Below are 57,671 nucleotides of genomic sequence, written 5' to 3'. Positions count from 1 at the left end.
GCTCGTTCTCGAAGATGCCCTTCGGGGCGAAGTATTCGCGCGTGAGGGCGATGGCCTCTTCGGCCCGGGCGTCGTCCATGCCGTAGAACTCGCGGAAGGAGTCCTTGAGCGGTGGCCCGATGAAGGGGCAGAGTGTGCTCAGGTCGGTCACTTCGATGCCGAAGTGGCGCAGGGCGTACTGTACCGAGCGGGTGATGCCCAGCATGGGGTCGGTCAGCGTGCCGTCGAGGTCGAAGAAGATGTATTTCCAGCGCATGGCTCCCTTGTTTGTTCTCTGTTGTGCGGTGCAAAGATAGGAATCCGGCTCCGATTTTCGAAACCGGCTGAGTTTTTCCGGCAGACGGGCTTTCCTCCATCCCTTTTCCCGGCAGTCGGTCTTCCCTCCGTCCCTTTCCCGTCCGGCTACTTTTCTACTGCCTCTTTTTCAGCCTACGTGGTGGTCTTCCCGCCGTCCCTTTTCCGTCCGGCGGGCTTCCTCCGCAGGCCGGTCGGCGGCGCTTCCTCCGGCAACGGACCTTGCCGGAGGGGGTCGGCGGAGGGGTGGCCTCAGCGATTCAGCCTTCCCTCTCCTTCTTCTCGTGCAGCCCTCCGGAAAAAGAGTGGGGGAGCATCGGCCCGTATGGGGCGATGCTCCCTCCCTTCGTGGTTTGCGCGGGCGCGGAGCCTCCTGCCGTTCAACCCGTCCGTGCACACCGGACGCTCCGCAGTCCCGCTCAGTGCTTCAGCCGCAGGAACGAGTAGCCGTAACGCTCGGCCGCCGCCCGCTCCAGCTCCTCGCGCACCGAGGGGTGGGCGATGTCGATGAGCGCACGGGCGCGCTCGGCAAGGTTGCGGCCGCGCAGCTGCGCCACGCCGTACTCGGTGACGATGTTCTGCACCATGTGGCGCGTGGTGACCACACCGGCGCCCGGCGTGAGCAGCGCCTTGATTTTCGAGGCCCCCTTGGGGGTGGTCGACGGAATGGCGATGAAGGTCTTGCCCCCTTCGGAGAGTGCGCCGCCGTACATGAAGTCGTGCTGCCCGCCGACGCCCGAGATGATGCGCGTGCCGACCGAATCGGCGCACACCTGGCCGGTGAGGTCCACCTCGACGGCCGAGTTGATGGCCATCACCTTGGGGTTCTGACGGATGCGGAAGGGGTCGTTGGTCCAGGCCACATCCTTCATCACCAGCTCCTTGCAGTAGTCCATGTAGTCGTACAGACGCCGCGAACCCAGCGCCAGCGACGCCACGCTGATGCCCGGCATGACGCTCTTCTGCGAGTTGTCGATGACGCCGCTTTCGATGAGCGGCAGCACGCCGTCGGTCATCGCCTCGGTGTGCAGTCCGAGGTGCTTGTGCCCCTTGAGCGCCGCCAGCACGGCGTTGGGGATGCCTCCCACGCCAATTTGGAGCGTCGCTCCGTCGGGAATCATCTCGGCGATGTAGTTGCCGATGCGCCGCTCGGCATCGCTCGGCACGGCCGTCGGCACCTCGACCAGCGGGTCGTCGACCTCGACGGCGGCGGCCAGCTTCGAGATGTGAATCACGGCGTCGCCGTAGGAGAAGGGCATCGCCTTGTTGATTTGGCCGATGAGCGTGTGGGCGCACTCGGCGGCCGAGACGGCCAGGTCGGCCGAGACTCCGAACGAGCAGTAGCCCTCCTCGTTGGGCTGCGAGAGGTTGAGCAGCGCCACGTCGACCGGCAGCGTTCCGTCGCGGAACATGGCGGGAATCTCGCCCAGGAAGGCGGGGATGCTCTGTCCGTAGCCCTCGGCGAGCCAGCGGCGGATGTTGTTGGCCACGAAGAGGCTGTTGACCAGGAAGCTCTCCCGGTTCTCGGGCTTGCAGTAGGGGGCGTCGAAGGCACCCACGGCGAAGGCCGAGTAGACCTTCACGTCGGTGAGCTCCCCGGCGCGGTCGGCCATGGCGCGGACCAGCGTTTCGGGAATCGAGGTGCTCCCCTGGATGTAGACGCTGCTGTGGGATTGGATGAGGCGCACCGCCTCGGCGGCTGTCGTGTATTTCATGCGGATGGTTTTCTCTTGCTGTGTGTGTTACGGGTGTAGAAGTTGACGGCGGAGGCGGGGGCCCGAGGGGGATGGGGCCGTTCCGCCTCCGCGCGGTCGTTTTTATCGGTGGTCGCGCTCGAAGAGGGCCAGACGCCGGTCGAGCTCCTCGAACTGGTCGGGTCGGTTCATCTGCGAGATGCAGACACGGATGCCCGGCTGCTGGCTGCCCGTCGAGGTGAGCGAGATGGCGCAGACACCGTAGAGCAGCAGTTCGCTCAGCAGCTCGGCGCTCGACATCGAGCCGTAGCCGATGGTGTAGAAGAATCCGTCGCTCACCGGTTCGCCCAGGTCGTGGTCGTAGACGATGCGGAAGCCGTGGCGCGTGAAGGCCTCTTTGGTCAGGTGGGCGCGGCGGGCGTACTCCGAGGTCTCCTCGACGAAGTTGAGCCGGCCGTCGGCCGCCGCGCGGAACATGGCCGCCAGGGCGTGCTGCGCCGAGTGGCTCGTACCGGACGAGGCGGCGTAGAGGAACGTCAGCACGTAGGCGTCACCCAGCCGTGTGATGCCGTAGCGGCGGCGCAGCTCGGGGTATTCGCGGTGGAAGAGGCCGTCCGAGATGGCCGCGATGGCGATGCGCTGGCCGGCGTAGCTGAAGATTTTCGAAGCCGAGAGCATCAGGATGTAGTTCTTCGTATAGCGGGCCACCGTCGCCTGGAAGGGCGCCTGGAAGGGGTGTCCCAGCGGCTTGCGGAAGTCCATGCAGAGGTAGGCCAAATCCTCGATGACCACGGCGTCGTACTTCGTAGCCAGCTCTCCCACCGTGCGCAGCTCCTCCTCCGTGAGGCAAATCCACGCCGGGTTGTTGGGGTTCGAGTAGACGATGGCGGCGATGTTGCCCTCGCGCAGGAAGCTCTCGAGCTTGGGCCCCAGCTTCTCGGCACGGTAGTCGTAGATGTCGAACGAGACGCTCGGAATGCCCAGAATGCGCGTCTGACTGCGCTGCACGGGGAATCCGGGGTCGATGAAGAGAATCGTGTTCCGCTTGGGGTCGAGCTGCGAGCAGAGCTGGAAGAGGGTGAAGCTCCCCTGCATCGAACCGACGGTGGGGATGCAGCCGCGGGGGCTCACCTCGATGTCCAGGAAGGCGCGGATGAAGCGCGAAGCCTCCTCCTTGAGCGGCTCGATGCCGTACATGTTGGGATACTGTGACGCCACGCCGCGGTGCAGCGCCTCGCATTCGGCCTCGACGCCCACCTTCTCGGGCGGCAGCCCCGGTACGCCCATCTCGAGGTGGATGAACTCCGTTCCGGTGGCCTGCTCCATCAGGCGTGCGATGTCGCCCGACTGGCGGATGGTCGCCTGGGCGATGTCGGCGATGTCCATGCGCTCCAGCGCGGAGTCGAGCACGGAGTGTTCAAAGGGGATGTTCATCGCCGGGCCGTTTTGAGTGCGTGTTCGTATCCGGCGCGGAAGGCGGCGAGGTTCGTCTCGACCACCGCGTCGCCCTTGCGTGCGAAGATGTCGCGGATGCCCTGCTCGAGCTTCTCGGCCTCCAGACCGAGGAACGGTGCGGCGGCGCCCAGCAGCACGATGTTGGCCGCACGGGGCGAAGCCGCCTGGCGGGCCAGTGCGTCGACGTCGAGTGCCACGACGTGGGGCAGACGCTTCAGTTCACCCTCCAGCGCCTCGTTCTCGGGGTAGTTCGGGATGTTGACGAAGGGGGTGGTGTTGGTGATGACCCAGCCGTCGGCCGAGAGCCAGGGCAGGTAGCGTAGCGCCTCCATCGGCTCGAGCGAGATGATGATGTCGGCCCCTCCCTGCGGAATGAGGTCCGAGGCGATGGGCTCGGAGCTGATGCGCAGATTCGACTGCACGTCGCCGCCGCGCTGGCTCATGCCGTGAACTTCGGCCTGCTTGATGCGGAGCCCTTCGTTGAGGGCCGCCTTGCCGATGATAGCGGCGATGGAGAGGATGCCCTGTCCGCCGACGCCCGAAAGTATGATGTCTTTTTTCATGGGATGCTCTTCGTTTTGTTCCGGGGAGCCGCACCGGATGGAGTTGCCGTCCGGTGCGCGCCTCTCCGGATGCGGTTTATTTCTTGGCGTTGTGACGTTTGGCCGTCTGGATGCACTCGCGGCGCGGGATGATGACCGACACGCCGGGGTAGGCAATCTCCTCGCGGATGATGCGTTTCATCTCCTCGCGGTTGCGCGGCAGGGGCACCACCACGCGGATGTGCTCGGGCTCGACGCCGATGCCGGCGCAAATCTGCTCGAGGCGTCCCGTGCCGGCCGAATCCTGACCGCCCGTCATGCCGGTGGTGAGGTTGTCGGAGATGATGATGGTGATGGGGCTCTTCTCGTTCACGGCGTCGAGCAGACCCGTCATGCCCGAGTGGGTGAAGGTCGAGTCGCCGATGACGGCGATGGAGGGGTGCTGTCCGGCGTCGGCGGCACCCTTGGCCATCGTAATCGAGGCGCCCATGTCGACGCAGGTGTCGATGGCGTGGAACGGGGCGAGCCAGCCGAGCGTGTAGCAGCCGATGTCGCTGAAGACCTTGGCATGGTCGAACTCCTCGACCACCTCCTTGAGTGCCGTGTACATGTCGCGGTGGCCGCAGCCCTGGCAGAGGGCGGGCGGACGCGGAACGACAATCTCACTGGCGGCGTGGGCCTCCAGCGGGGGCAGTCCGAGCGCCGCGCGCACGCAGTCGGGCGTCAGCTCGCCCGTGCGGGGCAGTTCGCCCGTCATGCGGCCGCGGATGGGCAGCGGTGCGGGCAGGATGCCGCGCAGCGACTCCTCGACCAGCGGCTGACCCTCCTCGATGACCAGCAGCGAGCGGCACTTCTCGGCCATGCGGCGGATTTGCTCCGCGGGCACGGGGTATTGCGAAATCTTGAGCACCGGATAGGGGCATCCGTCGGGATAGTTCTCCATCAGGTAGTTGTAGCCGATGCCGCAGGCAATGATGCCCATCGAGGTGTCACTCCCCTCGGTGCAGGGGTTGAAGCGGCTCTCGACGGCTTCGCGCTCACAGGCCGCATACTCCTCGAGGAGCTTCTTGTAGCGGTTGCGCGAGTTGCCCGGCATGAGCACCCACTGCCGCGTCTGGGCGGGGTAGTGCAGTTCGTTCTGGGCCTTGGGCTCCCTCACCTCGACCACGGCGCGCGAGTGGGCCATGCGGGTGGTCAGGCGCATCAGTACGGGAATGCCGTGGCGCTCCGAGAATTCGAAGGCCTCCTGCACCATCTCGTAGGCCTCCTGCTGCGACGAGGGCTCGAAGACGGGGATGAACGAGAACTTGCCGTAGAAGCGCGAGTCCTGCTCGTTCTGCGAGGAGTGCATCGAGGGGTCGTCTGCCGCCACGACCACCAGGCCGCCGTTGGCGCCCGTCATGCCGGAGTTGACGAAGGCGTCGGCCGCCACGTTCATGCCCACGTGCTTCATGCAGACCAGCGCCCGCTTGCCGGCGAACGACATGCCGAGGGCCTCCTCCATGGCGGTCTTTTCGTTGGTCGACCAGAGGCAGTGGACGCCCCGCTCCTTGGCGAGGGCGCTGCCCTGGATGTATTCGGTGATTTCGGTCGAGGGGGTACCCGGGTAGGCGTAGACGCCCGACAGACCCGCGTGGAGGGCTCCCAGCGCGAGAGCTTCGTCTCCGAGTAGTAGTTCGCGATGTGTCATAGGTTGAGTTTTTAGCCAGATGCTACAAAATTAGCAATTTTTTGCAAAATGGCAACGTCCGATGACAAATTATTAAAAATAGACCCCGAATTGTTTAAAAATAGCAGGAGCTCCGGCCTTATTCGTTAAAGGCGCCCGACGGATGCGACGGGGCGTGCGGCTCTTCATGGGCGGTTTCCCGCCGCGGCGCCGCTCTTGCTTCTCGTTGCGCCGCATTCGCTCCGTGCCGTTGCCCGGCTCGATGGGATACAATAAATAAAAAAAAGGTCACCACGAAACCGTGGTGACCACCCCCTGAATACAAGAAGGGAAACTTTTCATGAGCTCCCCTTCCTTGTGACGCCGACAGGACTCAAACCTGTAACCTTCTGATCCGTAGTCAGATGCTCTATTCAATTAAGCTACGGCGCCTTTCCTTTATTGCGAGTGCAAAGATAAGGCGGATTTTTATTCTGTGCAAATATTTGGTGAAAAAATATTGAAATTTTTGAATAAACCTTTTTCCCGGGCGTTTGTCCCGGCGAGGTGCTTCCGGCGCAATGTATTGATTTACAATATTCAGCTGCTGGTTTCCGGTTGCAGCGGGCCGGTTCCCGGTTTTTTGCCCTGCAGGCGGGTCGTTTGGCCTTTTCGCGGTTTTTTGCGTGGCCGGCCGTCTCGAAGCAGCCTCGAAACCGCCTCGAACTTGCCCCGATGCCTCTTCGGGCTCCCTTTTGCTGCGCCATATCGCCGCCTTGTGTGACCCGCCCTTCGACGCCCTGGCCGCAAGGGGGCCCGCCGGCTCTGCGGAGCGGCCCGCGCTCTGTGGAGCGGCTCCGGCGCTTCGCCCGTTCCGCGAACTGCCTGTCCGGTTGCTGTCGGCGCTATAATAATAAAAGGAAGGCGGCACCCGTGTGGGGCCGCCTCCCGAAGCGATGTGCCGACGCGGGCGCTATCGGATGACCTCGGCCAGCTTCTCGGCCAGCGCCTCGCCCCGCAGGTCGCGGGCGACGATTGTCCCCTCGGGCGAGAGGAGGAAGTTGGTCGGTATCGTGCGGATGCCGTACTGCTCGGCCGCCGGGCTGCTCTTGTCACCCTCGACGGCAATCACATTGGTCCAGGGCATGTCGTGCGTCGAGACGTAGTGCTTCCAGCGTGCCTGGTCGTTGTCGAGCGAGACGCCGTAGATTTCGAATCCGCGGTCGTGGTAGGCGGCGTAGGCCTCCGACAGATGGGGAATCTCCGCAATGCAGGGCGGGCACCACGTGGCCCAGAAGTCGATGAGCACCCACTTGCCCGGACCCACGAGGCTCGACAGCGAGCTCTGCTCGCCGGCCGTGTTGCGGAGCGTGAGCTCCATGTAGGGCTTGCCGATTTCGGTATTCTCGGCCGCCTCGATGCCGCGGAGCGCCTCCTGCATCATGGGGTGCGCCTGCATCGCCTCCGAGAAGCGGGCCATGCGCTCGCGCCCCTCGGCCGTCGTCAGCTTCGGCAGTTCGGCGTTGGTGAAGAGGTAGACGCCCAGCAGGTTGTCGAGGTTGGCATCGACGCTCTGGCTGACCAGCCGGTCGAGCCGCTGCTGCAGCGCGGCCGTCTGCACCGAGTCGGGCTGGGGCCCCAGGGCGAAGAACTCCTGCTGGAGGGCGGCCATCTGCTCGTTGAAGCTGTTGAAGCGGTCGTTCGAGGGGGTTCCCTCGGCGCGGTAGCCGGCCTGCGAGCGGGTGACGGTGATGTCGCCCGGCTCGACGAAGAGCATGAGCATCGGCGCGCGGAACTTGTTGGTCAGCATCGCTATGGCGGGCTCGGCCGCGCGATGGCGGATGGTGAAGCTGCTGTCCTGCTCCACGAGGGCGTAGCCCAGCTCCGTGCGGTCGCGGTCGGCCGCCACGAGGAAGAGCGAATCCCCCGGCGTGAGCTCCAGCTTGCCCGTGAGCGTGCAGGTGGAGCTTCCGCAGCTGCTCAGCAGCACGGCGGCCAGGAGTGCAAAAAGGGTCTGTTTCATCGTGATATCGTTTTTTTGTGTTCTTGGTTCTCTACTTTACCTTGCGCTCGGGATGTTCGCGCAGAAACTGCTCCCAGCTCTCGGAGCCCCGCCGCGAGGCGGCCTTCTTGCCGCCGCCGAGCCCCTTGACCCGCTCGTCACCCATGGCTGCCAGCAGCGGACTGGCCGAGGCGAAGTAGTGGCACAGGGCGACGGCCATGCCGTCGGTGGCGTCGAGCCGGCTGGGGATGGTGTCGAGCCGGAGCGTGCGCTGCACGATGGCTGCGACCTGCTCCTTGGTGGCCGAGCCGAGCCCCGTGATGCTCTGCTTGATGCGCGAGGGGGCATACTCGAAGACCTGCAGCCCGCGGCTCAGCGCGGCGGCCATCGCCACCCCCTGGGCCCGTCCCAGCTTGAGCATCGACTGCACGTTCTCGCCGAAGAAGGGCGACTCGAGCGCCACCTCGCGCGGGGCGTACTCGTCGGCCAGCGCCCCCACGCGCTCGAAGATGTAGCGCAGCTTGACGTAGGGGTCCTCCATCCGGTGCAGGTCGATGGCGCCCAGCACCACCGAACGCAGCTGCCGCCCCTCGACCTCGAGGATGCCGTAGCCCGTGTAGTTGGTTCCCGGGTCGATGCCCATGATGCGGTATTTCCCGACCGGCGGCATCGTCATTCGCCCTTTGCCTCGGCCGGGGCTTCGGAGGCGGCTGCTGCCGGCCCGTCGAACAGCTCGGCCAGCTTCTCGGCCAGCGCCTCGCCGCGCAGGTTGGTGGCAAGGATGGTGCCCTTCTTGTCGAGCAGGAAGTTCGAGGGGATGCCCTGCACGGCGTAGTCGCGTGCGGCGGGGTTGTCGAAGCCGTTGAGGTCGCTCACGTGTACCCAGTTCATCCCGTTGTCGCGGATGGCGTCGAGCCACTTCTGCTCGTTGTTGTCGAACGAGACGCCGTAGATTTCGAATCCGCGGTCGTGGTAGGCGGCATAGGCCTGCTTCAGATAGGGCACCTCACCCATGCAGGGACCGCACCACGAGGCCCAGAAGTCGACCAGTACGTAGCTGACCTCGGGACGCTCGAGCACCGACGAGAGCGAGACGATTTCGCGCTCGGGGTTGCACTGGATGATGTTGATGTAGGGCTGTCCGGGGTCGGTCTTCGACTTCTTGAGCGCCAGCTCGTGCAGCTTGACGAGCATCTCGGCCTGCTGCAGCGGCTGGGGGAAGGCGGCGATTTTCTCGAGCAGCTCGGCCCCCGTCAGGTCGTACTGCATGTCGTTGAGCAGCACCGCGCCGAAGAGGTTGTCGCCGTTGGCGGCGAAGCACTCGCGGTTCAGGGCGTCGTACTCCTGCTCGATGGCTGCGCGGCGCTCTTCGGCCGTGGCGGGGTTGCGGTACTCGTCGAGCAGCGCGCGCTGGCGGCCCGTGTAGGTGGCGTAGCCGTCGTTGGCCGGGGTGCCCGTGAAGAAGGGCGCCTCGGGCGTGCCGCCCAGGCGGATGTCACCCGGCTCGATGAAGAGCGGTGCGAGGAAGGTGGCCTGCGCCAGGTCGCGGTTGTCGGTCAGATAGAGCGCCTGGGGCGTCGTGGCCTTGCCCTCGAAGCGGAAGGCCCCCTCCTTGACGGCCGTCGAGTCGACCACCGTCTCGCCGTTGCTCAAGTAGAGGTAGCCCTCGGCCCCCTCGATGTTGCCCTGGATGGTGTATTTGTCCGTGGAGCAGGCGCATGCAAGCAGTGCGGCTGCGAAGATGAGTGTTTTTTTCATGGCGTTTTTCGTGTTGTTTTTTCTTGGTTCGTGTTTGGGCGGAGCCGGGGTCAGTGCTGCCCCATGAGCTCCTCGAGCCGCCGCCCGAGCCGCTCGCCGCGCAGGTTCCTGTCGACGATTGTGCCGCTCTGCGTATCGATGAGCAGGTTCGACGGGATGCTCCGGATGGCGTAGTCGTGCGCCGCCGAGTTGTCGAAGTGTTTCAGTTCGCTCACCTGGAGCCACCGCAGGTCATGCTGCCGGATGGCCCCGAGCCAGGCGTCGCGGTCGCGGTCGAACGAGACGGCGTAGATTTCGAGCCCCAGCGGGCGGTAGCGCTCGTAGGCCTGCTTCAGATAGGGGACCTCCTTCATGCAGGGGCCGCACCACGAGGCCCAGAACTCGACCAGCACGTAGCGGTTCGAGGGCTTTTGGACCGTTTCCCGCAAGCTGAGCGGCGTGCCGTCGGGCGCCGGCTGCACGATTTCGGTGTAGGGCTCGCCCGGCTCGCTCTTCAGCGCCTGGAGCGCCCGCTGCTTCAGCTCGGCGAGCAGCCGGTGCTGCTGCATCCGGGCGGGGAAGCGGTCGATGCAGGCGAGCACTTCGCGCGGCGAGAGCTCCTCGGCGATGTTGTAGCTCAGGAGCGTAGCCCCCAGCAGGTTGTCGCGGTTGGCCTCCATGCAGCGCCGTTCGAGGGCCCGGTAGGCCGAATCCTGCCGTTCGAAGGCGAGGTGCGAGATGAGCGTGACGCTGTCGCGCAGACGACCGAGCGCCTCGTTGGCCGGTGTCCCCGCGGGGCGGATGCCCATCGGTTCCGAGGCCCGGCCGCTCAGCTCAATCGAGCCCGGCTCGAGGAAGAGCCGCGTGGCGAACCGTCCGTCGGCGGAGCGGAGCAGCGCCGGGGCCGCCTCGCTCAGCCGCCCCTCGAAGCGGAAGCGCCCCTTCGGGTCGACGCGGGCCGAATCGACCTCCGACGTGCAGAGGTTCGTCAGCAGGAGCACCCCTTCGGCCCCCTCCACCGAGCCGCTGAGCCGGTAGCGCTCCCCGTCGGCGCAGCCGCAGAGTGCCGCGGCCGCCAGCAGCAAGCAGAGCATGCGTTGCATGGCTACTCCTCCTTTCGGGTGAGCGCGGCGAGCTCCTTTTCGAGCGTGCGGACCCGGCTGTCGAGCTCGGGCAGACGCTTGAAGATGTTGGCCGCACGGTGGTACTGCATGCCCGGAAGGGCCGGGTAGCCGAAGCGGATTTCGTTGTCGGGCACGTTCTTGTCCAGACCGCTCTTCGAACCCACCTTGACGTTGTTGCCGATGGTGACGTGGTCGGCGATGCCCACCTGCCCGGCCAGGAAGCAGTTGCTGCCCACCTTCGAGGTGCCGGCGATGCCGGTCTGGGCCGACGATACGGTGTTCTCGCCGATTTGGACGTTGTGGCCGATTTGAATCAGGTTGTCGAGCTTCACGCCGCGGCGGATGATGGTCGAGTCGGTCTTGGCGCGGTCGATGCAGGTGTTGGCACCAATCTCGACGTTGTCCTCGATGATGACGTTGCCCAGCTGCGGAATCTTGTCGAAGCCCCCCTCGGCGTTGGGCATGAAGCCGAAGCCGTCGGCGCCGATGACGGCACCGGCGTGGAGGATGCAGTTGCGTCCCACGACGCACCCCTCGTAGATTTTGACGCCCGGGTAGAGAATCGTCCCCTCGCCGATGCGGACGCCGTCGCCCAGGTAGACCTGGGGGTAAATCTGGCAGCCGGCGCCGATTTCCACGCCGCGCTCGACGACCGTGAAGTCGCCGATGTAGCACTTCTCGCCCACGCGTGCGCTCTCGGCGATGGAGGCCAGGCGGCTGATGCCCTCCTTGCGGGGCTTGGCGGCGTTGTACATCTCGAGCAGCTTCAGCACACAGGCTCCGGCGTCGTCGACGCGGATGAGCGTGGCGGCGACGGGCTGCGAGGGGGTGAACGAGCGGTTCACCAGCACGATGCTGGCCTGGGTCGTGTAGAGGAAGGGCTCGTATTTGGGGTTGGTCAGGTAGGCGAGCGAACCGGCCTTGCCCTCCTCAATCGATGAGACGGTGTGCACGGTGGCCTGCTTGTCGCCCACGATGTCGCCTCCGAGGAAGCCGGCAATCATTTCGGCGGTAAATTCCATCATAGTCTATTTCGGTTTATTGGTTTTGCTGTTTTGTGCTTTGTGCGGTTTGCGGCGCCTCCTGTGCGCCGGGTGCGCCTCCGGGGCCGGTGTTGCGGGGCGCGGCCGGTTGCCCGGGCCGCACCGCGGTGCTCAGAGGTAGTCGGCGATGTCGATTCCTTCGGGGAGGAACTCCTCGACCGAGCGGCCGAACGAGAGCACCTCGCGCACGGTCGACGAGGCGATGTCGGCCACGGGGGCCGGCGTGAAGAGCATCACGGTCGTCAGCGCGGGGTAGATGCGGTGGTTGGTCGCCTCCATCGTCCGCTCGTACTCGAAGTCGGTCGTGTTGCGGACGCCGCGGATGATGGCGCAGGCGCCCACCTGTTCGGCAAATTCGCCCGTCAGTCCGGTGTAGATGCGTGCCTCGACGCGGTCGTTGCCGCGGTAGATGTCGTCGATGAGGCGCTTGCGGTTCTCGACCTTGAGCAGCCCCTGCTTGGCCGTGTTGTTCCCGATGCCGATGACGATGCGGTCGAAGAGGTTGAGGGCCGTCTCGACCAGCGCCGCATGGCCGCGGGTGAAGGGGTCGAAGGACCCCGGGAAAATCGCTGTCCGTTCCATATTCCGCAAATATACACAACAATATGGAAAGCGCAATGCCCGCCGGCCCTTTTTCCGCGAAGTTCGCGCTTCGGGAGCAAAGGGGGGCGGGCTGCGTGCGGGGCGGCATGGGGCTCGTGTATGGAATTGCAACCCCGGAAGGAGGCTCCCGGGTGTCGGTTCCCGGGCATGTCTCCGGGAAGGCCGGGCCAGTGTGGGGCGGCGTGCGGGGCGGGTGCCGCGTCCGGCCTCCGGCGTGGAAGAGGCGGCACGGCGGGCGACCCGGGACTTCGGCTGCCGTGGCAAGACGGCGGAGTCGGGCTTGGCTTGGGCTTGGGCTTGGGCTTGGGCTTGGGGTTTCGGACGGCAGTTCCTCAGCGCTCGATGCGGACCTGCTCGGTGTAGACAATCCGCGTGTGGGGGTTCGACGAGACAATCTCCTGCCGCAGCGCCTTCGTACCCCAGCGGATGAAGAGGAAGCGGCGGGGGATGCGGTGGACGACCTGCCGCAGCGTGTCGACGCTCTCGACGCGGCAGGCGACCGAGTCGTCGCGGAGCATCCCCTCGACCGTCACCCAGGCGTCGCGCCAGCGGAAGAGGCGCACGGTGTCGCGCACGACGAGCGTGTCGCGCAGGGCGACGCGCACCGTCTCGCGCAGCGGGGCGTGGAGCTCCAGCCGCGTTGCGGTGACGCTCTTCGAGGCGGCCTCGAGGCGGCGGATGCGGATGCCCATCTGGCGGATGCGCTCGGCATCGGCGGCGCGCAGCTCCTCGAATTCGGCGGCGCGCAGCCGCAGCACCTGGGCCGAGGCGGCCTCCTCGTCGAGCCGCGTGCGGTAGTGGCTCACCTGGCTCGCCAGGGCACTCTGATTCTGGGTCAGGCGGCGGATTTCGGCCCGCTGGCGGGGCCACAACAGGAGTACGAGCCCCGTCAGCACCAGGGCGTAGAGCAGCAGATAACGATTCATGGAGGGTTGGTTTTCCGCAAAGGTAGGGTCGCCGGCGCCGCTTCGGTTTCCACTTTTTTCAGAAAAAATGAAGGTGCCGTGCCAGGCGTACGGCGGCATGTGGCGGCCCGGGATGGGATGGTCCGGGATGGCCCGGGGACTGCGGAGAGCTTCTCCCGAACCGGGAAGATGTCCGCCCGGGACGGCGGGTGCAGATGTGCCGGCGGGTCGCCGGACTACATGGGATAGCGGGCCTCCATCGCCTCGGCGATGCGTTCGGACAGGAGCGTCATGAAGGGCTCTCCGTCGCAGTGGGCAAGCGAGGTCACGCCGCGCCAGTCGACGTAGAAGAGCTCGTCGAACATCGGCAGCATGCGGCGCGGCAGCGGCTCCTCTACCACCTCGAAGCCCGCCCTCCGGGCGGCATCGAGTGCCGTCTGCCGCTCGACGCTCTGCGGCGCGGGTGCCGTGACGAGCGTATGGCCGCGCAGGGCGAAGAGCGGCGCATCGTCGGCCGTGAGCGCCCGGTCGGCCTCGTCGCAGCGCACGGCCACCTGCGCGCCGGCCGCCTGCGCCTGCTGTCGGGCCAGCGCCGCGGCCGCCTCGCGGGCCGAGGTGGGCCCCTCGCCGAAGGGGAGTGCATAGCGCAGCGTCACGGCGTCGGGCGTGATGCTGCGGTGGGCGTAGCCGCGGTAGAGCGAGATGCCGTGGAATGAACAGTCGACCTCGCCGCTGTCGTCCACCGCCAGACGGACGAAGAGCGAGCGGTCGCACCCCACGGGGGCGTTGCGCCGGGCCTCCTCGCGGAGCATCCGCCGGGCCTGCTCCTCGTCGAGCGGCACACTGAAGCCGAAGAGGCTCCGCGCCCAGCCGTCGAGCAGGGCCAGATGCTCCGCGAGGTTGCGGCAGAAGCCGTCGAGCAGGTGGATGGTCTGGTAGAGGTATACGTCGGTCACAGCAGGAAGATTTTGAGCAGCAGTTCGCGCAGCAGTTCGCCGTCCGGCGCGCCGCCCGTGTTGATGCCCTTGCTCTTGGCGTCGTATTCGCGCAGCAGCCCCAGGATGCGGAAGACCTTGCGGTTGTCCCACGCGGCGGAGAACTGCTTGATTTCGTTCACGGCGTAGACGTTGCTCTTGCGCAGCGTCCGCATCAGCTCCGCATCCGACGGGAAGGGCTGCCCGCGGCGTCGGCTGAGCCAGCGCAGGTAGTTGACCGTGAAGTAGTCACGGAACTGCCCGAAGAGTGCCATGACGGTCAGCAGCAGCGGGTGCTCCTTGGGGTTGCGGGCGAAGTTGTCGGCAATCATCAGCGCCCGGGCCATGTCGCGCGAGGCGACCGCCTTGCAGAGCTCGAAGTTGTTGAACTCCTTCGAGATGCCGATGTTGGCCTCGATGTCGGCGTCGGTGATGCGGCGCGTTCCCTCGGGCAGCGAGACCACCAGCTTGTGCAGCTCGTTGGCGATTTTCGTGATGTCGGTGCCCAGATGGTCGGTCAGCATCGAGAGCGCCTTGGGGTCGATGGCGAGCCCCCGTGCGGCGATGAACTGCTGGAGCCACGGCCCGATTTCGTAGTCGCGCGGGCGGACCGATTCGAGCACCGCGCCGTTGGCCGCGCAGCTCTTGTAGAGGGCCGAGCGCTTGTCGACGCTCTTCTCCTTGTGGCAGATGACCAGAACGGTCGTCGGCGAGGGCTTCTGCGTGTAGAGCGCCAGCTTGTCGAGCCCGCGGAGCTGCTGCGCCTCGCGGACGATGACCACCTCGCAGGCCCCCATCATCGGCATCTGGCGGCAGAGCGTCACCACCTGCCCCGCATCGATGTCGCGGCCGTAGACCGTAATCTGGTTGAACGAGCGCTGGGCCTCGTCGAGAATCGTCGTTGCGAGCTGCTCGCACAGCGCGTCGATGAAGTAGCTCTCCTCGCCCATGAGCAGGTATACGGGGGCGAAGCGGCGGGCGGCCACCTGGGCCGTCAGCCGTTCGAACTCGGCGGCCGAGTCGCGGAATTTGATAGCACCCTTGGCCATGTTCAGACAATTTCCTTGGTAATGCGCAGCACGTTCTCCGTCTCGCGCGTGAGGCGGTAGCGGTCGTCGATGCGGCGCCCCACCACCCAGACGATATCGTCGCCCGAGAGCAGCACGAACTGCCGCCCCTTCTCGGCCACTGAGACCTTGGCGTCCTTCAGGAAGTCGCTCAGCTTCTTGCGGCCGGTCATGCCGAAGGGGATGAACCAGTCGCCCTCACGCCAGCGGCGCAGCGTGAGCGGGAAGCGGAGCTTGTCGACGTCGACCTGGGCAATGTGCTCCGGCACGCCGAAGTTCTCGATGGTGTCGATGTCGCAGTATTCGAAGTAGAGCACCGAATTGCCGCAGTAGCTGCGCGGCGCCCCCCGCTCGACGGTGGTCATGCAGTCGTCGCCGGCCGGGATGGGCCCCACGACGATGTTGCCGCGGTCGGTGCAGGCGACGTATTCGCGCGAGTAGAAGCGGCGCCCCGTCGTCCCGTGGTCCAGGGCGTGGCAGAGCGAGTCGATGACGTCGCCCTTGAAGCCGTAGGCCGAGCTGAGCAGCTCGTAGACCACGAAGTTGCGCGGGAAGGCCGGGTCGATGCGGTCGAGATGAATCGTGTCGAGCCCGTCGGCCGAGGTGACCGCCACGGCGCGGATGCGCTCGATGCCGTGGTTGATGAAGAGCTGCGCGTCGGTCAGACGGGCGATGTTGCTCCGCATCAGGCTCGTGAACTTGGGGTTGATTTCCCGGATGCGGGGGATGAGCCCCAGCCGGATTTTGTTGCGCAGGTATTTGGTCGAGCGGTTCGACGAATCCTCGCGGAAGGGGATGTGCTCCGCTACGGCGAACTCGAGAATCTCCTTGCGCGAGGCGAAGAGCAGCGGGCGGATGACGCGGCCGATTTGGGTCGAGATGCCCGTCAGCCCGCGCAGCCCCGTACCGCGCAGCAGGTTGATGAAGAAGGTCTCAATCGAGTCGTCGGCATGGTGCGCCACGGCGATGGCCGGATAGTTGTACTGACGGCTCAGCTCGTCGAACCAGGCGTAGCGCAGGCGGCGGGCCGCCATCTCCATCGATTCGCCCGTACGCTCCATCTCGGCGGCCGTGTCGAAGCGGCGGTTGTAGCAGGGAACGCCGTAGCGGGCGGCCTGCTGCGCTACGAGCACCTCATCCTCGTCGCTTTCGGTGCCGCGCAGCTGGAAGTTGCAGTGGGCGACCCCCACCTCGTAGCCGCTGCGGATGAAGAGCGTGAGCATGACCATCGAATCCACGCCGCCCGAGACGGTCAGCAGCACGCGTCCGCCCGGGGGAAGCAGTTCGTTTTCGGCGATGTAGCGTTGAAAGGAGTCCAGAAGATGTGCCATAGGCAAAAGGGTTCGGTTGCAGGTGTGTGGCGCGGAGCCTCGGCGCCGCGTCGGGATTCGGTAGTGGGGCGGGCCGCCGGGGCGGCCCCGCCCGGTGTCTTGCTCAGAGGATGTTCACCTCGGTGTCGATGGCCACGCCGAACTTCTCGTGGACCTTGGCCTGCACCTTGCGGGCGAAGGCGAGCACCTCGCCGCCCGTGGCGCCGCCCAGATTGACGAGCACCAGCGCCTGGCGGTCGTGCACGCCGACGCGCCCCTCGTGGTACCCCTTCAGCCCGGTGCGGTCGATGAGCCAGCCGGCCGCCAGCTTCACCTTCGTCGGGTCGGCGGCGGGGTAGAGCGGCATGTCGGGATAGCTCTCGCGCAGCCGTTCGGCCACGGGCTTCTCCACGACGGGGTTCTTGAAGAAGCTGCCGGCGTTGCCCGTCACGGCCGGGTCGGGGAGCTTCGAGCGGCGGATGGTGCAGACCGCCTCGCGGATGTGCTCGAGCGTGGGTCCGCCCAGCGCCTCGACCTCACGCTGCAGGTCGCCGTATTCGAGCCGCGGACGCGGCGTGCGGCTCAGGCGCAGCGTGATGGCCGTGATGATGACCTTGCCGCGCAGCGCATGCTTGAAGAGGCTCTCGCGGTAGCCGAAGCCGCAGTGCGCGGCATCCATCACCAGCATGTTGCCCGTCTCGACGCAGAACATCTCGACGCTCTCGAGCGCATCCTTCACCTCGCAGCCGTAGGCCCCGATGTTCTGCACCGGCGCGGCCCCCGCCTTGCCGGGAATGAGCGAGAGGTTCTCCAGGCCCCAGAGCCCCCGCTCGACGCTCCAGGCCACCAGCGCGTCCCACTCGACGCCCGCCTCGACGCGCAGCCGGACCGTGCCGCCCTGCTCGCCGAGCGTCGTGATGCCCTCGCCCACAGGGCAGAAGAGCACCCCCTCGTAGTCACGCGTGAAGAGTATGTTGTTGCCGCCGCCGAGGACGTACCACTGACGCGGCGCGCCGGCGGAGAAGAGTTCGCGCAGCTCGTCCGGCGTCTCGAATTCAACCAGACGGGCAGCCGTTTGCGCGACGTGGAAACTGTTGCGGTCGCGCAGGTCGATATGCTCAAATTCTCGAATCATGATGTGCAAAGTTAGGAATTATTTTATAACTTTGATACACGGAACCCGATGACCGGTCCCCAAACACCGAAAACGAAAACCAAAACCCATAAACCCATGTTTACCTCCGAAGACCTGCTTCAAATACAGCAACACGGACTCACGACCGAGGCCGTGGAACAGCAACTCGAAAATTTCCGTCGGGGATTCCCCTTTCTGAAGGTCGTCCGCGCCGCCTCGCCCGGGGACGGCGTGCGCGTGCTCTCCCGTGAGGAGGCTCAGGCTGCGGCCGAACGCTACGACCGCGCGGCCGAAGGCCTCGGCGTGGTGAAGTTCGTGCCGGCGTCGGGCGCCGCGACGCGCATGTTCAAGGAGCTCTTCGAGTTCATCAACGAGGACAAGCGCGGCAAGGGCATCGACACGCTGCTCGACAACATCGAGAAGTTCGCCTTCTGGCCCGAACTGAAGGCCGTGCTGCCGGCCGGCGCCGACGACAAGACCATCGTCCGCTGCATCGTCGGCGAGGGGCTCGGCTACGGCTCGAAGCCCAAGGGGCTGGTCACCTTCCACGCCTATCCCGAAGGGGCGCGCAAGGCGGCCGAAGAGCATCTGGTCGAGGGGGCCGCATACGCCTCGTCGCACGGTGTGGCGCGCATCCACTTCACCGTCTCGCCCGAACACATGGAGGAGTTCAAGTCGCTGCTTGCGGCGCGGATTCCCGCCTACGAGAAGCGTTTCGGCATCCGCTACGACATCTCCTACTCGGTCCAGAAGCCCTCGACCGACACCATCGCCGTCAACCCCGACAACACCCCCTTCCGTCAGGAGGACGGCTCGCTGCTCTTCCGTCCGGCGGGCCACGGCGCGCTGATTGAGAACCTGAACGACATCGACGCCGACCTCATCTTCATCAAGAACATCGACAACGTGACCACCGACGCCCGCCGCGGCGACACGGTCCTTTATAAGAAAGTGCTGGCCGGCCTGCTGCTCGAACTGCAGCAGGAGACCTTCGCTCACCTGCGGGCGCTCGATGCCGGCACGGCCGACCTCACCGCCGTAGCCGGCTTCATCGAGCAGCGCCTCTGCGTGAAGCTGCCCGCCGAATACGATGCGGCGCTGCTGCGTGCGGTGCTCGACCGCCCCATCCGCCTTTGCGGCATGGTCCGCAACGAGGGCGAGCCGGGCGGCGGCCCCTTCTGGGTGGGCAACCCCGACGGCACGCAGTCGCTGCAGATTGCCGAGTCGAGCCAGATTTCGCCCGACGACATGCCGCTCATGAAGCAGGCCACGCACTTCAACCCCGTGGACCTGGTCTGCGGCGTGCGCAACGTCTCGGGCGGGAAGTTCGACCTGAGGCGCTACACCGACCCCTCGACGGGCTTCATCTCGTCGAAGTCGAGCGGCGGCCGTCCGCTGCGCGCCCAGGAGCTGCCGGGCCTCTGGAACGGAGCCATGGCGCGCTGGAACACCATCTTCGTCGACGTGCCCATCACCACCTTCTCGCCCGTGAAGGTGGTCCAGGACCTGCTGCGCCCCCAGCATCAGCAGTGACGGGACGGCGTGCGGCTGCCGGAGAGGTATCCCCGTAACGCTCCGGTGCTCCTCGTCTGCACCTTGTGCGGAGCTCCGCGCGAGGCCTCCCGGAAAATACCCGGGTAATATCTCGGACCGCATGAAGTTCGGGCGGCGGAAGTTGCTTCCGCCGCCTTTTTCGTCCCCTGCAGGCCGCTCCGTCTTGCGGTTCGACAGCTTCTGTGACCGAATTTTGTCGATTTGCAGACGATATTGTTCCTTTGGAGAATAAATTGTTACATTCGGATGCGGTTTGTGGAGAAACTTTTCTATATTTGTGTGCGCAAAATGAAAATCGACGATTAAACTGTATAACAAAATGGAAAACAAACTTCAACAATTGACCCAGAAACTCTACGACGAGGGGCTGGAGAAAGGTCGCGCCGAAGCGGAACGTCTGGTCGCCGAAGCCAAGACACAGGCTGCCGCCATCGTGGAAGAGGCCCGCAATCAGGCGGCCGGCATCGTCAAACAGGCCGAGGCCAAGGCTGAGGATGTCGCCAAGAACACGCTCACCGAGATTTCGCTCGCCGGCAAGCAGGCCGTCTCGAAAATCAAGGCCGAGCTGAGCGGCGCGATTGTCGCCCGGAGCATCTCGGAAGGGGTGAAGCAGAGCGTAGCGGACCCCGCCTTCCTCAAGGAGATGCTGCTGGCCGTAGCCCGCAACTGGAACGGAGCCGACGCTGGCAAGGTGGAGCTCCGCGCCCTGCTGCCCGAGGCTCAGCGCAAGGAGTTCGATGCCGCCTTCGCCGCAAGCGTCAAGGAGCTGCTGGCCGGCGGCATCGAGGTGGGTTATTCGAAGGATGTGAAGAGCGGATTCAAGGTGGCGGCCAAGGACGGCGGCTACTACATCTCGTTCTCCGACGCGGATTTCGACGCGCTGCTGGGCGAGTACCTCCGCGACAAGGTGTCGGAACTTCTCTTTAAGGCCGAATAGTCATGTCCTCGCGGAACTATTACAGTCTGGTCGCCGGACTGCGCGAGTATGCGCTCGACGCCGACACCAAGGGCTTTGATGCGAAGGGCATCGTCGAGGAGATTCTCGACGGGGTCTGCGCGTCGGACGCCTCGGAGGTGCGTCTGCTCTACGGCTACTACGACTGCGAAAACATCCTCGCGCTGCGGGCGGGCCGCTCGGCCCACAACCCGCTGGGCAACCTCTCGCGCGAGGAGCTCGAGCAGGAGCTCAAGGCGCCGTCGCGTCTGCCGCAGGGCATCGCCCGCGTGGTGAAGGCCTACGCCGACCCCGAAGGCGAGGAGGCCGAGGAGGTCGATACGTCGCGCCGCTTCGAGACGACGCTCTTCGCCGCCTACTACGACGCCTGCCGCCGCTCGCGGAGCCGCTTCCTGCGTGCCTGGTCCGAATTCGACCGCACGCTGCGCAACGTTATGGCCGCACTGGCCGCCCGCGCCGCCTCGCGCCCGGTCGAGGAGGTGGTCGTGGGGGGAGGCGACGTGGCCGAACAGCTGCAGCGCAGCTCGGCCGCCGATTTCGGCCTGCGGGGCGAACTTCCCTTCATCGACTCGGTCATCGCGGCGATGAACGACGAGGCCAACCTCATGGAGAAGGAGCGCAAAATCGACCTGGTCCGCTGGGAGGAGGCCTCCGAGCTGGCGACGTTCGACTATTTCAATATAAACGCCATACTCTCGTATCTGGTCCGCATCAACATCGTGGCCCGCTGGGCGCGGCTCGATGCGGCGCGCGGTCGCGAGATGTTCAACCGGCTGCTGGCCGAGCTGGACGGCAAGGAGTTGATAAATAAGTAAAAACAATCATACGATGAAAACTACAGGACGTGTAAACGGTATCATCTCCAATATCGTGATTGTCAAGGCCGACGGACCCGTGGGCCAGAACGAAATCTGTCACGTGTACGTCGGAGATACCAGAATGATGGCCGAAGTCATCAAGGTCGTGGGCGACAACGCCTATGTGCAGGTGTTCGACAGCACCCGCGGCCTCAAAATCGGCGACAAGGTCGAATTCGAAGGCCACATGCTCGAGGTGACGCTCGCCCCGGGCATGCTTTCGCGCAACTACGACGGTCTGCAGAACGACCTCGAGAAGATGGACGGTCTGTTCATCGCCCGCGGTTCGATTACCGACCCGGTCGACTTCGAGGCGCTGTGGGAGTTCAAGCCGCTGGCCAAGGCCGGTGACAAGGTCTCGGCCGCATCGTGGCTCGGCGAGGTGCAGGAGCAGTGGGTGGCCCACAAGATTATGGTCCCCTTCACGATGACCGATACCTATACGGTCAAGAGCGTGGCGGCTCCCGGCAAGTACAAGGTGACCGACACGGTGGCCGTGGTGACCGACGCCGAAGGGCATGACCACAACATCACGATGGTCCAGAAGTGGCCCGTCAAGCAGGCAATCCGCTGCTATACGGAGAAGCCGCGCCCCTCGCGCGTGATGGAGACGGGCGTGCGCGCCATCGACACCTTCAACCCCATGGCCGAGGGCGGTACGGGCTTCATCCCGGGCCCGTTCGGCGCCGGCAAGACGGTGCTTCAGCACGCCATTTCGAAGCAGGCCGAGGCCGACATCATCATCATGGTGGCGTGCGGCGAGCGTGCCAACGAGGTGGTCGAGATTTTCAAGGAGTTCCCCGAGCTGGTCGACCCCCGTACGGGCCACAAGCTCATGGAGCGCACCATCATCATCTGCAATACGTCGAACATGCCCGTCGCCGCGCGTGAGGCGTCGGTCTATACGGGTATGACCATCGGCGAGTACTACCGCTCGATGGGTCTCAAGGTGCTGGTCATGGCCGACTCGACGTCGCGCTGGGCCCAGGCGCTGCGTGAGATGTCGAACCGTCTGGAGGAGCTTCCCGGTCAGGACGCCTTCCCGATGGACCTCTCGGCCATCATCTCCAACTTCTATGCACGTGCCGGTCTGGTGAAGCTCTACAACGGCCAGACGGGTTCGGTAACCTTCCTCGGTACGGTGTCGCCTGCCGGCGGTAACCTCAAGGAGCCGGTGACCGAGTCGACCAAGAAGGCGGCGCGCTGCTTCTACGCCCTCTCGCAGGGCCGCGCCGACTCGAAGCGCTACCCGGCCATCGACCCGCTGGACTCCTACTCGAAGTATCTGGAGTATCCCGAAATCCGCGAGTACCTCGACGAGCACATCGGCAAGAACTGGGTCGACATGGTCTATGCCGGCAAGACGATTGTCCAGCGCGGCAAGGAGGCCAACGACCAAATCAACATCCTGGGTGACGACGGCGTGCCCGTGGAGTACCACGAGCGCTTCTGGAAGTCGGAGCTGCTCGACTTCGTCATCCTGCAGCAGGACGCCTTCGACGACATCGACGCCAACTGCCCCATCGAACGTCAGAAGATGATGTACGAGATGGTGCTCGACATCTGCCGTAAGGACTTCGGCTTCGCCGATTTCGAGCAGTGCTCGCAGTTCTTCAAGGGACTCATCAACCTCTTCCGCCAGATGAACTACTCGGAGTGGAAGTCGGAGAAGTTCGAGAACTACCGCAAGCAAATCGTGGAGTATGTGAGTGAACAATCCAAATAAAGCGGAAGAATATGACAACACGTGCATTTCAGAAGATATATACCAAAATCGACAACATCACCAAGGCCACGGTGACGCTCAAGGCGTCGGGCGTCGGCAACGACGAGCTGGCCACCGTCGGCGGCAAGCTGGCTCAGGTGGTGAAAATCATGGGTGAGAACGTCACCCTGCAGGTGTTCGCCGGCACGGAGGGCATCGCCACCGACTCGGAGGTGATTTTCCACGGCGAGCCCCCGAAGCTCCGCGTCTCGGACAACCTCGCCGGCCGCTTCTTCAATGCCTACGGCGAACCGCTCGAGGGTGGCGAGCAGCTGGAGGGCGAGGCGCGCGAAATCGGCGGCCCGACGGTCAACCCCTTCAAGCGTATCCAGCCTTCGGAGCTCATCGCCACGGGTATCGCCGGTATCGACTTGAACAACACCATCGTGACGGGTCAGAAGATTCCCTTCTTCGCCGACCCCGACCAGCCCTACAACGCCGTGATGGCCAACGTGGCGCTGCGTGCCAAGGCCGACAAGATTATCCTGGGCGGCATGGGTCTTACCAACGACGACTTCCTCTACTTCAAGGCGGTCTTCGAGAACGCCGGTGCGCTTGACCGCATCGTTTCGTTCGTCAACACGACCGAGAACCCGCCCGTCGAGCGACTGCTCGTGCCCGACATGGCGCTGACGGCCGCCGAATACTTCGCCGTGGACAAGGGCGAGAAGGTGCTGGTGCTGCTCACCGACATGACGCTCTACGCCGACGCGCTGGCCATCGTCTCGAACCGTATGGACCAGATTCCCTCGAAGGACTCGATGCCCGGTTCGCTCTATTCGGACCTGGCGAAAATCTACGAGAAGGCCGTGCAGCTGCCCAACGGCGGTTCGATTACGATTATCGCCGTGACGACCCTCTCGGGCGGCGACATCACCCACGCCGTGCCCGACAACACGGGTTACATCACCGAGGGTCAGCTCTTCCTGCGCAACGACTCCGATACGGGCAAGGTCATCGTCGACCCGTTCCGTTCGCTGTCGCGACTCAAGCAGCTGGTTATCGGCAAGAAGACGCGTGAGGACCACCCCCAGGTGATGAACGCCTGCGTGCGCCTCTACGCCGATGCGGCCAACGCCAAGACGAAGCTCGAGAACGGTTTCGACCTCTCGGACTACGACGAGCGTACGCTGCGCTTCGCCCACGACTACTCCGAGAAGCTGCTGGCCATCGACGTGAACATCAGCATCACCGAGATGCTCGATACGGCCTGGACGCTCTTCGCCAAGTACTTCTCGCGTGAGGAGGTGGCCATCAAGGAGGAGCTCATCAAGAAATACTGGAAAGCATAAGCTACGGAGCAATGGCAATCAAGTTTCAATACAACAAGACTTCGCTCGGCGAACTCGGCAAGCAGCTGAAGATGCGGCAGAAGGCGCTCCCTACCATCAAGAGCAAGGAGTCGGCCCTGCGCTCCGAGGTCAAGAAGGCGAAGGACTCCGCCGGCGACTACCAGCGGCAGTTGGAGGCGCTCAAGCAGCGCTACGACTACATGGTGTCGCTGTGGGGAGAGTTCGATACGGACTTGTTGCGCATTGCGGACATCGAACTTTCGGTTCAGAAGATTGCGGGCGTCCGTACGCCGCAGCTCTCCGAGGTGAAGTTCGAACAGAAGCCCTACGACCTCTTCTCCTCGCCGGTGTGGTATGCCGACGGAGTGGAGATTCTCAAGAACCTGGCGCGCCTGGGCATCGAGTACGAGGTCTACAACCGCAAGATGGAGCTTCTGGATTTCGCACGTCGCAAAACCACTCAGAAGGTGAACTTGTACGAAAAGGTGCAGATACCGGGGTACGAGGACGCCATACGTAAAATCAAACGCTTCATGGAGGATGAGGAGAACCTCTCGAAATCCGCCCAGAAGATTGTGAAGACCAAACAGCAGCAGGCCGGGGAGGGCTCGATGTTATGATAGCGAAAATGTCGAAATACGACTTTGTGCTCTATGCGGCACAGAGCGAGGACTTTATCGAACGGCTGCGTGAACTGGGTCTGGTCGACATCACCACGACGGGCTGGGAGCCCTCGGAGGAGGACCGCCAGCTGCTGCTCGACATCGAAGGCCACGCCAAGGCGGCCGACTTCCTGCGGACGTTCCGCGAGGAGAAGGAGCGCTTCAAGGCCGACGCCGAACCCTTCTCCACGGGCGAGGAGGCCTACCGCCACTATGCGGCCGCCTCGAAGCAGGCTGCGGCGCTCAATGCCGAAATCGCCCGCCTCGAGAAGAGCGCCGACGAGCTGCGCCCCTGGGGCGAGTTCTCGGTCGAGAGCCTGCGCCGCCTCTCGGAGCAGGGCATCGTGCTGCGTTACTTCTCGGCACCCGCTTCGGCCTACGACAAGTATGCCGCCGAGTGGGCCGAAGAGTATACGCTCGAGCTCATCCACCGCGGCGAGTCGACGGCCTACTTTGTAGTGGTCGCCGCTCCGGGCCAGGAGGTGAACCTCGACGCTCAGGAGATGAAGGCCCCGACGATGGACATCCGCGAGGCGGAGCGCCGCATCGCCGAGACGCGGGCACGGCTTGAGGCCCTCGACGCCGAATTCTCGCGCGTTGCCGCCTCGGAGCAGCTGCTCGCCGAGCATGCCGCGTCGCTCAAGGAGCGCCTGCAGGCGCTCCGCGTGACGGAGACGGCCCGTCAGGAGGCCGACGGCACGCTGCTCGTTCTGGAGGGATGGGCCGAAAAGGCAACCTCCGAGCGGGTGGACGCCCTGCTGGAGCAGTATCCCAACGTGGTCTACATCAAGTCGGACCCCACGCCCGAGGACAATACCCCCGTGCAGCTGCGCAACGGTTGGTTCGCCCGCATCTTCGAGATGGTGGGCGACATGTACGCCCGTCCGAAGTACGGCACCATCGACCTGACGCCCTACTTCGCCCCCTTCTACATGCTCTTCTTCGGCATCTGCCTCAACGACGCCGGCTACGGCCTGGTGCTGCTGGCCATGGGCCTCTGGATGCTTCACAAGAACCGCAAGCCGGGCATGATGCGCCGCGCCGCATGGTTCGCCACGATGTGCGCCATCGCCACGGTGCTCTTCGGCGGCTTCTGCGGGTCGTTCTTCGGCGTAAGCATGCAGAGCTGGGTGCCGACGGGCGCCGACGGTGAACCGCTGTTCCGCTTCTACGACTTCCAGAACAACTTCTTCTCCGTGGCACTGGCCATCGGCATGGTGCAGATTCTCTTCGGCATGCTCATCAGCATCGTCACCACGACGCGCACCTTCGGCATCAGCCACGCGCTCGGCTCGCTGGGATGGTTCCTCATCCTGCTGGGCGGTTCGGTAGCCGGAGGTCTTCCGATGCTCAACGAGGCGTGGGTCATTCCGGGCTTCACCACCTCGTCGCCGGCCTTCTACGCCGTGCTCGGCATCGGTGTGTTCCTCATGCTCTTCCTCAATTCGCCGGGCCGCAACCCGCTGCTGAACCTCGGAGCGGGCGTCTGGAACTTCTACAACAACGTGACGGGACTCCTGAGCGACGTGCTGTCGTACATCCGCCTCTTCGCCATCGGCCTCTCGGGCGGTGTGCTGGCGCTGGTCTTCAACTCGCTGGCCGAGGGCTTCGTGCCCGACGATGCAGGCATCGTGGGCCGGATTCTCATCATGCTGCCGATTCTGCTCATCGGTCACGGCATCAACCTCTTCATGTCCACCATCTCGTCGTTCGTCCACCCGATGCGTCTGACGTTTGTGGAGTTTTACAAGAATGCAGGCTTCGAAATGGGCACCCGCTCGTTCGACCCGCTGCGCAAAATGGATAAGTAAAAAACAACAATAACAACAAAACTCATTCTAAAACTATGGAAACAACAGCTTTGGTATTGGCCTACGTCGGTGTGGCCTTGATGGTAGGTCTGGCAGGTATCGGTTCTGCCATCGGTACTTCGATTTGCGGCCAGGCGGCGGTCGGAGCCATGAAAAAGAACAACTCGGCTTTCGGTAGCTACATGATTCTTTCGGCGCTTCCCGGTTCGCAGGGCCTTTACGGATTCGTCTGCTTCTTCATGGTACAGGGCTTCCTTTCGAGCCCCTCGATGGTTCAGGCCTGCGCCGTTCTGGGTGCCGGTATTCTGGTCGGCATCGTGAACTTCGCCGCTGCCATCTATCAGGGCAAGGTCTGCGCCAACGGTATCGCAGCCGTGGGTAACGGTCACGACGTGATGGGTAAGACGCTGATTCTGGCCGCTTTCCCGGAGCTCTACGCCATTCTGACGGTGGCTGCCACCTTCCTGATTGCCAACATCGTACGCTAATCGCACGATGCTGCCTGACGGCCGGAACCCCAGCGGGTTCCGGCCGTTTTTTTGTGCCCGCTGCTGTCCATCGTTTTTTTGTGCCCGCTGCTGTCCATCGGCTTTTTGTGCCCGCCGCTGCGCCGCTGTCCATTGCTCATTTTGCTTCCGTCGGTTTCACCCCTTTTACTACCGGTGTCCCCGGTTCCTTGAGCTCGTCATTCCTGGTCCTTTTTGCCGGCGTTTTCGGTTCCTTGAGCTCGCTGTTTTCGGTTCCTTTTGTCAACGTTCTCGACCCCTTGAGCTCGCCGTTCCCGGTACCTTTTGCCGGCGTTTTCCGGCCCTGTCTCCCGTCTGCCGCTTCTTGACCCAGCCGTTCGTCGGCTTTTGTTCCTGCCTCCTGACTCTCTTGACCTCCATTCGCCGCTGCACCGTCCATTCTTAGGATTCCCGCCTCAGCGTCGCCTGTCTCCCTTGGTTTGGGGCCCGCCGCATCCATCTCCTCCGCCCATCTCCTCCGCCCATCTCCTCCGCCCATCTCCTCCGCTCATCCCCTCCGCTCATCCCCTTCGCTCATCCCCTTCGCCCAACCCCTTCGTCCATCTCCTTTGCCCATCCCTCTTGTCCATCCTCTCCGTCTATCCTCTCCGTCCATCTCCTTTGTCCATCCCCTTTGCCCATCCTCCCCGTCCATCTCCTCCGCCCCCCCTCACCATGCTATTCGTTGCCTTGCTCTGGTTGAGCCGGCAGCATGGAGGTGTTAGTCCATATTGGTCGAAAGTCTGTGTGGGGGGGCGGGGCAGTTGAGGACGGGGTGCACTGCCGGGAAACGGGCAGGACGCCGATGCCGAAGTCGGCCGGTTGGAGGAGCTAGGTGAGGGGAGAAAAGTGGAGGAGAGAAAAGTGGAGGAGAAAGGTGAGGAAAGGAGAGGAAAAGGAGGGAGAAAGGTGAAGGGGGAGGTGAGAAAGAAAGGTCGGGGAGAAAGGTGAGGAAAAAGTGAGGGGAAGAGAAAGGTGAGCCGGCATTCGCTCTCCTCCGCCGGGAGCGTAAGGAGGGGCTAATCGCCCGGATAATATACCGCGGGGAGTGGGGCCTGCGCGTGGTCAACGGAGACAAAAAAGAGAGGAGCGGCAATCCGTGAAGGATTGTCGCTCCTCTTTGATTCGTTGAATGAGGTGTTGCGCCTCATTCAACTTGTTCGGGTTACTCCTGAGCCGGAACAGCGAGGTCCGTAACCGTTACGTAGCGCGAACCGTTAAATTGCGCATAGATGCGGTCGATGCCGGTAAAGGTCAGCGTCCTCTTGTCATCCGATACGGAGAGAACGATGTCGATGCGTCCATATCCACCGTCGGCGGTACCTGCACCTATCTGCGAGAGCGTCAGCGTCTTGGCCGACGGGTCGTAGACGTAGGTTACAAGAGCGGAGAGGACATCCTCAAATTTGTAGCTGGAGCTCCAGTACTGAGCGACAAAGTAGGCCTTACCCTTGTCAGGGTTACCGATGGCATTCTTGTCAATTGATATCTTGATGCAACCCTTGACATCCTTGCCGCCATCGTGGGCAAGCTGGCTTCCCTCGACATAGAAGTCGGTGGGACCGTTCCACTCGCCCTCATCGGCGATGGGGCTGTAGGTCTTGGCGTTCATGTCGATGTTGTACTTGGTCTCCTGACCGTCGCAGGTCAGCGTAACGATGCCGTCGGAGATGGTGTAGGTACCCTCCTTCGTGCCAATCTTGCCGCCGCCGAAGCCGTCGAGTACCAGCTCGTCACCCGAGCCGCTTGCAGGCTTGTAGCTGCCGGCCTCCTTGCCCTTCTCGATGAGGTTCGTCGTGCTGCCGTCATAGGTGTACTGGAGCAGCTTCTCGCCCTCCTTCATAACGAAGCCCGTTGCCGAAGCGTCGCCGAGCGATTCTCCGTTGGTGAACTCCATGTCAACCTTGGTGAGCTGGTAGCCCTCGCGCTCGAAGAGGTAGTATGCGGTGCCCGTCGACGTCTTGACCTCGAGCAGGTACTTGCTGCCGCCTGCGTTGCCGGCCGAGATGAAGCTCGAAAGGTCGTTCTTGCTCATGATGTAGAAGCGGACGTTGTCCGGCATATCCTCGAGCAGGTTGCTTACCCATGCGACGGTCATCTCATCGTCGTAACGGCCCGACAGACCGTAGAACTCGCACGATGCTGCGTTGTATGCGAACTGCTTGGTCGACTCGTCGTAGCTAATCATGCCCTGGAAGTCGAACTTGTTTGCGTCGGTGGTCTTCACCGAGAATGCGGTGTTCGACTTAATCTCGGCCTCGAGCGTCGTGGCGTCGTAGCGCTCCAGCTTGCCGAGCTGGGTCGTGTTGATGAAGAAGCCCTTGTAGTTGCCGACCAGTGCCTTGCCTACGAAGTCGTTCTTCTCGCTCGATTTGATGGTCATGGTGAGGGGCTCGGCCGGCATGACGAGCGTCCAGTAGCTGTTGAAGTCCCAGCCGTTGTCCTCGAAAATCGTCTGGTCTTCGTAGTGGGTGCCGGTGCGCTTGCCGACGATGGTTACCGAGTAGTTGTAGCCCAGGTCGACCTCATAGGTGAACTGTACGACCTGATTGTAGAAACCGCGGTACATCTTGTTGCCGTCCTCGTCGAGCACGGGGTCGCCGTTGTCGTCCTTTACCAGGGCGTTGAGCATGTTGATGTAGGCGTAATCGTCGCCTTCAAGCGTGATGTCGTTGTACTCGGTAGCGGTGGTAACGTCCAGAGATACGTCGTGAGCCGGCATCGTGAACTTGAAGGTGTACAGCTTGTAGTCGGGCTGCAGCTTCACGTCGCCCTCCTGCTTGCAGAACTCGCCCAACTCCGAACCGTAGGCTATGCTGGTGATACCGAGCGAAAGGTCCGTGACGTTGACGTAGAAGGTAATCTCGGTTCCCGAAACGGCCGACTGGGGAACGTTCACGAAGTTGAAGGTGTCGGAGTTGTCGTAGTAAATCGAATACTCGGTCGGGGCCATTTCACGCACCTCGATGTTGAGCGTCACGTCGCTGGCCGGCATCGTGAAGGTGTAGTTGAAGGTGTTGGTCTCGGCATCCGAGGAGACGAACGTGCAGGGCTCCTCGTTATAGTGGACCGTAACGATTTCCATGCCTTCGGCCGGAACAATGCTCAGGGGACCTTCGTCGCCGGCTTTGGCCGATTCAGCCACGGTGACCTGATAGTTTTCGGACGTCGGAACCGTGATGGCGAAGCTTGGTGCCGCACCTTAGGTGTTGTCCTCCGAGCATCCTGCTGCGCCTGCGAGCAGGGCGCCCATCAGCAGAAACTTGAGAAATGGGTTTTTCATAAAAGGTACTTAAGGGGGTTAAACAATTGCGGAGGATTAAATGGCCCCTCCGTTCGGCCATTATCGTTGGGTTACTCTATGCTGGTTGGTTTATAAAACGAAACCCGCTCCTGCGAAACGGGGGAGGGGGCGTCGGCTCTCTCCGGGGCGGTATACGCCTGACCGACCCGGTCTTCAAACAACACGGCCGCAATAATATTACGAAATTTTTTTCAAAACGGCAATCCCGAATTTTATCTTTTTTGACTGAAAACTTTTTTTCTCAATACAGTGCGTGTCGATGGACGCTTTTGTGTATGTTGACCGATTTCGGATATTGGCGCAGGCGGAGTGTAAGGAACGGTTGCCCTGATTTTGAATAACTTTCGAATAGCTTTCGAATTCGACCGTGTCGGAACTCCCGGCCGGTGCGGGAGCGGTGCAGACAAAGCGGGCGGGAATCCGTATGTGCCGGATTCCCGCCCGTTGCCGAACCCCGTGGTCCCTGGCGCAGAGCCGCTTTGCCGTCGGGGTGTATGGTTATAAATAAGGTATGCGCTCAGTGTCTGCGGCGCGGACGGTGTCCGTGTGAAGCCGGAGCCTGGTGCTCGTCCGAAGGTGACGGCCTGCCCGGAGCGGTCTTCGGTGCCGCGTCGGGCAGCACCAGCTCGAAGTCGAGCTGACGCTTGCGCAGGTCGGCGCTCTTGACGCGGATGCGCACGGCGTCGCCCAGCGTGAAGCGGCGGCCCGTCGAGCGCCCCACAATCTCGTAGCGCTGCTCGTCGAAGGCGTAGTAGTCGCCCGGGATGTCGCGCAGGAAGGACATACCCTCGATGTGCGTCTCGTCCAGTTCGACATAGACGCCCCACTCGGTCAGCCCCGAGATGTGTCCGTCGAACTCCTGCCCGATGCGCTCCTTCATGAACTCCACCATCTTGTACTTGATGGAGGCTCGTTCGGCCTCGGCGGCTATCACCTCGCGCTCCGAGGCATGCACGCAGAGCTTCTCGAGCGTCTCCTTGTCGGCCGAGCGGCCCCCTTCGAGGTAGCGGGCCAGCAGCCGGTGGACCATCATGTCGGGATAGCGGCGGATGGGCGAGGTGAAGTGCGTGTAGTAGGGGAAGGCGAGGCCGTAGTGGCCGATGTTGTCGGTCGAGTAGTAGGCCTTGGCCATCGAGCGGACGGCCATCGTCGTCACGGCGTTCTCCTCGGTCGTGCCCTTGATTTGGGCGAAGAGCTTGTTGAGCTCCTTGGCCACGGCGCGCCCCTTGGTCGCCTTGAAGATGTGGCCGAAGCGGAGGATGAACTGGCGGAAGCGGTCAAGCTTCTCCTCGCTCGGCGTGTCGTGGACGCGGTAGACCATCGTGCGCTCGACATGGCGCCCCTTTTCGGTCTTGCGGCGGCCGCAGAACTCGGCCACGCGGCGGTTGGCCAGCAGCATGAACTCCTCAATCATCTGGTTCGACTCCTTCTGCTCCTTGATGTAGACCCCCAGCGGCTTGCCCGACTCGTCGAGGCGGAACTTCACCTCCTCGCGGTCGAACGAGATGGCGCCGTGCTTGAAGCGTTCGCGGCGCAGCGCCTGGGCCAGCCGGTTGAGCGTCAGAATCTCCTCGGCATAGTCGCCCTTTCCGGTCTCGATGACCTCCTGCGCCTCGGCGTAGGTGAAGCGGCGGTCCGAATAGATGACCGTGCGGCCGAACCACTCGTCGAGCAGCTCGAGGTTCTCGTTGATGGTGAAGACGGCCGAGAAGCAGAGGCTCGCCTCGTGGGGCCGCAGCGAGCAGAGCTCGTTCGAGAGGCGCTCGGGAAGCATCGGAACGGTGCGGTCGACCAGATAGACCGACGTGCCGCGCTCCTCGGCCTCGGTGTCAATCGTGTCGTGGGGATGGACGTAGTGCGTCACGTCGGCGATGTGGACGCCCACCTCCCATACGCCGTCGCTGATGCGGCGGATTGAGAGCGCGTCGTCGAAGTCCTTGGCGTCGGCCGGGTCTACGGTGAAGGTGGTTACGCGGCGGAAGTCGCGCCGGCGGTCAATCTCCTGCTGCGTGATGCGGCCGTCGATGGCCTGGGCCGCCTCCTCGATTTCGGGCTCGAAGCGGTAGGGGAGGTCGTATTCGGCCAGGATGGCGTGCATCTCCGTGTCGTTGTTGCCCGCAAGGCCCAGCACGTCGACCAGCTCGCCCACGGGGCTCTTGCTGCCGAGCGCCCATTCGGCGATGCGGACCACCACCTTCTCGCCGTCCTTGACCTGGGGATACTTCTTCTTGGGCAGGAAGATGTCCATGGGCATCTTGCGCGAGTCGGGCTTGACGAAAATCTGGTGGGCCCCCACCTCCGCAACGCCGACATAGGGCTTGCGGCTCCGCTCGACGATGCGCGTCACCTCGCCCTCCATCTTGCCGTCGCGCGACTTGTGGAGGACGGCCACCTCCACGCGGTCGCCGTCCAGGGCGTTGGCCGCATGGCGCTGGTTGACGAAGATATCCTCCTCGAGCCCCTCGACGCGGATGTAGAGCGAGCCGCTCGAGGTCATGTCGGCGATGCCTTCGTAGTGGGGCAGGTGGGAGTTCGTCAGGCGGTACTTGCCGCGCGAGCACTCCTCGACGATGCCCTGGTCGAAGAGCCGCTCGAGGATGTCGAACGTCTCGCGGCACCCCTCCTTCGAGGCGCCTCCCGAGACCGAGGCCAGGTGCTTGAGCGTGAACTTATTGTTGGGAAACTCCCGGAAGAGGCCCAGAATGACGACCTCGCGGTCTTGCTTTCCGCCACCCTTGGCGGAGCGGGTTTTCGTCTTTCGTGTCATCAGTTTTCGAATATTTGCAGGGCGAGACGTTTCATGAAGTCGATGCCCGCGGGAATCGCCCGTTCGTCGGGGCAGAAGGTGCCCGTATGGGGACGTCCCGCATCGGGACCGACGCCCAGCCGGTAGAAAATCGCCGGATACTTCGTGCAGTAGAAGCCGAAGTCCTCGGCCGTGGTGCGCAGCGGGAGCATCTCGACCCGGAAGTCGGGCTTGGCCGCCAGCACGGCCAGCCGCGTGAGCACCTCGTCGTTGACCACGCAGGGGTAGCCGCGGTTGATGTCGACCCCGGTGCTCACGCCGTGGCGGGCATCGATGTCGGCGGCGATGTTGCGCAGCCGCTGCTGGATGATGGTGCGCTCGCGCTCGTCGAAGGTGCGCAGCGTCCCCTCCATGTAGACCTTGTCGGGGACGATGTTGGTGGCGCCGTCGGCCTCGACGCGGCCAATCGACAGCACGCACTCCTCGCTGTTGAGCGCCAGCAGCCGCGTCACCAGCTCGGCGGCCGCCGCCACGGGGTCCTTGAGCTGCTGCCGCATGGCGCCGTGGCCGCCCGTGCCGTGGAGCGTGAAGCGCAGCTCGTCGCTGGCGGCCATGTACTTCCCGGCGCGGAAACCGAGCGTACCGACCGGCAGGCGCGCCTCGACGTGTTCGCCGATGAAGGCGCGCACGTCATACCCCTCGAAGGGGTTCTCGGCCAGCACGAGCGATGCGCCGCCCGGGTTGCACTCCTCGCCGGGCTGGAAGAGCCCGAAGAGGGTACCTTCGAAGTCGGGCGCGGCGGCTAGCTGCTGCAGCACGCCGAAGAGTACGGCGGCGTGCACGTCGTGGCCGCAGGCGTGCATCACGCCGGGGTGCTGCGAACGCCACGCCACGTCGCACTGTTCGTCGATGGGCAGTGCATCGATATCGGCGCGCAGCACGACGGCGCGCCGCAGGTTGCCGTGCCCCTCGATGCGGGCCAGAACGCCCGTACGGGCGATGGGCCGGTGCTCGATGCCCAGCTTCGTGAGCTCCTCGGAGATGAAGCGGGCGGTCTGGCGCTCTTCGAACGAGAGTTCGGGTTGCGCATGCAGGTGACGGCGAAATTCGACGGGGGTCATGTCTCTGTTGTTGAAATCGGCTTGAAATACAAAATGTTTGTGCGCTGCGGAGCCTCTCCGGCGCAGATGCATCCGCGGCGCAGAGGGGGTCGTTGCGACCGCCGCCGTGCCGAAGGTTGCGTAAAGATAGGGATTGTTTCCGAATTAAGGAAACATCCCGCGGCTCTTTTTTCGGGGCGGATGGGGCCGCAACCGCCTCCGGGCAGCGTTTCCGAGGTCTTTGGGGTGGCGCTGCCGGAACTCCGGGGACGACAAGGTCGGGGTCTTCGGGTGGCGGCGTTGCCGGGGGCTCCGGGACGGTGGGGTCGGGCCCTTTCGGGCGTCCGGCTGCGGCGGCCCGTCGTCAGAAGATGGTCCGGGCTATCTCGATGATGTTCTCGGCCTTGCCCATCGGGTAGTAGTGGAGCACGGGGACGCCCGCCTGCTTCAGCTCGCGGCTCTGGGCGATGGCCCACTCGGTGCCGATGCGCCGCACGGCCTTCGCATCGTCGCGGTGGGCGAGCACCTCGCGCTCGAGCTCCCACGGAATGTGGCAGCCGAAGGTCTGGGGCAGCAGCGTGAGGTGGCGTACGGTCGACAGGGGCTTGATGCCGGGGATAATCGGCACGGTGATGCCCGCCTCGCGGCAGCGCTGCACGAAGTCGAAGAAACGGGCGTTGTCGTAGAAGAGCTGCGTGACGACGTACGAGGCGCCGGCGTCGACCTTGGCCTTCAGGAAGGCGATGTCGCTCTCGGGCGAGGCGGCCTCCTGATGGGTCTCGGGGTAGCCCGCCACGCCGATGGAGAACTTCGAGTGGTGGCAGACCTCCACCTCGCCGTCGACGAACTCGCCGCGGTTCATCGCCGCAATCTGGCGGACGAGGTCCACGGCGTGGGCGTGGCCCTGTGGGTGGGGCATGAAGTGACGCTCGTTCTGCGACTTGTCGCCGCGCAGCGCCAGCACGTTGTGCAGCCCCAGGAAGTCCATGTCGATGAGCGCATCCTCGATGTCGTACTTCGAGAGTCCGCCGCAGATGAGGTGGGGGACCGTCGTCACGCCGTAGCGCTTCTCGATGGCGGCCGAGATGCCCACCGTTCCGGGACGGCGCCGCACGACGTGCCATTCGATGCCGCCGTCGGGGCGCTGCGTCTGCTTGATGCCCTCGCGGTGGAAGGTGATGTTGATGTAGGCCGGGTCGAACTCCATGAGCGGGTCGATGGCCCCGAAGACGCCCCCCATGCCGTCGCCCTTGAGGGGAGGCAGCAGCTCGAAGGCAAAACGGGTCTTCCGCTCTTCGAGCGCCCGGTTGATGATGTCGGTAACGTTCATTTCTGCTTGTTGTCTGTCTTGTCGTGTCGGCCGGCGGCTCAAAGGTTGTTGGGCAGCAGCCGGCGGAGCGTCTCCTCGTCCAGGCCGCGGCGTGCGGCGTAGTCGCGCAGCTGCTCCTGGTCGATGTGCCCCACCGAGAAGTACTCGGCATCGGCGAAGAGGAGTCCGCAGAGCGCCTCGCCGGGGTCAATCATCCAGTTCTCGGTCAGCCGCATGCCCGTCGTGCGCTCGACGGCCAGCAGGTCGAACACTTCGCGCTTGAGCGAGTGGTCGGGCGAGGCGGGGTAGCCGAAGGCCATGCGCCGTCCGCGGTAATGGCCGGCAATCACCTCCTCGGGCGAGGGCTGCTCGCCGCCCTCGTAGCCCCACATCCGGCGCCGTACGAAGAGGTGCACCACCTCGGCGAAGGCCTCGGTCAGACGGTCGGCCAGCAGCTTGGCCATGATGGCCGAGTAGTCGTCGCCCGCGGCGCGGAACTTCTCGGTGAGCTCCTTGAGGCCGATGCCGGCCGTCACCGCAAAGCAGCCGAGCCAGTCCCCCTCGGGGGCGATGAAGTCGGCCAGCGAGCGGTTCTGCTCGCCGCGCGTCTGGTTGCGCAGCATGGCGAAGCGGTAGTTGCGCCCCTTGGCGTCGGTGGCGACGATGTCGTCGCCCTCCCTATGGGCGGGGAAGATGCCGACGGCGGCCTGGAGCGTCAGCAGATGCTCCTCGGCGATGTGGTGCAGCAGCGCCTGCGCGTCGTCGAAGAGCTTGCGCGCCTCGGCCCCCTTCTCGGGGTGGTCGAGGATGGCGGGGTAGCGCCCCGCAAGCCCCCAGGCCGGGAAGAAGAAGTTCCAGTCGATGTAGGGGGCGGCGTCGGCGACGTCGAAGTCGGGGAAGACCATCCGTCCCGGATAGAGCGGCTCGACGGGCCGGTGCGGCTCCTCCTCGAGTGCCCGGCGCTTCACCTCGGCGTAGGGGAGCAGCCGGCGGGCCGCCTCGGTGCGGCGGTATTCGGCGCGCAGCTGCTCCTGGCGGCGCTTTACCTCCCCGGCGTAGGCTTCGCGGTCGGGACCGAGCAGGCGGGAGAGGATGAGGCTGTTGCGGCTGGCGTTGAGCGAGTGTGCGACCACGCCCGAGTAGAGCGGCGCAATCTTCACGGCCGTGTGGAGCTCCGAGGTGGTGGCCCCGCCGATGATGACCGGGATGCGCAGTCCGCGCCGCTCGAGCTCCTCGCAGACGTGCGCCATCTCGTCGAGCGACGGGGTGATGAGTCCGCTCAGGCAGATGCAGTCGGCCGGCCAGGCCTGCGCCTCGTCGACGATGCGCGACGGCTCGACCATCACCCCCAGGTCGCGGATTTCGTAGCCGTTGCAGGCCATCACTACCGAGACGATGTTCTTGCCGATGTCGTGCACGTCGCCCTTGACCGTGGCAATCAGCACGCGCCCCGCCTTGGCCGAGGACTGCTCGCCGCTGCGTTCGATGTAGGGGGTCAGCACCGCCACGGCGCGCTTCATGACGCGGGCGCTCTTGACCACCTGGGGCAGGAACATCTTGCCCGCGCCGAAGAGCGTGCCCACCTGCTCCATGGCCGGCATGAGCAGCGTGTCGATGACCGCCATGGGGCTGCCCAGCGTCCTTAGCCCCTCGAGCGCATCCTCCTCGATGTGCTCCGTGATGCCCTTGCGCAGCGCATGGGCAATGCGCTCGGCCAGCGGCTCCGCGCGCCAGGCGTCGTCGGGGGCCTGCTGCCCCTGCCCGGCCGTCTGGTGCACCTGCTGCGCATATTCCGAGAGCCGCTCCGAGGCGTCGGGACGGCGGCAGAGAATCACATCCTCGACCCGTTCGAGCAGCTCGGGCTCGATTTCATCGTAGAGGCGCAGCATCTGCGGGTTGACGATGCCCATGTCCATCCCGGCGCGGATGGCGTGGTAGAGGAAGACCGAGTGCATCGCCTCGCGCACGGCGTTGTTGCCGCGGAAGGCGAACGAGAGGTTCGAGACGCCGCCCGAAACCTTGGCGTAAGGCAGGTGAGCCTTAATCCAGCGCACCGCCTCGATGAAGTCCAGCGCATAGCGGTCGTGCTCGGCGATGCCTGTCGCCACGGCCAGGATGTTGGGGTCGAAGATGATGTCCTCGGGCGGGAATCCCGCCTCGGTCAGCAGCCGGTAGGCCCGCGCCGCCACCTCGATTTTGCGCTCGTAGGTGTCGGCCTGCCCCCGCTCGTCGAAGAGCATCACCACCACGGCGGCGCCGTAGCGGTGGATTTCGCGGGCGCGCCGCAGGAAGGACTCCTCGCCCTCCTTGAGCGAGATGGAGTTGACCACGGACTTGCCCTGCGTCACCTCGAGCCCCGTGCGGAGCACCTCCCACTTCGACGAGTCAATCATCGTCGGCACGCGGGCGATTTCGGGCTCCGAGGCCATCAGGTTGAGGAACGTGCGCATGGCCTCCACGCCGTCAATCAGACCGTCGTCCATGCAGACGTCGACAATCTGCGCTCCGGCCTCGACCTGGGCGCGGGCCACCGAAAGGGCCTCCTCGTAGTTGTGTTCGCGGATGAGCCGCGCGAAGCGTGCCGAGCCGGCCACGTTGGTCCGCTCGCCCACGTTGATGAAGTTCGCCTCGGGGACAATCCGCAGCGGCTCCAGACCGCTCAGCACCGTCTCGTGGCGCGGCGCGGGGAGCGGACGCGGGGCGTAGCGGCCCACAATCTTCGAGAGCTCGAAGATGTGCTCGGGCGTGGTGCCGCAGCAGCCTCCCACGATGTTGAGCAGACCGCGGCGCAGGTACTCCTCCACGTCGGCGGCGAACATCTCGGGGGTCTCGTCGTAGCCCCCCATGACGTTGGGAAGTCCGGCATTGGGGTGGGCCGAGACGCGCACCTCGGCCACCGCCGCCAGCCGCTCCAGATAGGGGAGCATCTGACGCGCGCCGTAGGCGCAGTTGAGCCCCACGGAGAGGAGTCGCGCATGCGACACCGAGACCCAGAAGGCCTCGACGGTCTGCCCCGAGAGGGTGCGGCCGCTGGCGTCGGCCAGCGTCCCCGAGACCATCACCGGAAGCTGCCGCCCGAGCTCCTCGCCCAGACGGTCGACGGCATAGAGCGCCGCCTTGGCGTTGAGCGTGTCGAAGACCGTCTCGATGAGCAGCACGTCGGCGCCCCCTTCGACCAGTCCGCGGGCCTGCTCGCCGTAGGCCTCGGCCAGCTGCGAGAAGGTCACCTCGCGCGCGGCGGGGTCGCTCACGTCGGCCGACATCGAGGCCGTGCGGTTGGTCGGCCCCATCGAGCCCGCGACGAAGCGGGGCTTCGAGGGGTTGCGCTGCGTATACTCGTCGGCCGCCGCACGGGCGATGGAGGCCGCCGCGCGGGCAATCTCTCTCGCGAGGTCGCTTATGCCGTAGTCGGTCAGCGAGATGGCGTTGGCGTTGAACGAGTTGGTGGTTATCAGGTCGGCGCCGGCCTGGAGGTAGCGCGTATGGATTTCGCGGATGATGTCGGGCCGCGTCAGGTTGAGCAGGTCGTTGCAGCCGCGCAGCTGTCCGGGCAGCTCACGGAACCGCTCGCCGCGGTAGTCCGCCTCGGAGAGCCCGTAGCGCTGGACCATCGTGCCGAAGCCGCCGTCGAGCAGCAGGATGCGCTCCTGCAGGGCGTCGTTGAGTCTGTTGTGCGTCATCTTACCGTTCGTGAATCTCTATTTCGAAGATTTTGTCCCAGTTCTTGCCCGTGACGAAGATGCGTCCGCCCGCCTGGTCGTAGGCGATGCCGTTCAGTACGTCGGTCTCGGGCCCCACCTCCTCCTCCGGAAGCAGCCCCGTGAGGTCGACGACCCCCTCGACAACCCCCGTTGCGGGGTTGATGATGACAATCTGGTCCGTCACGTAGACGTTGGCCCAGATGCGGCCGTCAATCCACTCCAGCTCGTTGAGCATCCCGACGGGGGCTCCCGCGAGGGTCACGGCCGTGCTCTTGAGCCGCTTGAAACTCTCCGGGTCAACCGTGTGGATGTACTCCGAGCCGTCGCTCATGTAGAGCATCTTCCCGTCGGTGGTGAGCCCCCACCCCTCGCCCGGGTAGCGGTACTCGCGCAGCTTGGCGCCCGTGGAGGCATCCCAGACGTAGGCCTTGTTCGACTGCCAGGTGAGCTGGTAGACCTTGCCGTCGAGCAGCGTGATGCCCTCGCCGAACTCCGAGCGCGGAAGCCGCGCGACGACCTGCGAGCGGTCGGTCGCGAGCTCCGTGCGGCGCAGCAGCGACTGCCCGAGCTGGCCGGTCCCCTCCCACAATTCGCCGTCGGCGAACTGCAGCCCCTGCGTGTAGCTTTGGGTCGAGTGGGGGTAGGTGTTGCGGACCGTGTAGGTGTAGTGCTTCGGCTCGGGGGGCGTCTCGACCTGCTGCGCGCTGCGCGTGCGGCCTCCGCAGCCGCCCAGGAGCGCCGCTGCGAGCAGAAGTTCGGCTATTGCTTTCATCGTGTGTCGGTTTTGTCTCGTTACAGCCCCGACGCGGAGCCGGGGTAAATTGTGCACAAAGGTACGAAAAAGCGCGCATATTCCGGCTCTTTTTTCTCGGCTTTTCGGCTTCCGGCAGCGGCCCGGCAGCCGGTCGGTTGGTGACGGCACGGGGTGCGATGCGCCCCGCCACGCGGGCCATACATCTTTTTATTGTGAAAAAGCTATTGCTTTGTTTCAGATTTTCACTATCTTTGCAACCCGATTTCGACAAACGGAAAACGAATACAGAAACCATATCAGTATGAAAATCGTAAGAGAACAACGCGAGCAGAATACGTCGCTCATCCGGGTGACGGTGGGCCAGGAGGATTACCGCGAGGAGGTCGAGAAGGCCCTGCGCGAGTACAAACGCAAGGCCAACATTCCGGGCTTCCGTCCCGGCATGGTCCCCATGGGCATCATCAAGAAGATGTACGGCAAGGGCGTCCTGGCCGAGCAGTCCTACCGCAAGGCGTCGAACTCGGTATTCGAGTACCTCCAGAAGGAGAACATCGACTACCTGGGCGACGTGATTCCGTCGGAGGAGCAGGGTGCCTTCGACTTCGACAGCGGCACCGAATTCGAATTCGTCTTCGAAATCGGCGAGGCTCCCGAGCTGAAGCTCGACCTCTCGGAGAAGGACAAGCTGACCTACTACAAAATCAAGATTGACAAGAAGATGCACGAGGACTTCCGCTCGAACTACCTGCGTCGCTACGGCCGTCTGGTCGACGCCGACGCGGTGACTTCGGACGAGGCGCTGTCGGTTACGCTCGACAACGGCGAGATGAAGGTCGAGGATGCCTACGTGGGTCTGATTTCGATGCCCGAGGAGGAGCGCAAGCCCTTCATCGGCAAGAAGGTGGGCGACAAGATGACGGTCAACGTCAACGAGCTCTACCGCACCCCCTCGCAGCGCGCCGCCGTGCTGCAGGTCAAGGAGGGCGAGCTGGAGCACATCAAGCCCGAATTCGAGCTGGAGATTACCCGCATCCGCAAGTTCGCCGAGCCGGAGCTCAACGAGGAGTTCTTCAAGATGGCCTTCCCCGCCGGCAACGTGACGACGGCCGAGCAGTTCGAGGCCTTCATCGACGAGCAGATTGCATCGGAGCTCCGCCGCGAGAGCGACTACCTCTTCACGCTCGAGGTGCGTGACTACCTGGTCAAGAAGGCCGACCTGAAGATGCCCGAGGCATTCCTCAAGCGCTGGCTCTACACCATCAACGAGGGCAAGTTCACGATGGAGGAGATTGAGAAGGACTTCGACCAGTTCCTCAAGATGTTCACCTGGAACTACATCCAGAAGCAGATTATCAAGCAGGAGAACATCACCGTCTCGGCCGACGAGGCTACTGCCGAGGCCAAGGCCTTTGCACAGGCTCAGTTCGCCCAGTACGGCATGCCTTCGGCTCCCGACGACATGCTGGCCGGCTACGCCAAGCAGATTCTCGAGAACAAGGAGCAGGGCCAGAAGATTTACGAGAAGCTCTACGAGACGAAGGTCGTAGAGGCTGTCAAGGCGAAAATCAAGGTGAGCGAGAAGAGCGTCTCGGCCGAGGAATTCGCCAAATTGGCCAAGGAACTTTAGGAATTGCCGAAAAATCCTTATCTTTGAACTTTGCAGGCGTGATGTTTGCAAAGTTCTTTTTTTTGAAACGCCCGCGCGGGGAGACTCCGACCGAAGAGGCTCCGGCCGGTGCGCGGAAAAGGTGGGAGGTGGCCCCTCCGGCACTCCGGCGCGGGGTGCGTCGTCCGTCGTGCGCCTGCGGGACACGACGGAGGTGGTTGCGCCGGGACGCGGGGTGCAGGCCGGGGAGATTCTCCCGAAACGAGCATCAAACTTATGTCAGAATTTGAAAAATACGCCCGGAAACAGTGCGGCATCAGCTCGCTGAAGCTGCACGACTTCCAGTCGGTGAGCGCCGCCTACGTCTCGCCGACCATCATCGAGGAGCGGCAGCTCAACGTCGCCACGATGGATGTCTTCTCGCGCCTGATGATGGACCGCATCATCTTCCTCGGCGCCCCCATCTACGACGATGCCGCCAACATCATCCAGGCGCAGCTGCTCTTTCTCGAGTCGGTCGACCCCGAGAAGGACATCCAGATTTACATCAACTCGCCCGGCGGCTCCGTCTCGGCCGGACTCGGCATCTACGACACGATGCAGCTGGTGAGCCCCGACGTGGCCACCATCTGCACGGGACTGGCCGCCTCGATGGGCGCCGTGTTGCTCACGGCCGGCGCCCGGGGCAAGCGCTCGGCGCTGCCCCATTCGCGGGTAATGATTCACCAGCCGCTGGGCGGTGCCCAGGGTCAGGCCTCCGACATCGAAATCACGGCCCGTGAAATCCTCAAGACCAAACGCGAGCTCTACGAAATCCTCTCGGCGCACTCGGGGGTCTCGCTCAAGAAAATCGAACGCGACGCCGACCGCGACTACTGGCTCACGGCCGCCGAGGCCCGCGAGTACGGCCTCATCGACGAGGTGCTGGCCAAACGAGAGAAGAAATAGAACGATGGCTCAAGGAAAAAACAATAACCCGCATACTCCCAAGGGGGGAGACCGCTGCTCGTTCTGCGGCGCCTCCCGTGAGGAGGTGGAGATTCTCTTTCAGGGCGCCGACGGCGCCAACATCTGCAACCGCTGCATCGAGAACGGCTACCGGATTCTCACCGAAAACGAGGTGGAAGGCAGCCGCCAGCAGGCCGCTCCGCTCAAGGCCGAAGACCTGCTCAAACCTGCCCAAATCAAGGAGTTCCTCGACCAGTACGTCATCGGTCAGGAGGAGGCGAAGCGCTACCTGTCGGTGGCCGTCTACAACCACTACAAGCGGTTGCTCTGCGCCGCGAAGGGGGCCTCGAAGGAGGACGACGTCGAAATCGACAAGTCGAACGTGGTGCTCGTCGGCCCCACCGGTACGGGCAAGACGCTGATGGCCCGCACGATTGCCCGTCTGCTGAAGGTTCCCTTCACGATTGTCGATGCCACGGTGCTCACCGAGGCCGGCTACGTGGGCGAGGATGTCGAGAGCATCCTCTCGCGGCTGCTCCAGGTGGCCGACTACAACGTCGAACTGGCGCAGCGGGGCATCGTCTTCATCGACGAAATCGACAAAATCGCCCGCAAGGGCGACAACCCCTCCATCACGCGTGACGTCTCGGGTGAAGGGGTGCAGCAGGCGCTGCTGAAGATTCTCGAGGGTACGGTGGTCAACGTTCCGCCCCAGGGCGGGCGCAAGCACCCCGAGCAGAAGTTCATCCAGGTCGACACGCGCAACATCCTCTTCATCTGCGGAGGCGCATTCGACGGCATCGAGAAGAAAATCGCCCAGCGGCTCAACACGCGCGCCATCGGCTACGGACAGTCGGGCGCCGGCCATATCGACCGCAGCAACCTGATGCAGTACGTCACGCCGCAGGACCTCAAGTCCTTCGGTCTGATTCCCGAGCTGGTGGGACGTCTGCCGGTGCTCACCTACATGCAGCCGCTCGGCCGCGACGCCCTGCGCTCGATTCTCACCGAGCCCAAGAATGCCATCATCCGCCAGTACAAGCGGCTCTTCGAGATGGACGGCATCGAGCTGGAGTTCGAACCCGCGGCGCTCGACTACATTGTCGACAAGGCGGTCGAGTTCAAGCTCGGCGCACGCGGCCTGCGCTCCATCTGCGAGGCGGTGATGATGGATACGATGTTCGAGCTCCCCTCGTCGGGCGAGCGCAAGTTCACCGTGACGGCCGACTACGCCGCCGCGAAGCTCGAGAAGGCGAAGAGCCTCGCCCAGATGAAGGAGTCCTGAGCACCGCAACGTACCCTCCGGAAAACGAAAACCTTAAATCTTTGAGATAATATGTCTACCAATTCCAAACTTTCGCGAGTAGCCGACAACATCCGGATTCTGTCGGCCGCGATGGTCGAAAAATCGAAATCGGGCCACCCGGGCGGCGCCATGGGCGGCGCGGACTTCATCACGGTGCTCTACGCCGAGTTCCTGCGCTACGACCCCTCGAACATGCGCTATCCGTTCCGTGACCGCTTCTTCCTCGACCCGGGACACATGTCGCCGATGCTCTACTCGACGCTCTCGCTGGCGGGCTTCTATACGACGGAGGACCTCCAGTCGCTGCGCCAGTGGGGCAGCATCACGCCGGGCCATCCCGAGGTGGATGTCCTCCACGGCGTGGAGAATACCTCGGGCCCGCTGGGCCAGGGCCATGCCATGGCACTCGGTGCAGCCATTGCCGAGCGTTTCCTGGTAGCGCGCTTCGGCGAGTGGATGGCCCACAAGACCTATGCCTACATCTCCGACGGCGGCGTTGAGGAGGAGATATCGCAGGGCGTGGGCCGCATCGCCGGCCATCTGGGTCTGAGCAACTTCATCATGTACTACGACGCCAACAACGTGCAGCTCTCGACCAAGGTCGACGAGGTCGACACGGAGAACGTGGCGATGAAATACGAGGCGTGGGGCTGGAACGTGCTCACCATCGACGGCAACAACATCAACGAGATTCGCGAGGCGCTCGTGGCGGCCAACTCCGAGACCGAGCGTCCGACGCTCATCATCGGCCGTACGGTGATGGGCAAGGGTGCCGTGGCAGCCGACGGCAGCAGCTTCGAGGACCGCGTCTCGACGCACGGACAGCCCCTTTCGGCCGCCGGCGCCGACTTCGCCGCCACGGTCAAGCATCTGGGCGGTGACCCCGAGCACCCCTTCGCCGTCTTCGAGGAGAGCCGCGAGGTCTTTGCCGAGCGGCGCGCCGAGCTGGCGGAGTGGGCCGCCTCGCAGGCCGAGGCGGAGCGCTCGTGGCGCAAGGAGAACAAGGAGCTCTCCCTGAAGCTCGACCGCTTCCTCTCGGGCGAACTTCCCGACATCGACTACAAGAGCATCGAGGTGAAGGCCGACTGCGCAACGCGCGCCGCCTCGTCGTCCGTACTGGCACACTTCGCCGGCCGAATTGAGAACATGGTGGTCGCTTCGGCCGACCTCTCCAATTCGGACAAGACCGACGGCTTCCTCAAGAAGACCAAGGCCTTCACGCGCGGCGACTTCTCGGGCAACTTCTTCCAGCCCGGCGTGGCCGAGCTGACGATGGCCTGCATCATGAACGGCATGGCGCTCCACGGCGGTGTGATTCCCGTCTGCGGCACCTTCTTCGTCTTCTCGGACTACATGAAGCCGGCCGTACGTCTGGCGGCGCTCATGCGTCTGCACGTGATTTACGTCTGGAGCCACGACTCGTTCCGCGTGGGCGAGGACGGTCCGACGCACCAGCCCGTCGAGCACGAGGCTCAGATTCGTCTGATGGAGCACCTGCACAACCACCGCGGCGAGCGCTCGATGGTGGTGCTGCGCCCGGCCGACGGCGACGAGACGGTGATGGCCTGGAAGCAGGCCGTCGAGGAGCAGCGCCCCGTGGCACTCATCCTCTCGCGCCAGAACATCAAGACGCTTCCGGCGCTGGGCAGCGGCAGCCGCCGCGAGGAGGCCGCACAGGTCGCCAAGGGCGGATACGTGGTCTACGACTCGGCCAAACCGGTGGTGGTGATGCTCGCCACGGGCTCCGAGGTGGCCACCCTCATCGAGGGCGCCGAGCTGCTGGCCGCCGAGGGCATTCCCGTCCGCGTGGTCAACATGCCGAGCGAGGGTCTCTTCCGCGACCAGCCCCGCTCCTACCAGGAGAGCGTCCTGCCGCAGGGCGTCATGCGCTACGGCATGACCTCGGGTCTGCCCGTCAACCTGCTGGGTCTGGTGGGCGACGAGAGCCACATCCACGGTCTGAACCACTTCGGCTTCTCGGCACCCTACAAGGTGCTCGACGAGAAGTTCGGCTACAACGGCGCCACCGTGGCCGCCGAGGTCAAGAAGCTCCTCGGCCGGTAGTCCCCGGATTGCATTCCGACACGAAAAAACCTCCGACACCGCAGTGTCGGAGGTTTTTTCGTTGAGGTGTTTGCTGCGGCGCGCGGCGCTCCGGACCGCGGGTCCGGGCCGACGCCCGCCGGCTCAGAGTCCGAACTCCTTGCGGATGAGCTCCACCGCGTCGAGCTTCTCCCAGCCGAAGAACTCGATTTCGCGCTCCACCTCGCGGCCGTTCTCCCACAGCTTCTCGACCCGCTTGAAGGGGCGGTTGCCGAAGTGTCCGTAGGAGGCTGTCGCCTCGAAGATGGGGTTCTTCAGTCCGAAACGCTTGACGATGGCGGCCGGGCGCAGGTCGAAGAGCTTGCCGATGCGGCGGGCAATCTCGCCGTCGGTCATGCCGGCCAGCGCGGCCGGACGCTCCGAGCGGTAGGTGTCGACGTAAATCGAGAGCGGCTCGGCGATGCCGATGGCATACGAGAGCTCGACGAGCACCTCGTCGGCAACGCCCGCAGCCACCAGGTTCTTGGCGATGTAGCGTGCGGCATAGGCGGCCGAACGGTCCACCTTCGAGGAGTCCTTGCCCGAGAAGGCGCCGCCTCCGTGGGCGCCGCGCCCTCCGTAGGTGTCGACGATAATCTTGCGGCCGGTCAGTCCGCTGTCCCCGTGAGGGCCGCCGATGACGAACTTGCCCGTGGGGTTGACGTGGAGGATGTAGTCGTCGCCGATGAGGTCGGCGAGCTTGTCCCCGGCACGCTCCAGACGCGCCTTGACGCGCGGGATGAGAATCGTGCGCACATCTTCGCGAATCTGCTCCTGCATCAGACGCTCGGCCTGCTTCTCGCTGCGGCCCTCGCCCGGGAGGATGAATTCGTCGTGCTGCGTCGAGACGACAATCGTGTGGACGCGCAGCGGCTTGTTGGTCTGCTCGTCGTACTCGATGGTCACCTGCGACTTGGAGTCGGGACGCAGATAGGTCATCACCTTGCCTTCGCGGCGGATGGCGGCCAGCTCCTTCAGGATGACGTGCGAGAGGATGAGCGTCGCGGGCATATACTCGCGCGTCTCGTTGCAGGCGTAACCGAACATGATGCCCTGGTCGCCGGCGCCCTGCTCCTCCTCTTCGGCGCGGACTACGCCCTGGTTGATGTCGGACGACTGCTCGTGGATGGCCGAGAGTACGCCGCACGAGTTGCCGTCGAACTGGTATTCGCTCTTGGTGTACCCGATGCGGTTGATGACGCGGCGTGCAACGCCCTGTACGTCGACGTAGGCGTCCGAGCGCACTTCGCCGGCCACAACGACCAGACCCGTGGTGCAGAGCGTCTCGCAGGCGACCTTCGAGTTGGGGTCGTGGCGCAGAAATTCATCGAGGATAGCGTCGGAAATCTGGTCCGCCACCTTGTCGGGATGTCCTTCGGATACCGATTCCGAGGTAAATAAAAAGCCCATTTTGATACATTTTTAATGGTTAAACGTATAAAATGGGAAAAATCGGCTGATGGAATAAAAAAGCTGTTTTAGCGATTTTTTATTGTGGTTGCAATCAGTCAAATCTTTCCACATTCTCCGCTTTTCATCGAAGCGGACCGCAAAGTTACGCAATATTTCCGGTTCGACAAATTTTTTTTGCGAAAATTGCTTCCGGCCGAAGCGTCAGGGTTCGTACGGGACCGGAAAGGTGGAGCAGAGACAGCGGCCTTCGGCACAGAGCTGAAGGCCGCTGCCGTTCCCGGAGGGGCTTTCCGGGGTATCACTCAGGGACGCAATACGAAGACAATCCGGTATTCGCCCTCGTGCTCGAGCACCGGGCCAATCTGCTCGGCCCATAGCGCGATGCTTCCCCGGTCGTTCCGGATGACGAAGGCCTCGCTGCCGTCGGCAAGACGTTCCCAGCTGCCCGCGCCGCAGCGGTCGGCGATTGCCTCACAACGGCGGAGAAGCTCCCCGCGCAGAGCCTCCCTGGTGGGGTAGCAGTCGGTGAAGCAGCCGCTGATGGTGTGGACGGTCCCGCCCGGCGTTGCGGTGTGGAGCGTGATTTCGCAGGGTGCCCCGTCGAGCCGTCCGCTCATCGTCACCTGGATGTCGGCCGCTCCCAGAAGCCCGCCCATCGCAGCGTTGTATTCGTCCCAGACCTGGTCGACCGCGGCGTCGGCCAGCTCGACGAAGCCGTGCCGGTCGAGCACCTCGAAGGCCTCCTGGAGCGAAGCCCCGAGGGGAATATCCTCCGGCAGGATTCCGACCGACGGCTCAGGTTGGGGAAGGTATTCGTCGATGTCAAACGCCACCAGCGTCACGAAGTTCACCCGTCCGGTTCCCTGCTCGACGCAGGGGAGGTCGTCCGTCCGGTAGAGCACCGCGAAGGTGAGGTCGTGCGTGGTCCAGAGCGTCATTCGTACTCCGTCGGTATGCTCGCCCGAGTGTTGGTATTTGGTTCCGACATAATCCGGCTCCACGCCAATTGTCGCGCGGGTCTCCTCTCCGGGGCAGGTCTCGAGGGGCGTGTCGCCCGCCCGCATGAAGCAGGGCTGGCTGAAGCCGAGGTGTTCGTATTGGCGGTCCTGCTCGGAGAGTCCGTAGCAGAGCGTGAGCCACCAGTTCAGTTCGGCGATGGCTTGGGCGCGGGTGTAGCGCATGGTGGATTTCCTGTCTGGCGAGACGCCGTAGAAGAAGCGGCCGCCCGGCCGCTTCTGGAAGATGATGTTGCCGTCGTCGAGCCGGAGCAGTACCCAAACGTCGGCACCCTTCCAGGCGGCTTGTGCTACGTTGAGTTCTCCGCGGGAGTCGAGTGCGTCGGCCAGGTCGAGGTAATAATGTACGCGCGGAGAGTGAAGGTCGAGCTTCACTTCGCGGTTCTGCGCTGCCAGTTGGGCCGTGAGGAGCAGCATCAGGGCGGTAAGGATGCGTTTCATGGGAAGATTTTTTTAGGGTATCTTTCGGCGCTGCGGCTCCGGACGGGACTTTTGGCCCGAACCGGACCGGGGCTATACAAATATAGTGATTTGCAGCACATATCCGTCCTGTTTGAGATTGATTTCTATCGTTTGCGGCTCCTTCCCCCCGGATGGACAAACCGATTCGGTGCACCGTTTTGCGGAGCCGGCGGCCGGCATTCGGCCCCCGGAGTGCGGTTGCGGCCTGTTTTTCTCTACGGCCAACGTCTCCGTAAGGGGCCGAAACAGCGCGCTACAGCCGTTTTGCACGGTAGATGTTTCGGCGATATTTCGTAACTTTGGATGTTTCGGCGATATTTCGTAACTTTGTAGGTGCAGCCCCGTCTGGAGCACTCCGGAGCAGGGTTGACGAAGCCGCTTCGGCGGCCTGTTCCTGCGGCGCTGCCTCCCCCGGGCGTGCGGCGACATTGCCGAAGCCCGTAAGCCGAGACCCCGACGCGCGGAAGCCGATACCTTTGATACTTTTACCTGTTTACCAACCAAAACCTACCTATGAAGAGACTACTCTTGCCCGCCTTGCTGCTCTTTGCACTTGGCCCGACGGGCGCCAGGGGGCAGCAGACTGCTCCGCTCTACCTGCAGCAGGATGCCCCCATCGAGGAGCGCGTCGAGGATGCCCTGCAGCGCCTCACGCTTGAGGAAAAGGTGGCCCTGTGCCACGCCCAGTCGAAATTCTCCTCGCCGGGTGTCGCCCGGCTCGGCATTCCCGAACTGAAGATGAGCGACGGCCCCCACGGCGTGCGCGCCGAGATTGAGTGGAACAGCTGGCGCCACGCCGGCTGGACCAACGACTCGATTACGGCCTTCCCGGCGCTGACGGCCCTCGCCGCCACGTGGAATCCCCGGATGGCCGCCCTCTACGGCCGTGCCATCGGCGAGGAGGCCCGCTACCGCGGCAAGGATGTCCTGCTGGGTCCCGGAGTCAACATCTACCGCACGCCGCTCAACGGCCGCAACTTCGAGTACATGGGCGAGGACCCCTGCCTGGCCGGCGCAATGGCCGTTCCCTACATCCGGGCGCTTCAGAAGAACGGTGTGGCGGCCTGCGTCAAGCACTTTGCCCTGAACAACCAGGAGCAGTGGCGCACGTCGGTCGACGTCGTTGTGAGCGAGCGCGCCCTGCGCGAACTCTACCTGCCGGCCTTCCACCGTGCGGTGGTCGACGGCGGTGTGTGGAGCATCATGGGCTCCTACAACCGCTATCTGGGGCAGCACTGCTGCCACAACAGCGTGCTGCTCAACGATATTCTGCGCGGTGAGTGGGGCTTCGACGGCTGCGTCATCTCCGACTGGGGCGGAACGCACGACACGCGCGAGGCGGCGCTCAACGGGCTTGACATCGAGATGGGCACCCATACCGACGGCCTGACCACGGAGAGCCGCTCGGGTTACGACGCCTACTACCTGGCTCAGCCCTATCTGGAGTTGCTGCGCAGCGGCGAGCTGCCCCTTGAGACCGTCGACGAGAAGGCCCGCCGCATCCTGCGGCTGATTTTCCGCACCGCGATGAATCCCCGCCGTCCGTGGGGTTCGCTCTGCTCCGAGGAGCACTACGCCGCGGCAAAGGCCATCGGCGACGAGTCGATAGTCCTGCTCAGAAACAACGGCATCCTGCCCCTCGAGACCGACCGCTACGAGCGGATTCTGGTCGTGGGCGACAACGCCACGCGGCGTCTGACCGATGGCGGCGGGTCGTCGGAGCTCAAGACCAAACGGACCATCTCGCCGCTTGAGGCCCTCAAGACGCTCTACGGAGACAAAATCCGCTATGCGCAGGGGTACACCTGCGGCAATCCGCTCTATGGCAAGGTTGAGGAGGTGCCGGCCGCCACGATGGATTCGCTCCGGAGCGAGGCTGTTGCGCTGGCCCGCACGGCCGACGTCGTCATCTACGTCGGCGGACTGAACAAGAATGCCTACCAGGACTGCGAGTCGACCGACCGTCGGTCGTACGACCTCCCCTTCGGGCAGAATGAGCTCATCGAGGCGCTGGCGGAGGCCAATCCCAACCTCGTCGTCGTGAACATCACCGGCAATGCCTACGCCATGCCGTGGGTCGACCGTGTGCCGGCCATTCTGCACGCCTCCTACCTGGGCAGCATGGGCGGGCAGTCGATTGCCGACGTCCTCAGCGGCCGGGTCAACCCCTCGGGCAAGCTGCCCTATTCGATTCCCGTCCGTCTGTCGGACTGCGCGGCGCACGCCTCGGGCGATGCGTCCAACTATCCGGGCATCAAGCCCGAAGGCATCTCCATAAAGAAGGCTCCCGACGCTCCTGCCGACAGCAGGGCCTATCCGCAGGTGACCTACGCCGAGGATATTCTGGTCGGCTATCGCTGGCACGACACCCGGAGAATCCCGGCGCTCTTCCCCTTCGGCCACGGTCTGAGCTATACGACCTTCTCCTACGGGCGGCCTGAGGTGTCGGCCGCGAAGATGGGCCCCGGTGAGCGTCTGGAGATTCGCGTCCCGGTCACCAACGAGGGCTCGCGGGACGGCATGGAGGTGGTGCAGCTCTACGTCGGCGACGACAAGTGTTCGGTTCTGCGCCCGCTTAAGGAGCTCAAGCATTTCCGGAAACTCTTCATCGAGGCCGGCGGGAGTGCCGAGGCGGAGTTTACCCTGACGGAGGATGACCTGAAGTTCTTCGACGAGCAGTCGCACGGCTGGGTAGCCGAAGAGGGCACCTTCACGCTCTACATCGGCTCTTCGTCGACGGATATCCGCCAGAAGGTGAAGTTCCGGTATACGGATTGACGGGCTTCCGCCCGGGAGGCCTTTGCCCGGGATGCAGTCCCATTCGGGTTTTGCCCCTGCTCCGAATGCACCTTTCGCAACGCTCCGCCCTTTTCGGGCTGCACTTCTGCCCCGAACGCTCTTTCCGCAACGCTTCGCCGCTGCTGCAACGGTCTGCCGCCCAGAGGGGCGGCAGACCGTTTTTTTGTGCGAGGGCGGAAGGGTAGGGCGGTGGGGCTGTGTTGTGGCGTAGACTATTTCGGAAAAACTGGGCCGGGACGGCACGCCTTCTTACTCCATTCCGTCACCTGTCTTCGGGGACGTTGCGTTTGTCAGTGCCTCTGCTTTGGCGCGCATGGCTTTGGCCTTCCCGGCCTTGCCGGCACGTTGGTAGAGCCGTGCCATGCACCGGTAGGTCGTGATGCTTAACCGGGTTTGCCGCGGAGTGAGCTGCTGCCGGCCTGTGACCTGTTCGAATACGGGCCATATCCGGCTCGTCATCATTTTCAGTGCAGCCTTGGGCTCTGTGCGGGAGCGTTTCTCGGCCAGTACGGTTCCCGTACGGATGTACCATTCGGAGTATTCGGCCTCGCCGGTCGTTTCGCTCAGCTGTTCGAAGAGCGCTTGCAGGTCGTTGAGTCCGGCTTCCGCCGATGATGCAAACCGGGAGCGAGTCTCTGCGGCGATGAACCGCAGGTGGGCCGATGCGGGCGAAAGCGCTCCGTTTTCGAGTCGGGAGGCCTGTTCCGCAATTCCGAGCAGTGCGTCGCGCCAGGGTGCAAACGACTCGTCGTAAACCGCATCACTGCAGGGCGTGCCGATGTCGGGAAGTTTGGCCAGCAGTTGTTCGGCAAGTGCGACATACTCCGTTGGATATTCGAGCGGCAGCGGCCCGTTGAGCAGGTAGTCAAGCCGTGCCGCGACGGTCGGATTGTCGACGAATGCCGTATATACCGTATCACGAAGCCGATGGAGCTGCTCGGTGAAGGCCCCTTTGTCGGCCTCCATTCCCCACGTGAGGTATTCGTTTGCACGCGAGGGGTCGACCTTCAGGGCTGCACGGTAGAGCAGAAAAGCCATTGCCGGGTTACTTTTGGCGCAGTGGACTGCTGCCTCGTTTTCTGCAAAGAGGATGAGCAGTTCGTCGTAACGCGCTGCGTCGCTCAGCAGCGATGCCGTGGTGTGGAGAAGCCCGGAACGGCTGAGCCGGAAGGGCTTCGGATGCTTTTGTGCGGTGCGTATCGCCTCCATGAAGAGCGTGCCGGCTGCAGTGGTATCTCCACTCACCAGACGCAGCATTCCTTGCGAAAGGAGCCGGTTCCCGCTCTTATACCGTTCGTTAAGACGGGTGAGAATCCGAAGATTTTCAAGTCCTCTTGATGTGGTGTCGGGCGTTGTCCAATAGGGTTGGAGCCAGTATTCGGAGGTGTATTCGACCATCGGGCGGGCATATTCCCTGCATGTTGGCATCATCGAGTCGACGACGTAGGCGAGCAGTCGGGGTGAAGGATGATAGCACATGAAACGTTTCACGCAGTCGGCAGCCACGCTGTCGAGCCCGAGCAGGGCAGCCTGATCTCCCACCCATATCCATCGCTGGGGCGTACGAGTCGGTTTCCGCTGCTCCATCTCGGAGCAGAGTTGCCGATAGTCGTCCAGTACCCTCTTTTGGAGGGTTCTGTGAAATTGCCCCTGCAGCGGCTTGAGACGGGGCAGGGGGGTGCGGCTGCTGTCCGGTACAAGGTCGATGTGAACGGGCATCGGTTTGAGAAGCTTCGGGTCGATGTTCCGCTCAATGGGAGGTACGGGCGGGTTTTGGACAGCATGGTAGCTTTCGAAAAGTATCTTGCCGGCTATCGCCGATTTCCTTGCCTTGGGTTGGGCCTGGCCGGCCGGGACTCCGGTGAGGAGTGAAAGCAAAAGCCCGATTGTCAGAATCTGTTTCATGGGAGCCTGTCGGATTTGATGCATGTCTTTATTCGACTTGCCGGGTGTCCTTCATCTGGAGGGCGTCCCTCATACCGGATTGTCCCGGTTCCCCGGCGGACTGCAGGCACGCTTCCCATTCGTGCGAAGCGGTTGAGGAGTCGTGCCGTGCTGAACAAAAATACACAAAAATGGATAAATCCGTCCAACTTGGCCGCTTTTTTGTCGGGCCCCGTATCCGGAGGAGTGCAAAGATAAAGCAAAACCCCGTCGAACGTATGTTCAACGGGGTTTCAGTGCCCAGGACAGGAATCGAACCTGCACGCCTTGCGGCACACGCACCTGAAACGTGCGCGTCTACCTATTCCGCCACCTGGGCCTTTCGGTTTTGTGGTTGCAAAGGTAATGCTTTATTCCGTATCTGCAAATTTTTTCGCCGAAAAAAATTACTTGCTGATGAACTTGTACTGGAATACAAGCAGATAGACTGCGGCCAACGAGATGTATACATCCGCCAGATTGAAAATCGCCCCGAAGAAGTAGTTGTTGCTGTCGACCAGGAAGCGCAGAAATCCCGGGCAGCTGTTCCACTGGAAGAGCGGGAAGTAGAACATGTCGACCACCTTGCCCATCATCAGCCCGGCGTAGTGGCCGCCGAAGTGGGCCACCGTCCAGGGGGTCGATTCCGAGAAAATCAACCCGTAGAAGGCGCTGTCGATGATGTTGCCCACGGCGCCGGCCAGAATCAGCGCCAGTCCGACGAGCACCCCCTTGGGGGTGTTCTCCCGCTTGGAGAGGCGCCAGATGAGCCACCCCACCAGACACGACAGGGCAATGCGGAAGATGCCCAGCAGCAGTTTTCCCCAGTCGAAGGCCCCCGACGAGGCAATGTGCATGCCGTAGGCCGCACCCTTGTTCTCGATGAAGCGCAGCTGGAACCAGTCCGGGAATACGATGATGGCTTCGTCGAGCTGCATGTGGGTCTTGACCCAGATTTTGAGTGCCTGGTCGGCAACCAGCAACACTATTATTAATAAGGTGAGGTTTTTCAGCTTCATGGTGCCTCGTTTTAGAATTTGGTGCAAATGTAGTGAAAAATCTCTTTTTTGCCGGGTTCCGTAGATTTTTTGAGCCGCTTTTCTTTTTTTTGCAAAAAAAAACATATCTTTGAAAATCTAAATTTCCGCAAAATTATGAAGAAAACGTTACTTCTTTTCAGTGCTTTGGCGCTGTTCGCTTGTGCGAATGACCCGACGGAGGAGGCCTCGGGGGGCGTTTCGTCCAGCAACCAGGCCGTTATCGTGGGCTCGTCAGAGCATGCGGTTGTCGGCCGTATCAATCTGAAAGTCACTCCGGAGATTGCCGACGCCATCGAGGCTGTCGCCAAGACCCGCGGTCCGCAAACCCGCACGGGAGTCGATGATATCGACCTTATCTTCAACGAAATCGGCGTGGAGCATCTCGAGCGCATCTTCCCCTACAGCGAGCGTTATGAGGAGCGTCACCGTCAGTACGGTCTGCACCAGTGGTATACGGTTTCCTTCGATACGGAGGCCCAACTCGCCGAGGTGGCTCAGCGCCTGAGCCTCTGCCCCGAGGTTTCGGTCGTTGAGTACAACTACCGGACCCGTGCCCTGAAGGAGGGTCCGGCCGTCCCCTTCAACAAGGCGGAACTTGCACCCGAGGCCGCTCAGACGCGTGTCAGCATGATGCCGATGAACGACCCCAAGCTGGAGCATCAGTGGCATTACGACAATACGGGCCCGACGACCACCTTCCCCAGGAAGAGCGAGGGTGCCGATGTCAATGCCTTTGATGCATGGAATCTCTGCACGGGTGACGGCGCCGCAACGGATATCATCGTAGCGGTGATTGACGAGCCGGTGCAGTATACGCACCCCGACCTGGAGGCCAACATGTGGACCAACCCCAATACGTCGGAGAATGCGCCTCACGGATACAACTTCTGGAACCAGTCCGGAGAGCTTGACTGGAAGAGCTCCTCCTACTCGCCGCAGTACGGTTACGAGTATTCCGACCACGGTTCGCACGTAGCCGGTACGATTGCCGCAGTCAACAACAACGGAATCGGCGTGTGCGGTATTGCCGGCGGCAGCGGCAACGGTGGCAGCGTGAAAATCATGTCGTGCCAGACGATGGGCCATTCGAACACCAACATCAACTACAACGCCCCGCAGCAGGCCTTTACCTGGGCTGCCGACCACGGAGCCGTCATCGCCCAGAACAGCTGGGGATACTCCGATTCGATGACCGGCGGCGAGTTATCCGAGGATGTATGGAATTCATCGTATGGCTCTCTGCGTTCGGCAATCAACTACTTCATCTTGACGGCCGGTACGGACAATCCCAACTCGCCGATTTCGGGCGGTCTGGTGATTTTCGCAGCCGGCAACTCGGGTGATGTCAACGGCGATGTTAAGACGTGGCCCGCAGCCTACGCTCCGGTGATTGCCGTCAGCTCGATGAGTTGGGACTTCTGCCCCGCCTACTATACCAACTACGGTACGTGGAGCGACATTACGGCTCCGGGTGGTGATGCCTACGACGCTCCCTCCGGCGGCAAGTATTATGCGGATGCACAGGTGCTGAGCACCATTCTTCAGGATGCATCGATGAACTTCCGGGATGGTCGTACCGGTGACGGTACGGGCTACATGCAGGGTACCTCGATGGCTTGCCCCCACGTATCGGGTGTTGCAGCACTTGGTCTGGTCTATGCATCGAAGATTGGCAAGAAGTTCACGGCCGAGGAGTACACCGCTCTGCTGCTCTCCTCTACCAACGACATCAATCCCTACCTGACCGGCGTGAAGAGCCATCCTGCGGGAAATATCACGCTCTCGGACTACCAGTACAAGATGGGCCGCGGTTATGTGGATGCCTACAAGCTGCTGCTCGCCATCAAGGGTACGCCTGTTCTGCAGGTTGCTCCGGGCGTCGAGACGAGTGTCGATCTGGTTCGCTACTTCGGCGGCCCCTCGGGACGTCTTACCGTCTCGGGTCTCGAAATCAGCTCGACGGATCGCCAGAAGCTTGGCATGACCAAGCTCCCGACGGTTGCCAATGGCATTATGAAGCTGACCTGCCAGAATGTTGGTTCGGGCATGTGCACCATTACGGCTACGATGGGCGGCATGACCGTCAAGCGTGAGTTCGCCATCCTCTCGCGTGAGATGGCTGACAATGGCGGCTGGCTCTGATTTGGCTTCTACCTAGCAACGTACCGGCGCCCGATGAGGGCGCCGGTTTTTTTGTGTCCATGCACCTCAATCGGCACTTCCCCCCTCCAGCCGGTTCTTTCCCCCTCCAGCCGGCTCTTTTGAGGCGCTCCTGGCCTTCTTTTGACCCTCTCCCGGTCTTTTGTGGCCTTTCCGTGCCCTCTCCGTGCTCCCTCCTTGCTCTCTCCGTGCTTCCTCCTTGCCCTTTCCGTGCCCTTTCCTTGCTCTCCCTTGCTCTCTCCTTGCTCTCTCCGTGTCTTCTCCGTGCTCTTTCCTTGCCCTTTCCTTGCTTCCTCCTTGCTCTCTCCGTGTCCTTTCCATGACCTCCTCCCGATTCCTTTGAAGGGTGGCAAACCTCCTCCGCGGGCCTCCGGCGTGATGCATGCGCCCGTGTCGTCGATATATCGGCAGTCGTTCTTCTTTTTCCGGAGCCCCGTCAATGCGGTTTTCCTTGGTCCGCTCTTCCGGTATCGATGCGCGGCGAAGAACCGAGCCCGTCTTTTTCCGCTCGGGCCCGACTTCCTCATATCGGCCTGCCGCCTCGTTTTTGTCAGTCCGAGCATGCTGTTTTATCCATATACATAGGTATTTTGGGCTAAAAATGCCAAAATGATGTTTTTTTGATGAAAAAAAGAGCAAAATGCTTGCAGATTCAAAAAAAGTCCCTACCTTTGCATCCGCATTTGAGAAATAACGGTTCTTACAAAGTCTGAAGGTTGCGAAAAGGAACTCCTGAAAGGAACCTTACGGCAGAGGCTGAAAATCGAAAATGCAAAGTTCTTGAAAAAATATTTGCAGGATTAAAAAAGATGACTTATCTTTGCAGTCCTTTCACACCACAAATGTGAAGTATTTTTCAACTGGTTCTTTGAATTACTGGTTTGTTTGAGAGCAAAGAAATGTAGTATTTATCTGTCAATTTCCTTTAAACGGAAAGCGAAGCAGTCAGGACTCTAACGATACATTAATTTTTTACAATGGAGAGTTTGATCCTGGCTCAGGATGAACGCTAGCGGCAGGCTTAACACATGCAAGTCGAGGGGCAGCGAGATTGAAGCTTGCTTCAA

The 57,671-nt window shown here is 63.3% G+C and carries 41 protein-coding genes, 2 tRNA genes and 1 rRNA gene (1 of these 44 running past the window's edge); 15 read left to right on the top strand and 29 right to left on the bottom strand.

Going from position 1 to position 57,671, the window contains the following annotated elements:
- The 17 genes from B5F90_RS08005 to murB form a co-directional block, all read right to left on the bottom strand.
- Positions 1-256 carry the beginning of an HAD family hydrolase gene (locus B5F90_RS08005; RefSeq protein WP_087362282.1) on the bottom strand. It extends 398 nt beyond the left edge of the window, so the window shows 256 of its 654 coding nt (coding positions 1-256); it begins with the start codon at positions 254-256; its stop codon lies off the left edge, out of view.
- 457 nt (positions 257-713) lie between these two features.
- Positions 714-2,009 (bottom strand): acetyl-CoA hydrolase/transferase C-terminal domain-containing protein, encoded by a 1,296-nt coding sequence (locus tag B5F90_RS08000; protein WP_087362281.1) that lies wholly within the window; start codon positions 2,007-2,009, stop codon positions 714-716.
- 102 nt (positions 2,010-2,111) lie between these two features.
- Positions 2,112-3,422: a pyridoxal phosphate-dependent aminotransferase gene (locus tag B5F90_RS07995; RefSeq protein ID WP_087362280.1), complete on the bottom strand. Its 1,311-nt coding sequence runs from the start codon at positions 3,420-3,422 to the stop codon at positions 2,112-2,114.
- Positions 3,419-4,006, bottom strand: a complete 588-nt coding sequence (locus tag B5F90_RS07990; RefSeq protein WP_087362279.1) for an indolepyruvate oxidoreductase subunit beta — start codon at positions 4,004-4,006, stop codon at positions 3,419-3,421. Before B5F90_RS07990 ends, B5F90_RS07995 begins: the two co-directional genes overlap by 4 nt.
- 76 nt (positions 4,007-4,082) lie before the next feature.
- Positions 4,083-5,675 carry a thiamine pyrophosphate-dependent enzyme gene (locus B5F90_RS07985; RefSeq protein WP_087362278.1) on the bottom strand — a complete coding sequence of 531 codons (1,593 nt, stop codon included), beginning with the start codon at positions 5,673-5,675 and terminating at the stop codon, positions 4,083-4,085.
- 337 nt (positions 5,676-6,012) lie between these two features.
- A tRNA-Arg gene (locus B5F90_RS07980) sits at positions 6,013-6,086 on the bottom strand.
- Positions 6,087-6,606: 520 nt separating this feature from the next.
- Complete coding sequence (locus B5F90_RS07975) at positions 6,607-7,656, bottom strand: TlpA disulfide reductase family protein (protein ID WP_087362277.1); 1,050 nt, start codon at positions 7,654-7,656, stop codon at positions 6,607-6,609.
- Between the two features lie 31 nt (positions 7,657-7,687).
- Positions 7,688-8,278, bottom strand: a complete 591-nt coding sequence (gene ruvC / locus B5F90_RS07970; protein WP_087362316.1) for a crossover junction endodeoxyribonuclease RuvC — start codon at positions 8,276-8,278, stop codon at positions 7,688-7,690.
- Between the two features lie 29 nt (positions 8,279-8,307).
- Complete coding sequence (locus B5F90_RS07965; RefSeq protein ID WP_087362276.1) at positions 8,308-9,393, bottom strand: TlpA disulfide reductase family protein; 1,086 nt, start codon at positions 9,391-9,393, stop codon at positions 8,308-8,310.
- 50 nt (positions 9,394-9,443) lie between these two features.
- The gene (locus tag B5F90_RS07960; protein ID WP_087362275.1) at positions 9,444-10,475 is read right to left on the bottom strand and encodes a thioredoxin-like domain-containing protein; all 1,032 of its coding nucleotides are present in this window, start codon (positions 10,473-10,475) and stop codon (positions 9,444-9,446) included.
- Between the two features lie 2 nt (positions 10,476-10,477).
- Complete coding sequence (gene lpxD, locus B5F90_RS07955) at positions 10,478-11,521, bottom strand: UDP-3-O-(3-hydroxymyristoyl)glucosamine N-acyltransferase (RefSeq protein WP_087362274.1); 1,044 nt, start codon at positions 11,519-11,521, stop codon at positions 10,478-10,480.
- A 129-nt stretch (positions 11,522-11,650) separates the two neighbouring features.
- Positions 11,651-12,121, bottom strand: a complete 471-nt coding sequence (gene coaD / locus B5F90_RS07950; protein WP_087362273.1) for a pantetheine-phosphate adenylyltransferase — start codon at positions 12,119-12,121, stop codon at positions 11,651-11,653.
- 353 nt (positions 12,122-12,474) lie between these two features.
- Positions 12,475-13,068, bottom strand: a complete 594-nt coding sequence (locus tag B5F90_RS07945) for a DUF6549 family protein (protein WP_087362272.1) — start codon at positions 13,066-13,068, stop codon at positions 12,475-12,477.
- A 215-nt stretch (positions 13,069-13,283) separates the two neighbouring features.
- A complete protein-coding gene (locus tag B5F90_RS07940; RefSeq protein ID WP_087362271.1) occupies positions 13,284-14,003 on the bottom strand; it encodes an aminotransferase class IV in 720 nt (239 codons plus the stop codon).
- Positions 14,000-15,070, bottom strand: a complete 1,071-nt coding sequence (holA, locus tag B5F90_RS07935; RefSeq protein WP_087362270.1) for a DNA polymerase III subunit delta — start codon at positions 15,068-15,070, stop codon at positions 14,000-14,002. The genes B5F90_RS07940 and holA overlap by 4 nt, the downstream gene beginning before the upstream one ends.
- Before the next feature lie 2 nt (positions 15,071-15,072).
- The gene (gene tilS / locus B5F90_RS07930) at positions 15,073-16,419 is read right to left on the bottom strand and encodes a tRNA lysidine(34) synthetase TilS (protein WP_087362269.1); all 1,347 of its coding nucleotides are present in this window, start codon (positions 16,417-16,419) and stop codon (positions 15,073-15,075) included.
- Between the two features lie 103 nt (positions 16,420-16,522).
- Positions 16,523-17,533: a UDP-N-acetylmuramate dehydrogenase gene (gene murB / locus B5F90_RS07925; protein ID WP_204229540.1), complete on the bottom strand. Its 1,011-nt coding sequence runs from the start codon at positions 17,531-17,533 to the stop codon at positions 16,523-16,525.
- Between the two features lie 96 nt (positions 17,534-17,629).
- On the opposite strand from murB, the gene B5F90_RS07920 reads away from it, so the two are divergent.
- The 8 genes from B5F90_RS07920 to B5F90_RS07885 all read left to right on the top strand — a co-directional run bounded on the left by B5F90_RS07920 (position 17,630) and on the right by B5F90_RS07885 (position 26,917).
- Positions 17,630-19,066: a DUF4301 family protein gene (locus B5F90_RS07920; protein ID WP_087362267.1), complete on the top strand. Its 1,437-nt coding sequence runs from the start codon at positions 17,630-17,632 to the stop codon at positions 19,064-19,066.
- A gap of 340 nt (positions 19,067-19,406) precedes the next feature.
- Positions 19,407-20,024: a hypothetical protein gene (locus B5F90_RS07915; protein ID WP_087362266.1), complete on the top strand. Its 618-nt coding sequence runs from the start codon at positions 19,407-19,409 to the stop codon at positions 20,022-20,024.
- Between the two features lie 2 nt (positions 20,025-20,026).
- Positions 20,027-20,857, top strand: coding sequence for a DUF2764 family protein (locus B5F90_RS07910; RefSeq protein ID WP_087362265.1), 831 nt, complete (start codon positions 20,027-20,029; stop codon positions 20,855-20,857).
- 13 nt (positions 20,858-20,870) lie between these two features.
- Positions 20,871-22,625, top strand: a complete 1,755-nt coding sequence (locus B5F90_RS07905) for a V-type ATP synthase subunit A (RefSeq protein WP_087362264.1) — start codon at positions 20,871-20,873, stop codon at positions 22,623-22,625.
- An 11-nt stretch (positions 22,626-22,636) separates the two neighbouring features.
- Positions 22,637-23,956: a V-type ATP synthase subunit B gene (locus B5F90_RS07900; protein WP_087362263.1), complete on the top strand. Its 1,320-nt coding sequence runs from the start codon at positions 22,637-22,639 to the stop codon at positions 23,954-23,956.
- A gap of 11 nt (positions 23,957-23,967) precedes the next feature.
- The gene (locus B5F90_RS07895) at positions 23,968-24,576 is read left to right on the top strand and encodes a V-type ATP synthase subunit D (RefSeq protein WP_087362262.1); all 609 of its coding nucleotides are present in this window, start codon (positions 23,968-23,970) and stop codon (positions 24,574-24,576) included.
- Complete coding sequence (locus B5F90_RS07890) at positions 24,573-26,429, top strand: V-type ATPase 116kDa subunit family protein (protein WP_239307766.1); 1,857 nt, start codon at positions 24,573-24,575, stop codon at positions 26,427-26,429. Before B5F90_RS07895 ends, B5F90_RS07890 begins: the two co-directional genes overlap by 4 nt.
- 35 nt (positions 26,430-26,464) lie before the next feature.
- On the top strand, positions 26,465-26,917 hold the full coding sequence (locus B5F90_RS07885; RefSeq protein ID WP_087362260.1) for an ATPase: 453 nt from the start codon (positions 26,465-26,467) through the stop codon (positions 26,915-26,917).
- Between the two features lie 1,183 nt (positions 26,918-28,100).
- Here the strand turns inward: B5F90_RS07885 and B5F90_RS07880 are convergent.
- The 6 genes from B5F90_RS07880 to B5F90_RS07855 form a co-directional block, all read right to left on the bottom strand.
- Entirely contained in the window at positions 28,101-30,080 is a 1,980-nt protein-coding gene (locus tag B5F90_RS07880) for a hypothetical protein (protein WP_087362259.1), read from the bottom strand.
- 676 nt (positions 30,081-30,756) lie between these two features.
- Positions 30,757-33,006: a ribonuclease R gene (gene rnr, locus B5F90_RS07875; protein WP_087362258.1), complete on the bottom strand. Its 2,250-nt coding sequence runs from the start codon at positions 33,004-33,006 to the stop codon at positions 30,757-30,759.
- Positions 33,006-34,106, bottom strand: coding sequence for a M20 family metallopeptidase (locus tag B5F90_RS07870; RefSeq protein ID WP_087362257.1), 1,101 nt, complete (start codon positions 34,104-34,106; stop codon positions 33,006-33,008). Before B5F90_RS07870 ends, rnr begins: the two co-directional genes overlap by 1 nt.
- Positions 34,107-34,449: 343 nt before the next feature.
- Positions 34,450-35,415: a methylenetetrahydrofolate reductase gene (locus B5F90_RS07865; protein ID WP_087362256.1), complete on the bottom strand. Its 966-nt coding sequence runs from the start codon at positions 35,413-35,415 to the stop codon at positions 34,450-34,452.
- 38 nt (positions 35,416-35,453) lie between these two features.
- Positions 35,454-39,074 carry a methionine synthase gene (gene metH / locus B5F90_RS07860; protein WP_087362255.1) on the bottom strand — a complete coding sequence of 1,207 codons (3,621 nt, stop codon included), beginning with the start codon at positions 39,072-39,074 and terminating at the stop codon, positions 35,454-35,456.
- A 1-nt stretch (position 39,075) separates the two neighbouring features.
- Positions 39,076-39,867 (bottom strand): glutaminyl-peptide cyclotransferase, encoded by a 792-nt coding sequence (locus tag B5F90_RS07855; protein ID WP_087362254.1) that lies wholly within the window; start codon positions 39,865-39,867, stop codon positions 39,076-39,078.
- Positions 39,868-40,150: 283 nt separating this feature from the next.
- Between B5F90_RS07855 and tig the strand changes: the two genes are divergently transcribed.
- The 4 genes from tig (at position 40,151) to B5F90_RS07835 (ending at position 45,773) form a co-directional block, all read left to right on the top strand.
- Positions 40,151-41,476, top strand: a complete 1,326-nt coding sequence (tig, locus tag B5F90_RS07850) for a trigger factor (RefSeq protein ID WP_087362253.1) — start codon at positions 40,151-40,153, stop codon at positions 41,474-41,476.
- 255 nt (positions 41,477-41,731) lie between these two features.
- On the top strand, positions 41,732-42,403 hold the full coding sequence (gene clpP, locus B5F90_RS07845; protein WP_087362252.1) for an ATP-dependent Clp endopeptidase proteolytic subunit ClpP: 672 nt from the start codon (positions 41,732-41,734) through the stop codon (positions 42,401-42,403).
- A gap of 4 nt (positions 42,404-42,407) precedes the next feature.
- Positions 42,408-43,688, top strand: coding sequence for an ATP-dependent Clp protease ATP-binding subunit ClpX (gene clpX, locus B5F90_RS07840; protein ID WP_087362251.1), 1,281 nt, complete (start codon positions 42,408-42,410; stop codon positions 43,686-43,688).
- A 51-nt stretch (positions 43,689-43,739) separates the two neighbouring features.
- Entirely contained in the window at positions 43,740-45,773 is a 2,034-nt protein-coding gene (locus tag B5F90_RS07835) for a transketolase (protein WP_087362250.1), read from the top strand.
- Between the two features lie 123 nt (positions 45,774-45,896).
- On the opposite strand, the gene metK is transcribed toward B5F90_RS07835, so the two are convergent.
- Complete coding sequence (gene metK, locus B5F90_RS07830) at positions 45,897-47,201, bottom strand: methionine adenosyltransferase (RefSeq protein ID WP_087362249.1); 1,305 nt, start codon at positions 47,199-47,201, stop codon at positions 45,897-45,899.
- 305 nt (positions 47,202-47,506) lie between these two features.
- Entirely contained in the window at positions 47,507-48,661 is a 1,155-nt protein-coding gene (locus tag B5F90_RS07825; RefSeq protein WP_087362248.1) for a hypothetical protein, read from the bottom strand.
- 534 nt (positions 48,662-49,195) lie between these two features.
- Between B5F90_RS07825 and B5F90_RS07820 the strand changes: the two genes are divergently transcribed.
- Positions 49,196-51,460, top strand: a complete 2,265-nt coding sequence (locus tag B5F90_RS07820; protein ID WP_087362247.1) for a glycoside hydrolase family 3 C-terminal domain-containing protein — start codon at positions 49,196-49,198, stop codon at positions 51,458-51,460.
- A gap of 270 nt (positions 51,461-51,730) precedes the next feature.
- Here the strand turns inward: B5F90_RS07820 and B5F90_RS07815 are convergent, their stop codons facing one another.
- From B5F90_RS07815 to B5F90_RS07805, 3 genes are all read right to left on the bottom strand, one after another.
- The gene (locus B5F90_RS07815) at positions 51,731-53,386 is read right to left on the bottom strand and encodes a hypothetical protein (RefSeq protein ID WP_087362246.1); all 1,656 of its coding nucleotides are present in this window, start codon (positions 53,384-53,386) and stop codon (positions 51,731-51,733) included.
- A gap of 276 nt (positions 53,387-53,662) precedes the next feature.
- Positions 53,663-53,744, bottom strand: a tRNA-Leu gene (locus B5F90_RS07810).
- A gap of 67 nt (positions 53,745-53,811) precedes the next feature.
- Entirely contained in the window at positions 53,812-54,423 is a 612-nt protein-coding gene (locus B5F90_RS07805) for a signal peptidase II (protein ID WP_087362245.1), read from the bottom strand.
- 135 nt (positions 54,424-54,558) lie between these two features.
- Here B5F90_RS07805 and B5F90_RS07800 point away from each other — a divergent pair, with 135 nt between their 5' ends.
- A complete protein-coding gene (locus B5F90_RS07800; RefSeq protein WP_087362244.1) occupies positions 54,559-56,586 on the top strand; it encodes a subtilase family N-terminal domain-containing protein in 2,028 nt (675 codons plus the stop codon).
- A gap of 8 nt (positions 56,587-56,594) precedes the next feature.
- Here B5F90_RS07800 and B5F90_RS07795 read toward each other — a convergent pair whose 3' ends face one another.
- Entirely contained in the window at positions 56,595-57,167 is a 573-nt protein-coding gene (locus tag B5F90_RS07795; RefSeq protein ID WP_087362243.1) for a hypothetical protein, read from the bottom strand.
- 411 nt (positions 57,168-57,578) lie between these two features.
- Here B5F90_RS07795 and B5F90_RS07790 point away from each other — a divergent pair.
- Positions 57,579-57,671: ribosomal RNA gene (locus B5F90_RS07790) — 16S ribosomal RNA — on the top strand; the annotation flags it as partial.

This window comes from Alistipes sp. An31A (assembly GCF_002159425.1).
Classification (GTDB): Bacteria; Bacteroidota; Bacteroidia; order Bacteroidales; family Rikenellaceae; genus Alistipes; species Alistipes excrementigallinarum.
Note: the sequence above shows the minus strand (reverse complement) of the source record. Positions and strands in the feature narration are given on the sequence as shown.

Bases quoted from the DNA above. Each gene is read 5' to 3' on its own strand.
- B5F90_RS08000 (WP_087362281.1), bottom strand. From the start codon at position 2,009: ATGAAATACACGACAGCCGCCGAGGCGGTGCGCCTCATCCAATCCCAC.
- B5F90_RS07995 (WP_087362280.1), bottom strand. From the start codon at position 3,422: ATGAACATCCCCTTTGAACACTCCGTGCTCGACTCCGCGCTGGAGCGC.
- B5F90_RS07990 (WP_087362279.1), bottom strand. From the start codon at position 4,006: ATGAAAAAAGACATCATACTTTCGGGCGTCGGCGGACAGGGCATCCTC.
- B5F90_RS07985 (WP_087362278.1), bottom strand. From the start codon at position 5,675: ATGACACATCGCGAACTACTACTCGGAGACGAAGCTCTCGCGCTGGGA.
- B5F90_RS07975 (WP_087362277.1), bottom strand. From the start codon at position 7,656: ATGAAACAGACCCTTTTTGCACTCCTGGCCGCCGTGCTGCTGAGCAGC.
- ruvC (WP_087362316.1), bottom strand. From the start codon at position 8,278: ATGGGCATCGACCCGGGAACCAACTACACGGGCTACGGCATCCTCGAG.
- B5F90_RS07965 (WP_087362276.1), bottom strand. From the start codon at position 9,393: ATGAAAAAAACACTCATCTTCGCAGCCGCACTGCTTGCATGCGCCTGC.
- B5F90_RS07960 (WP_087362275.1), bottom strand. From the start codon at position 10,475: ATGCAACGCATGCTCTGCTTGCTGCTGGCGGCCGCGGCACTCTGCGGC.
- lpxD (WP_087362274.1), bottom strand. From the start codon at position 11,521: ATGATGGAATTTACCGCCGAAATGATTGCCGGCTTCCTCGGAGGCGAC.
- coaD (WP_087362273.1), bottom strand. From the start codon at position 12,121: ATGGAACGGACAGCGATTTTCCCGGGGTCCTTCGACCCCTTCACCCGC.
- B5F90_RS07945 (WP_087362272.1), bottom strand. From the start codon at position 13,068: ATGAATCGTTATCTGCTGCTCTACGCCCTGGTGCTGACGGGGCTCGTA.
- holA (WP_087362270.1), bottom strand. From the start codon at position 15,070: ATGGCCAAGGGTGCTATCAAATTCCGCGACTCGGCCGCCGAGTTCGAA.
- tilS (WP_087362269.1), bottom strand. From the start codon at position 16,419: ATGGCACATCTTCTGGACTCCTTTCAACGCTACATCGCCGAAAACGAA.
- murB (WP_204229540.1), bottom strand. From the start codon at position 17,533: ATGATTCGAGAATTTGAGCATATCGACCTGCGCGACCGCAACAGTTTC.
- B5F90_RS07920 (WP_087362267.1), top strand. From the start codon at position 17,630: ATGTTTACCTCCGAAGACCTGCTTCAAATACAGCAACACGGACTCACG.
- B5F90_RS07915 (WP_087362266.1), top strand. From the start codon at position 19,407: ATGGAAAACAAACTTCAACAATTGACCCAGAAACTCTACGACGAGGGG.
- B5F90_RS07910 (WP_087362265.1), top strand. From the start codon at position 20,027: ATGTCCTCGCGGAACTATTACAGTCTGGTCGCCGGACTGCGCGAGTAT.
- B5F90_RS07905 (WP_087362264.1), top strand. From the start codon at position 20,871: ATGAAAACTACAGGACGTGTAAACGGTATCATCTCCAATATCGTGATT.
- B5F90_RS07900 (WP_087362263.1), top strand. From the start codon at position 22,637: ATGACAACACGTGCATTTCAGAAGATATATACCAAAATCGACAACATC.
- B5F90_RS07895 (WP_087362262.1), top strand. From the start codon at position 23,968: ATGGCAATCAAGTTTCAATACAACAAGACTTCGCTCGGCGAACTCGGC.
- B5F90_RS07890 (WP_239307766.1), top strand. From the start codon at position 24,573: ATGATAGCGAAAATGTCGAAATACGACTTTGTGCTCTATGCGGCACAG.
- B5F90_RS07885 (WP_087362260.1), top strand. From the start codon at position 26,465: ATGGAAACAACAGCTTTGGTATTGGCCTACGTCGGTGTGGCCTTGATG.
- rnr (WP_087362258.1), bottom strand. From the start codon at position 33,006: ATGACACGAAAGACGAAAACCCGCTCCGCCAAGGGTGGCGGAAAGCAA.
- B5F90_RS07870 (WP_087362257.1), bottom strand. From the start codon at position 34,106: ATGACCCCCGTCGAATTTCGCCGTCACCTGCATGCGCAACCCGAACTC.
- B5F90_RS07865 (WP_087362256.1), bottom strand. From the start codon at position 35,415: ATGAACGTTACCGACATCATCAACCGGGCGCTCGAAGAGCGGAAGACC.
- metH (WP_087362255.1), bottom strand. From the start codon at position 39,074: ATGACGCACAACAGACTCAACGACGCCCTGCAGGAGCGCATCCTGCTG.
- B5F90_RS07855 (WP_087362254.1), bottom strand. From the start codon at position 39,867: ATGAAAGCAATAGCCGAACTTCTGCTCGCAGCGGCGCTCCTGGGCGGC.
- tig (WP_087362253.1), top strand. From the start codon at position 40,151: ATGAAAATCGTAAGAGAACAACGCGAGCAGAATACGTCGCTCATCCGG.
- clpP (WP_087362252.1), top strand. From the start codon at position 41,732: ATGTCAGAATTTGAAAAATACGCCCGGAAACAGTGCGGCATCAGCTCG.
- clpX (WP_087362251.1), top strand. From the start codon at position 42,408: ATGGCTCAAGGAAAAAACAATAACCCGCATACTCCCAAGGGGGGAGAC.
- B5F90_RS07835 (WP_087362250.1), top strand. From the start codon at position 43,740: ATGTCTACCAATTCCAAACTTTCGCGAGTAGCCGACAACATCCGGATT.
- metK (WP_087362249.1), bottom strand. From the start codon at position 47,201: ATGGGCTTTTTATTTACCTCGGAATCGGTATCCGAAGGACATCCCGAC.
- B5F90_RS07825 (WP_087362248.1), bottom strand. From the start codon at position 48,661: ATGAAACGCATCCTTACCGCCCTGATGCTGCTCCTCACGGCCCAACTG.
- B5F90_RS07820 (WP_087362247.1), top strand. From the start codon at position 49,196: ATGAAGAGACTACTCTTGCCCGCCTTGCTGCTCTTTGCACTTGGCCCG.
- B5F90_RS07815 (WP_087362246.1), bottom strand. From the start codon at position 53,386: ATGAAACAGATTCTGACAATCGGGCTTTTGCTTTCACTCCTCACCGGA.
- B5F90_RS07805 (WP_087362245.1), bottom strand. From the start codon at position 54,423: ATGAAGCTGAAAAACCTCACCTTATTAATAATAGTGTTGCTGGTTGCC.
- B5F90_RS07800 (WP_087362244.1), top strand. From the start codon at position 54,559: ATGAAGAAAACGTTACTTCTTTTCAGTGCTTTGGCGCTGTTCGCTTGT.
- B5F90_RS07795 (WP_087362243.1), bottom strand. From the start codon at position 57,167: ATGCTCGGACTGACAAAAACGAGGCGGCAGGCCGATATGAGGAAGTCG.